This window comes from Pseudomonas anatoliensis (assembly GCF_017976235.1).
Lineage (GTDB): Bacteria > Pseudomonadota > Gammaproteobacteria > Pseudomonadales > Pseudomonadaceae > Aquipseudomonas > Aquipseudomonas anatoliensis.
In genome coordinates this window covers 1-57,182 of sequence record NZ_JACVHC010000010.1, presented here as the reverse complement: position 1 = coordinate 57,182, position 57,182 = coordinate 1, and the positions used below count along the sequence as shown (strand labels likewise).

The 57,182-nt window shown below is 57.6% G+C and carries 53 protein-coding genes, 1 tRNA gene and 1 rRNA gene (1 of these 55 running past the window's edge); 25 read left to right on the top strand and 30 right to left on the bottom strand.

Annotated features, from left to right (window positions below; genetic code table 11):
- Together ICA16_RS26940 and ICA16_RS26935 are read left to right on the top strand one after the other, a co-directional pair.
- On the top strand, window positions 1-747 hold the 3' portion of the coding sequence (locus tag ICA16_RS26940) for a family 16 glycosylhydrolase (RefSeq protein ID WP_228734231.1). 729 nt of this gene lie to the left of the window's left edge; 747 of the gene's 1,476 nt are visible here — the last part of the coding sequence; the start codon falls outside the window, past its left edge; the stop codon is at window positions 745-747.
- Window positions 748-873: 126 nt separating this feature from the next.
- The gene (locus tag ICA16_RS26935) at window positions 874-1,359 is read left to right on the top strand and encodes a DUF6130 family protein (RefSeq protein ID WP_210702067.1); all 486 of its coding nucleotides are present in this window, start codon (window positions 874-876) and stop codon (window positions 1,357-1,359) included.
- A gap of 47 nt (window positions 1,360-1,406) precedes the next feature.
- On the opposite strand, the gene ICA16_RS26930 is transcribed toward ICA16_RS26935, so the two are convergent.
- From ICA16_RS26930 to ICA16_RS26880, 11 genes are all read right to left on the bottom strand, one after another.
- On the bottom strand, window positions 1,407-2,231 hold the full coding sequence (locus ICA16_RS26930) for a DUF3618 domain-containing protein (protein WP_210702066.1): 825 nt from the start codon (window positions 2,229-2,231) through the stop codon (window positions 1,407-1,409).
- On the bottom strand, window positions 2,228-2,656 hold the full coding sequence (locus ICA16_RS26925) for a phage holin family protein (RefSeq protein ID WP_150615801.1): 429 nt from the start codon (window positions 2,654-2,656) through the stop codon (window positions 2,228-2,230). Before ICA16_RS26925 ends, ICA16_RS26930 begins: the two co-directional genes overlap by 4 nt.
- Complete coding sequence (locus tag ICA16_RS26920) at window positions 2,656-3,303, bottom strand: hypothetical protein (RefSeq protein WP_210702065.1); 648 nt, start codon at window positions 3,301-3,303, stop codon at window positions 2,656-2,658. Before ICA16_RS26920 ends, ICA16_RS26925 begins: the two co-directional genes overlap by 1 nt.
- A gap of 347 nt (window positions 3,304-3,650) precedes the next feature.
- Window positions 3,651-4,265 carry a hypothetical protein gene (locus ICA16_RS26915; RefSeq protein WP_210702064.1) on the bottom strand — a complete coding sequence of 205 codons (615 nt, stop codon included), beginning with the start codon at window positions 4,263-4,265 and terminating at the stop codon, window positions 3,651-3,653.
- A gap of 65 nt (window positions 4,266-4,330) precedes the next feature.
- Window positions 4,331-5,278 carry a tetratricopeptide repeat protein gene (locus tag ICA16_RS26910; protein ID WP_228734230.1) on the bottom strand — a complete coding sequence of 316 codons (948 nt, stop codon included), beginning with the start codon at window positions 5,276-5,278 and terminating at the stop codon, window positions 4,331-4,333.
- Complete coding sequence (locus ICA16_RS26905; protein ID WP_414704756.1) at window positions 5,275-6,222, bottom strand: tetratricopeptide repeat protein; 948 nt, start codon at window positions 6,220-6,222, stop codon at window positions 5,275-5,277. Before ICA16_RS26905 ends, ICA16_RS26910 begins: the two co-directional genes overlap by 4 nt.
- Complete coding sequence (locus tag ICA16_RS26900) at window positions 6,219-7,133, bottom strand: tetratricopeptide repeat protein (protein ID WP_210702063.1); 915 nt, start codon at window positions 7,131-7,133, stop codon at window positions 6,219-6,221. The genes ICA16_RS26905 and ICA16_RS26900 overlap by 4 nt, the downstream gene beginning before the upstream one ends.
- Window positions 7,114-9,303 (bottom strand): phospholipase D-like domain-containing protein, encoded by a 2,190-nt coding sequence (locus tag ICA16_RS26895; protein ID WP_210702062.1) that lies wholly within the window; start codon window positions 9,301-9,303, stop codon window positions 7,114-7,116. Before ICA16_RS26895 ends, ICA16_RS26900 begins: the two co-directional genes overlap by 20 nt.
- A gap of 17 nt (window positions 9,304-9,320) precedes the next feature.
- Window positions 9,321-11,681 (bottom strand): type VI secretion system Vgr family protein, encoded by a 2,361-nt coding sequence (locus ICA16_RS26890; protein WP_210702061.1) that lies wholly within the window; start codon window positions 11,679-11,681, stop codon window positions 9,321-9,323.
- A gap of 287 nt (window positions 11,682-11,968) precedes the next feature.
- Window positions 11,969-12,436, bottom strand: a complete 468-nt coding sequence (locus ICA16_RS26885; protein ID WP_210702060.1) for a hypothetical protein — start codon at window positions 12,434-12,436, stop codon at window positions 11,969-11,971.
- 175 nt (window positions 12,437-12,611) lie between these two features.
- The gene (locus ICA16_RS26880) at window positions 12,612-13,277 is read right to left on the bottom strand and encodes a TIGR02466 family protein (protein WP_210702059.1); all 666 of its coding nucleotides are present in this window, start codon (window positions 13,275-13,277) and stop codon (window positions 12,612-12,614) included.
- Between the two features lie 187 nt (window positions 13,278-13,464).
- Between ICA16_RS26880 and ICA16_RS26875 the strand changes: the two genes are divergently transcribed.
- Window positions 13,465-13,674, top strand: a complete 210-nt coding sequence (locus ICA16_RS26875) for a hypothetical protein (protein WP_150603233.1) — start codon at window positions 13,465-13,467, stop codon at window positions 13,672-13,674.
- Between the two features lie 3 nt (window positions 13,675-13,677).
- Here ICA16_RS26875 and ICA16_RS26870 read toward each other — a convergent pair whose 3' ends face one another.
- The gene (locus ICA16_RS26870) at window positions 13,678-14,091 is read right to left on the bottom strand and encodes a cupin domain-containing protein (RefSeq protein ID WP_150597678.1); all 414 of its coding nucleotides are present in this window, start codon (window positions 14,089-14,091) and stop codon (window positions 13,678-13,680) included.
- A gap of 272 nt (window positions 14,092-14,363) precedes the next feature.
- On the opposite strand from ICA16_RS26870, the gene ICA16_RS26865 reads away from it, so the two are divergent.
- The gene (locus tag ICA16_RS26865; RefSeq protein WP_150591651.1) at window positions 14,364-14,744 is read left to right on the top strand and encodes a RidA family protein; all 381 of its coding nucleotides are present in this window, start codon (window positions 14,364-14,366) and stop codon (window positions 14,742-14,744) included.
- A 630-nt stretch (window positions 14,745-15,374) separates the two neighbouring features.
- Window positions 15,375-17,363 (top strand): peptidase U32 family protein, encoded by a 1,989-nt coding sequence (locus ICA16_RS26860; RefSeq protein ID WP_210702058.1) that lies wholly within the window; start codon window positions 15,375-15,377, stop codon window positions 17,361-17,363.
- 111 nt (window positions 17,364-17,474) lie between these two features.
- Here ICA16_RS26860 and ICA16_RS26855 read toward each other — a convergent pair.
- Window positions 17,475-17,549: transfer RNA gene (locus ICA16_RS26855), tRNA-Gln, on the bottom strand.
- A 318-nt stretch (window positions 17,550-17,867) separates the two neighbouring features.
- Here ICA16_RS26855 and ICA16_RS26850 point away from each other — a divergent pair.
- Complete coding sequence (locus ICA16_RS26850) at window positions 17,868-18,896, top strand: alpha/beta fold hydrolase (protein WP_150603238.1); 1,029 nt, start codon at window positions 17,868-17,870, stop codon at window positions 18,894-18,896.
- Between the two features lie 70 nt (window positions 18,897-18,966).
- Here ICA16_RS26850 and ICA16_RS26845 read toward each other — a convergent pair whose 3' ends face one another.
- From ICA16_RS26845 to ICA16_RS26820, 6 genes are all read right to left on the bottom strand, one after another.
- The gene (locus ICA16_RS26845) at window positions 18,967-19,326 is read right to left on the bottom strand and encodes a DUF6124 family protein (RefSeq protein ID WP_200617066.1); all 360 of its coding nucleotides are present in this window, start codon (window positions 19,324-19,326) and stop codon (window positions 18,967-18,969) included.
- Between the two features lie 105 nt (window positions 19,327-19,431).
- Window positions 19,432-19,797 (bottom strand): DUF6124 family protein, encoded by a 366-nt coding sequence (locus tag ICA16_RS26840; protein WP_210702057.1) that lies wholly within the window; start codon window positions 19,795-19,797, stop codon window positions 19,432-19,434.
- Between the two features lie 450 nt (window positions 19,798-20,247).
- Entirely contained in the window at window positions 20,248-21,042 is a 795-nt protein-coding gene (locus ICA16_RS26835; RefSeq protein WP_210702056.1) for a nitrilase-related carbon-nitrogen hydrolase, read from the bottom strand.
- A gap of 183 nt (window positions 21,043-21,225) precedes the next feature.
- On the bottom strand, window positions 21,226-22,251 hold the full coding sequence (locus ICA16_RS26830) for a GlxA family transcriptional regulator (protein ID WP_150615814.1): 1,026 nt from the start codon (window positions 22,249-22,251) through the stop codon (window positions 21,226-21,228).
- 86 nt (window positions 22,252-22,337) lie between these two features.
- On the bottom strand, window positions 22,338-23,498 hold the full coding sequence (locus ICA16_RS26825) for a radical SAM/SPASM domain-containing protein (protein WP_210702055.1): 1,161 nt from the start codon (window positions 23,496-23,498) through the stop codon (window positions 22,338-22,340).
- A 123-nt stretch (window positions 23,499-23,621) separates the two neighbouring features.
- Entirely contained in the window at window positions 23,622-24,515 is an 894-nt protein-coding gene (locus ICA16_RS26820; RefSeq protein ID WP_210702054.1) for a LysR family transcriptional regulator, read from the bottom strand.
- Window positions 24,516-24,629: 114 nt separating this feature from the next.
- Between ICA16_RS26820 and ICA16_RS26815 the strand changes: the two genes are divergently transcribed.
- From ICA16_RS26815 to ICA16_RS26780, 8 genes are all read left to right on the top strand, one after another.
- Window positions 24,630-25,031, top strand: coding sequence for a RidA family protein (locus tag ICA16_RS26815; protein ID WP_210702053.1), 402 nt, complete (start codon window positions 24,630-24,632; stop codon window positions 25,029-25,031).
- Between the two features lie 233 nt (window positions 25,032-25,264).
- Window positions 25,265-26,128, top strand: a complete 864-nt coding sequence (locus tag ICA16_RS26810; protein ID WP_210702052.1) for a putative selenate ABC transporter substrate-binding protein — start codon at window positions 25,265-25,267, stop codon at window positions 26,126-26,128.
- A complete protein-coding gene (locus ICA16_RS26805; protein ID WP_210702051.1) occupies window positions 26,125-26,922 on the top strand; it encodes a phosphonate ABC transporter ATP-binding protein in 798 nt (265 codons plus the stop codon). Before ICA16_RS26810 ends, ICA16_RS26805 begins: the two co-directional genes overlap by 4 nt.
- Window positions 26,916-27,740, top strand: coding sequence for a PhnE/PtxC family ABC transporter permease (locus ICA16_RS26800; protein WP_210702050.1), 825 nt, complete (start codon window positions 26,916-26,918; stop codon window positions 27,738-27,740). Before ICA16_RS26805 ends, ICA16_RS26800 begins: the two co-directional genes overlap by 7 nt.
- Window positions 27,737-28,504: a phosphonate ABC transporter, permease protein PhnE gene (phnE, locus tag ICA16_RS26795; protein WP_210702049.1), complete on the top strand. Its 768-nt coding sequence runs from the start codon at window positions 27,737-27,739 to the stop codon at window positions 28,502-28,504. Before ICA16_RS26800 ends, phnE begins: the two co-directional genes overlap by 4 nt.
- A 192-nt stretch (window positions 28,505-28,696) precedes the next feature.
- Window positions 28,697-30,376: an MFS transporter gene (locus tag ICA16_RS26790; RefSeq protein WP_210702048.1), complete on the top strand. Its 1,680-nt coding sequence runs from the start codon at window positions 28,697-28,699 to the stop codon at window positions 30,374-30,376.
- 145 nt (window positions 30,377-30,521) lie between these two features.
- Window positions 30,522-32,588 (top strand): hypothetical protein, encoded by a 2,067-nt coding sequence (locus tag ICA16_RS26785; protein WP_210702047.1) that lies wholly within the window; start codon window positions 30,522-30,524, stop codon window positions 32,586-32,588.
- Between the two features lie 122 nt (window positions 32,589-32,710).
- Window positions 32,711-32,929 carry a hypothetical protein gene (locus ICA16_RS26780; RefSeq protein ID WP_150591635.1) on the top strand — a complete coding sequence of 73 codons (219 nt, stop codon included), beginning with the start codon at window positions 32,711-32,713 and terminating at the stop codon, window positions 32,927-32,929.
- A 206-nt stretch (window positions 32,930-33,135) separates the two neighbouring features.
- Here ICA16_RS26780 and ICA16_RS26775 read toward each other — a convergent pair whose 3' ends face one another.
- From ICA16_RS26775 to ICA16_RS26765, 3 genes are all read right to left on the bottom strand, one after another.
- Entirely contained in the window at window positions 33,136-33,885 is a 750-nt protein-coding gene (locus ICA16_RS26775) for a DUF72 domain-containing protein (protein ID WP_210702046.1), read from the bottom strand.
- 130 nt (window positions 33,886-34,015) lie between these two features.
- The gene (locus ICA16_RS26770) at window positions 34,016-35,803 is read right to left on the bottom strand and encodes a thiamine pyrophosphate-requiring protein (RefSeq protein WP_210702045.1); all 1,788 of its coding nucleotides are present in this window, start codon (window positions 35,801-35,803) and stop codon (window positions 34,016-34,018) included.
- A 214-nt stretch (window positions 35,804-36,017) separates the two neighbouring features.
- Complete coding sequence (locus ICA16_RS26765) at window positions 36,018-36,293, bottom strand: DUF2798 domain-containing protein (protein ID WP_210554615.1); 276 nt, start codon at window positions 36,291-36,293, stop codon at window positions 36,018-36,020.
- 124 nt (window positions 36,294-36,417) lie between these two features.
- Between ICA16_RS26765 and ICA16_RS26760 the strand changes: the two genes are divergently transcribed.
- Window positions 36,418-37,359 carry a LysR family transcriptional regulator gene (locus tag ICA16_RS26760; RefSeq protein ID WP_210702044.1) on the top strand — a complete coding sequence of 314 codons (942 nt, stop codon included), beginning with the start codon at window positions 36,418-36,420 and terminating at the stop codon, window positions 37,357-37,359.
- Window positions 37,360-37,435: 76 nt separating this feature from the next.
- Entirely contained in the window at window positions 37,436-38,491 is a 1,056-nt protein-coding gene (locus tag ICA16_RS26755; protein ID WP_210702043.1) for an alpha/beta hydrolase family protein, read from the top strand.
- Between the two features lie 18 nt (window positions 38,492-38,509).
- On the opposite strand, the gene ICA16_RS26750 is transcribed toward ICA16_RS26755, so the two are convergent.
- Window positions 38,510-38,833 carry a hypothetical protein gene (locus tag ICA16_RS26750; RefSeq protein WP_210702042.1) on the bottom strand — a complete coding sequence of 108 codons (324 nt, stop codon included), beginning with the start codon at window positions 38,831-38,833 and terminating at the stop codon, window positions 38,510-38,512.
- Between ICA16_RS26750 and ICA16_RS26745 the strand changes: the two genes are divergently transcribed.
- From ICA16_RS26745 to ICA16_RS26730, 4 genes are all read left to right on the top strand, one after another.
- On the top strand, window positions 38,833-39,249 hold the full coding sequence (locus ICA16_RS26745; RefSeq protein WP_210702041.1) for a GFA family protein: 417 nt from the start codon (window positions 38,833-38,835) through the stop codon (window positions 39,247-39,249). The genes ICA16_RS26750 and ICA16_RS26745 overlap by 1 nt on opposite strands.
- A gap of 60 nt (window positions 39,250-39,309) precedes the next feature.
- Window positions 39,310-40,149 (top strand): glutathione-dependent disulfide-bond oxidoreductase, encoded by an 840-nt coding sequence (yghU, locus tag ICA16_RS26740; protein ID WP_210702040.1) that lies wholly within the window; start codon window positions 39,310-39,312, stop codon window positions 40,147-40,149.
- A gap of 249 nt (window positions 40,150-40,398) precedes the next feature.
- Window positions 40,399-42,579, top strand: a complete 2,181-nt coding sequence (locus tag ICA16_RS26735; protein ID WP_210702039.1) for a TonB-dependent siderophore receptor — start codon at window positions 40,399-40,401, stop codon at window positions 42,577-42,579.
- 132 nt (window positions 42,580-42,711) lie between these two features.
- Window positions 42,712-43,905, top strand: coding sequence for a GAF domain-containing sensor histidine kinase (locus ICA16_RS26730; protein WP_150615832.1), 1,194 nt, complete (start codon window positions 42,712-42,714; stop codon window positions 43,903-43,905).
- Between the two features lie 157 nt (window positions 43,906-44,062).
- Here the strand turns inward: ICA16_RS26730 and ICA16_RS26725 are convergent, their stop codons facing one another.
- Window positions 44,063-44,404, bottom strand: coding sequence for a YajG family lipoprotein (locus ICA16_RS26725; protein ID WP_150615833.1), 342 nt, complete (start codon window positions 44,402-44,404; stop codon window positions 44,063-44,065).
- A 79-nt stretch (window positions 44,405-44,483) separates the two neighbouring features.
- Window positions 44,484-45,122: an ATPase gene (locus ICA16_RS26720; RefSeq protein ID WP_210554610.1), complete on the bottom strand. Its 639-nt coding sequence runs from the start codon at window positions 45,120-45,122 to the stop codon at window positions 44,484-44,486.
- Window positions 45,123-45,292: 170 nt separating this feature from the next.
- On the opposite strand from ICA16_RS26720, the gene ICA16_RS26715 reads away from it, so the two are divergent.
- The gene (locus ICA16_RS26715) at window positions 45,293-45,541 is read left to right on the top strand and encodes a hypothetical protein (RefSeq protein ID WP_150603264.1); all 249 of its coding nucleotides are present in this window, start codon (window positions 45,293-45,295) and stop codon (window positions 45,539-45,541) included.
- 57 nt (window positions 45,542-45,598) lie between these two features.
- The gene (locus tag ICA16_RS26710) at window positions 45,599-46,093 is read left to right on the top strand and encodes a PaaI family thioesterase (RefSeq protein WP_150615835.1); all 495 of its coding nucleotides are present in this window, start codon (window positions 45,599-45,601) and stop codon (window positions 46,091-46,093) included.
- A gap of 82 nt (window positions 46,094-46,175) precedes the next feature.
- On the opposite strand, the gene ICA16_RS26705 is transcribed toward ICA16_RS26710, so the two are convergent.
- A complete protein-coding gene (locus tag ICA16_RS26705; protein WP_210702038.1) occupies window positions 46,176-48,371 on the bottom strand; it encodes an OsmC domain/YcaO domain-containing protein in 2,196 nt (731 codons plus the stop codon).
- 298 nt (window positions 48,372-48,669) lie between these two features.
- On the opposite strand from ICA16_RS26705, the gene ICA16_RS26700 reads away from it, so the two are divergent.
- Complete coding sequence (locus ICA16_RS26700; protein ID WP_210702037.1) at window positions 48,670-51,315, top strand: bifunctional diguanylate cyclase/phosphodiesterase; 2,646 nt, start codon at window positions 48,670-48,672, stop codon at window positions 51,313-51,315.
- Between the two features lie 24 nt (window positions 51,316-51,339).
- Here ICA16_RS26700 and ICA16_RS26695 read toward each other — a convergent pair whose 3' ends face one another.
- Together ICA16_RS26695 and ppk2 are read right to left on the bottom strand one after the other, a co-directional pair.
- Window positions 51,340-51,555, bottom strand: coding sequence for a hypothetical protein (locus ICA16_RS26695; RefSeq protein ID WP_210702036.1), 216 nt, complete (start codon window positions 51,553-51,555; stop codon window positions 51,340-51,342).
- 142 nt (window positions 51,556-51,697) lie between these two features.
- Window positions 51,698-52,513 (bottom strand): polyphosphate kinase 2, encoded by an 816-nt coding sequence (gene ppk2 / locus ICA16_RS26690; RefSeq protein ID WP_210554607.1) that lies wholly within the window; start codon window positions 52,511-52,513, stop codon window positions 51,698-51,700.
- 170 nt (window positions 52,514-52,683) lie between these two features.
- On the opposite strand from ppk2, the gene ICA16_RS26685 reads away from it, so the two are divergent.
- Window positions 52,684-54,810, top strand: coding sequence for a TonB-dependent receptor family protein (locus ICA16_RS26685; protein ID WP_210554606.1), 2,127 nt, complete (start codon window positions 52,684-52,686; stop codon window positions 54,808-54,810).
- Window positions 54,811-54,954: 144 nt separating this feature from the next.
- Here ICA16_RS26685 and ICA16_RS26680 read toward each other — a convergent pair whose 3' ends face one another.
- On the bottom strand, window positions 54,955-56,172 hold the full coding sequence (locus tag ICA16_RS26680) for an MFS transporter (RefSeq protein WP_210702035.1): 1,218 nt from the start codon (window positions 56,170-56,172) through the stop codon (window positions 54,955-54,957).
- Between the two features lie 130 nt (window positions 56,173-56,302).
- On the opposite strand from ICA16_RS26680, the gene ICA16_RS26675 reads away from it, so the two are divergent.
- Entirely contained in the window at window positions 56,303-56,929 is a 627-nt protein-coding gene (locus ICA16_RS26675; protein ID WP_210702034.1) for a TetR/AcrR family transcriptional regulator, read from the top strand.
- Window positions 56,930-57,102: 173 nt separating this feature from the next.
- On the opposite strand, the gene rrf is transcribed toward ICA16_RS26675, so the two are convergent.
- Window positions 57,103-57,182, bottom strand: a 5S ribosomal RNA gene (gene rrf / locus ICA16_RS28580); the annotation flags it as partial.

Genomic DNA, 57,182 nt, shown 5'->3' with positions numbered 1-57,182 from the left:
CTGCCGTTATCCGATCAGGCGAATGCCGGAAAGTGGGTGCTGGATACGCGGCTGTCTGACGAGTTCAACGGCAACGCCATCGACGCGACGCGTTGGCACGTCAACAACGCCACCGGCACCGACTCGCTCGGACGCAAACCGGCGTTGTTTCTGCCCGAGAATGCCAAGGTCGCCAACGGCAATCTGAACATCTCGTTTCGCAAGCAGACGCTGCCCGAAAAATACATGCGCCTGGGCTACAAGGACTACAGCTCGGCGATGGTGCGCACCATTGAACGCGGGCTCTACGGCTATTACGAAACCCGCGCCAAACCGATGAACTCGGCGGGCTCCAGCGCGTTCTGGCTGGCCTGGACCGGGCTGCCGGACAACGCCACCGAAATCGATATCTTCGAAATCGGCGGCAAGACCCTCAATGGCAAATTCGATGTCATGTACAACATGAACGCGCACGTCTGGGCCACACCCCAAAGCGATGAACACCTGAGCGACGGCAGCACCTGGATTGCGCCATGGCGATTGGCGAACACCTTTCATGTCTATGGTTTCGATTGGCGGGCGGACACTCTGCGCTGGTACGTCGACGGGGTGCTGGTGCGCGAGGCAAAGAACACCCACTGGTTCTTCCCGATGCAGATCGTGTTCGACAGCGAGGCGATGTGGGACTGGTTCGGCGTGGTCGATGACGCCGACCTGCCCTCCACGTTTCGTGTCGACTATGTGAAGGTCTGGACGCAACGTCCGTAGAGCCAGACTGATCGGTAGAACTGTTTCCGAGCACATTCCGGTCTTCTGATGATTGGTACATGGCGCGAGTTTAATGCCTGCATCCGCTGGTCTAGCCTTGTACAAAACCACTCGGGAGAAAACGCCATGTTTCTCACTCTCAGAAATCTGTTTGTGCTGTCCTTGGCAGGCTTTTATTGCATCGCGGCATTTGCTCAGGAACCAGCCAGCGTCGATCAACCGCCGGCAATACTCCCCCTGGAATCCGAATCGCAGGCAAAAATCATCGCCTATCCGCCGCTGGCCGGGCCGCTCGCGCGCGGCGTGGTAATCATCCAGTATCGAACAGAGCACGTCAGGATCATGCCGGTGTTTGGCAAAGTCGCGGGCGACGTATCACCCCGTCTCGGCCACCTTCACGTGACGGTAGATGACTGGAAAGGCACGTGGGCGCACACCAGTGAAGACCCGATCATTCTCGTGGGACTGACGCCTGGTCCGCACAAGGTACTTCTGGAAATCGCCGACCCGAACCACACCGTTCTCACCCGTACGACCGTCAGTTTCAGTGTTCCCGAGGTGAAACCAATGGATGTCCCGCCTATGGACGCCGGGCACGCGAGTAAACCGTGACGGCCAATAACGGGAGGCCTGTTGCAGGCCTCCCGCTTTCATGGACCTCAGGAAGTGCCTAACCCCTGAGAAAGATCCGCCGATGTGCTGGATGCGGTTTTTTGCGATGCGGTGGATGTCGCGTCCACATCCGTTTGCTCAGTGGTTTTGGTCACTGTGTCACGCACAGCCTCGTAACCCTCCTGAGCCTGTTTCTTCACTTTGTCGACCAGGCCCGCGCTGGTTCGTCCCATGTAACGCTGCTCGGTCGAAGTACTCGGCAATGCCGCACCAATCAATGCGCCCAATGCAATGCCCGCCGCCGCGACGACCAATGGCTGTTCCCTGAGCATTTGATTGAACTGCTGGCCCAACACCTGGGTGCTGCGATTGAGGCGGTCGCCGGCATCGTGCATCGCATGACTCAGGTTCTCGCCAGCAGCGCCAACGTTATCGCCCAAGTGGCTGGCCTTGTTTTTCAGCGACTGGTAACCGTCCTTCAGCGAGTCGGCAGTGTGATGCAAACTGTCGCGAGCGCTGTCGATGCCGTCAGCCAGGCCATCCGCCCATTCCCCCGCCCGATCCTGATCCGGACCGCTGCGATACACCGGTTGCGGCACTGGCGGGCGGTTCTGACTCATCATCAGCCACAGTAAACCGACTGATGTCAGCACGGCGGGCACGGGATTGTTGCGTACGCTGGTGCCGAGATTGCTGACAAACGTCGAGCCATTGTTCTGCATCATGCTCCACGCCTGATCGAACATCTGGCCGGGCGTGAATTTGCTTTCCAGCTTGTCGACGATGTTGCCGATGCTGGCGCGCTGCGCGTCGATTTCCCGCTCGATTTGCTCTGGGCTTTTTTCCGATTCGATGTCCAGTTCACTTTTCATGAGACTTTCCTCCGCAGCGCTTCCTGATCTTTATTCAAAGCGTCCAGTGTCCGGTCAGGCTTGAAGTGGGACGGCTCGAATTGTTTTTTGCCCGATTGCAGCATGATGAAGCCGATGACCATCACCACGACACCGACAATCAGTGCCGCCAGCCACGGCGCCATCATCGTGCTGAGGGCGTAGACCGCCGACATCAACAGAATGATCAAGCCCGCCAGTAGCACGATCGCCCCGCCCGCCACGCCGGCAATACCGGCCTTCAGGGTTGTCAGACTGGCTTGCAGTTCGGCCTTGGCCAGCGCCAGCTCCTTGGTGAACAACGCGGGCACCTCGCGGGACAATTGCCGCAGCAGGCCAACCATCGAAGCGTCATCAGCCTGGGTGACAGGTCTTGCACCCGGCAGTTCGGAATCGTCTCTGTTCATCACAACTCTCCTTTCGTGCTTGGCGAAACAGGCGTTGATGACCCAGCAAAATCAGTGGGATGGTCGTACTCGTTCGGCGACGTCGGGGTGATGCCGGTGGCCAATCCAGGGCTGGAATTGTCGGTCGGTGCCGGGGAAGATTCGTAAGGTCGGTGCGCGCCATAGCCTGTGGCGGGCGGTGTCGAGGTGCCCGCCGCCGGATCGTGATTCGCGCTCACCGTGACAGCGGCAGAACTGCCCGCCTTGAGGAACCGCGACAGGCCAAAACCCAGCGCGATGCTGCCGGCAATGAACAAGCCGGGATTGCTGCGGGCCAGATCCGCGGCATCATGCAACAGCTGTTCGGCACTTTTGCCGCGAAGGTTACCTGCCAGCCCGGTCATGGACTCGGCCATGTCGGTCAGGTAATCGGACATGCCCAGCGTGTCCTTGTCTTCCAGCTCCGAGACGAAGCTTTTCGCCCCCTGCGCCAAGGCCTCGATCTGGTCGGCGGCGGTGTCGCGATACTGGCCGAATTGTGCGTCAGCCTGTTGCCTAGCGCCGCCGATTGCTTCGGTGACATCGTCCTTTAAATGTTGAAAGTCCTGCGGCTTGCCATCATCTGGCGCACCGGACTGGGTGCCGGCCCTGCTGTCTGAAGTATTCATGTCGTCCCTCGCTTTCTGCTGAAAACGTCGTACGGGACTTCGCAGCACCATTGCCCTGAGCCCCTTAAAGTTAAGGACGGATCAGTTCTCGGGATCGTTCAAAGGATTTGATGAACGAGCAAACATCACCTCAAATTACGGCAACTGCAGGAGCTGCCGAAGGCTGCGATCTCTTGATTCTGGCTTGAAAACAGGGTCAGCCGTTTCCGGGGTATTACCCTTATTAGCGGCATCGACGTGAGCATTCTTCGGCGTTTGGAGTGGTGATTGATGCGTTAAGGGGCTGAAGTAGTCAGCTGGCTCACTGGTTTCGGCCATAACAGACGCGCGCCAAGGGGCTCATCGGTCTATTCCACAACCACGTATTGGTCCACGCCAACGGAATACTTGTATGGCAAACCACCTGTAACTGAAAATTCTTCCGTAGGCGGATCTATACCGTTAAGGGCGAGAAAGTGTATGAGGTAAATACCTGGATTTTGAAGTTTCTGTACGAACGTGATTTCGTAGCTCTCACCTGCTCCGACATTCACGAATCGTAGTGGCGCGCGATTAAAGGTTCCCGGATAGCGACCCGAAAGGAGATTGGTCGGTTTCTGGTAGATCGGCCTCCCCTCTGCGAAGGTAACGGGTACCAGCGTCAAAGCATCATTGTCCAAAGTAACCTTACTTTCCTTGTTGCCAAGGTTGGAAAGAATCACCCTGACCAATAGCAGTTTCTGCCCATCTGCGAGTCGCTGAACCGTCGATTCGACCTTCGCCTGGATATGCGGCTTCTGCGTGGTCTTCTGGTGCAGTTCCTTAAGTGTATATTCCGTGACCTCCTTTTCCTTTTTCACATACACGGTCGAGTAATAACCCCACACCGCGATGACGAACGCAGCGATAACCGTAGTCGCCTGGGCGAGGATCTGAACACCGAGATGGACTTTTTCAATTTTGCTGAGTGAACTATTCGACATTCTTGTCTACCTGTTGAAACTGGCGGGGCATTGAAACCTGAGATGGCAGGGAAAGACTCACGACTTCATAGTTCCGGCCGGCGGTCTGGGTGCTCTGCGTCAAAGCCTTGCTTGGGGTGAGCGGGAAGTGGATGTTCTTTTATGAGATTAGGGAAACGTAGACTCCGGTCGGCCCGCAGCTGTTTCCATAGAGCCGAATAAAGCTCATGGAGCTTTTTGTCTGGTTGATAACCAAAGTTATACATAGGTTCAGGCTGCTCCTCGAATGCTCCTTTTAAATTGCTTAATGCTGTGGCGCTACCCAATGTCGCTGCTCGCTGATAATAGAATAACGCTCGAGGTTTGTTTTTTTTAGCGATCTCATAAAAGCTCGCGGTTTTCAATATTGCATCAGGGTTGTCTTGCGCCCCAGCGCAACGGTAATAGCGCTCAGCCATGTCATCGTCTTGCTTATCCCTAGGGAGAGCAAAAGCGAAGTATTGGCCGATTTGAACCTGAGCTAATGGACTGCCTAATTGCGCTGCCTGAAACATATAAGAACTGGCCATCCGGTCCGACTTCAAAACTCCTCGTCCATTTTCGGCAACCACGGCCCAGTTGTAATAACCCAGCGGGACTTTGAGCTTCACCATGCGCTCATAGAGGTCGAGCATCTTGCTGGTGTCTTGTTCAACACCCGGTTGCCCTGGCCAGCCCGTGCGGTAGAGTCCCGCCAGGTTATGCATCGCCTTCCAATGATCTTTGGCGATGGCTTTTTCGTAGAGCCCGACGATGGTTATCCAGTCTTTGACGCCTCGTACTTTCTCCAACGCGCGGGCCTGTTGAAACCAGCGCTCGGCTTCCGCATCCAGTTGTGGGTTGTGGTCTTTTTCGTAGGCACAGGTAAACGTTGGATAGGCCATGGCTGGAGTGACATTGAATACACCGCACATGCATACAGCACAAAAAGCCATTGCTTTAATCAATCGCCCAGGTATGCGCCCACGCATTTCTTGTTGAAGGAGATCACTCATATTTCGGGTCGGCGATCCGGATGCTCTGCGTCGAAGCCTTGCTTAGGGTGGGCCGGAAGCGGATGGTCTTTCATCAGATTAGGGAAACGCAACGCAGGGTTAGCATCCAATTGCTTCCATAGACCGGCATACAGCTCATGAAGCTTAGGATCTGGTTGATATCCAAAGTTATAAATTGGTCGAGGATTAGGTTCAAAGGCCCCTTTTAGATTACTTAACCCTGTAGAACTACCCAGTGATGCTGCACGTTGATAATAGAACAGTGCGAGAGGTTTATTTTTTTTAGAGATTTTATAGAATGCGGCTGCTTCTATGATTGCTTCCGGCGAGTCTTGAGCGCCAGCACATCGAAAGTATGGCTCAGCCATTCGGTCATCCTGCTTGTCTCGAGGCAATTCGAATGAAAGGTAATTCCCGATTCGAACTTGTGCTAAAGGACTGCCTAGCTGCGCTGCCTGGAACATATAGGAACTTGCCATGCGATCTGACTTCAACACTCCTCGTCCATTTTCGGCAACCACGGCCCAGTTGTAATAACCCAGCGGGACTTTGAACTTCACCATGCGCTCGTAGAGGTCGAGCATCTTGCTGGTATCTTGTTCAACACCCGGTTGCCCTGGCCAACCCGTGCGGTAAAGTCCCGCCAGGTTATGCATCGCCTTCCAATGATCTTTGGCGATCGCTTTTTCGTAGAGCCCCACGATGGTTATCCAGTCTTTGACACCTCGTACCTTCTCCAACGCGCGGGCCTGTTGAAACCAGCGCTCCGCTTCCGCATCCAGCGGCGGGTTGTGGTCTTTTTCGTAGGCACAGGTAAACGTTGGATAGGCTATGGCTGGAGTGCCATTGAATACGCCGCACATGCAGACAGCACAAAAAGCCATTGCTTTAATCAATCGCCCAGGTATGCGCCCACGCATTTCTTGTTGAAGGAGATGACTCATATTTCAGGTCGACGGTCCGGATGTTCTGCGTCAAAGCCTTGCTTCGGGTGGGCTGGAAGCGGGTGGTCTTTCATCAGATTAGGGAAGCGCAATTCAGGATTAGCATCCAATTGCTTCCATAGGCCAGCATACAGTTCATGAAGCTTAGGATCTGGTTGATATCCAAAGTTATAAATTGGTCGAGGAGTAGGTTCAAAGGCGCCTTTTAGATTATTTAACCCTGAAGAGCTACCCAGCGATGCGGCGCGTTGATAATAGAATAATGCGAGAGGCATATTTTCTTTAGAGATTTTATAGAATGCAGCTGTTTCTATAATAGCCTCTGGTGAGTCTTGAGCTCCAGCACATTGAAAATATGGTTCAGCCATTCGTTCATCTTGTTTATCCCTGGGCAATTGGAACGCAAGGTAATTTCCAATACGCACTTGAGCCAATGGACTGCCCAATTGCGCCGCTTGGAACATGTAGGAACTGGCCATGCGATCTGACTTCAATACTCCTAGACCGTTTTCGGCAACCACGGACCAATTGTAATAACCCAGCGGGACTTTGAGTTTCACCATGCGCTCGTAGAGGTCGAGCATCTTGCTGGTGTCGACTTCTATTCCGGGATTTTTTTCAGTTCCCGGTTCACCGACACGATAGAGCTGTGCAAGATTATGCATCGCCTTCCAATGATCTTTAGCGATGGCTTTTTCATAAAGCGCCACAACCTCAGGCCAATGCCCCAACTCTTTCTCCAAATGTCGGGCTCGTTGAAACCAGCGCTCGGCGTCTGCATCCAGCGGAGGGTTGTTGTCTTTTTCGTAGGCACAGGTAAAAGCTGGATAGGCCATGGCCGGAGCTCCGCTCAGCAGAAGTGAAAGAATGAGGGCACAAAAAAATGTGGCTTTAGTCAATGGCTTTAGCATATGGCGTCTCCACATCCCAAAAACGAGTTAAATGCTCGATCAAAGGCTTGTTTTGGCCCTTTCTTTTCCAGTTTTCATCCATCACTTCGTTCCAATTTTTGAAGTTAGCAGCCGCATTACAGCGCCCCTTTTCGTCGCTAATCGACTCACCACCATGCAACTTCCACAACTCCTCCCGCCAACGCTTGGCCAACTCAGCATCCGGCGCAGCCAGACCTAACTCCGAATCGGTATGCAGGCTACGAGTGTTGATATTTGCAGAACTGAGCAGACTGAAGACATCGTCCACCACCAGCAATTTTGAGTGCACGTAGATGTCCCTGAAAAAAGCCTGCTCGCCCTCGGCTAGCGTGCTTCCGGGCTCTGGGGTGCAAGCAGTCAGTGTCGCGATGACGATCTTGAGGCCTGGTATGTCTTTCAGAGCGTAGGGCTTTTGATCTTCTTCCTCTCCGTTTTTCGGTTTGCCAAGTTCAGGAATATCTGTTGGTTTGAGACCTCCCAGGCGCTGCTCTAACTCAGGGGTAACCCCTTTTTTTTCCAGGTCGGTAATATCGTTTTCCAGCCACCCTATTTTTTTTAACTGATTCCTCTGCACGCCGGGATTAGGACTGAGATTCTCGTTCAGATAAGCTAGGCGACTGCGTTTTTGCAACATTTCCTCCACCAGAGTGCGCTGAGCCTGGGGCATCAGCTGCTCCTGCCCCAGTTCCTGCAAGGTGGCATAAGTGGTGCTGGAAAATCCCTTGTCGTTAGGGTTGTTTGTGACCACGAACAGATAGAGAGGATTTTTGCGTTTTTTGCTTCGGTATGCAGCCGCCAATTCACGCAACTGTTTGGCAAACGGCGGGTAGCGGAAATACTGGTTTTCAAAATAGGCGTAGTTGCGCACGTTGCCCAGAGCCTTGTGGTACAGCTCCAAAATGGAGGTCTCGGCACCTTCCTGTGGTTGTGTGCGGCAAATCTGCGCCATGGTCGAACCGGCGGCTTTGAAGTTGTCCGGCTTGATGGCTTGGCGTTGATCGCGCAGGCCATCGGCAAACCATTTTTTGACCCAGAAGGTTTCCCGATCCCAGGCAGTGCTGAAGTTGTGGTTCAGGTCGTGCAAAGCAGGACCTTGCACTTTCATCGACAAGTCCTGCCAGGGACCGAAGCCTGGACTACGCCGCGCGGCTTTGTCGTCGTACAGGTGCGCGCTGGTATCCCAATAATTGCGATGCATGTTGTGCCCCATGACGAAGCCAACCGCGTTCGCAGTGTCTTCGTAGTCCACTAACACCATTTTCTGGTGGTGGCTGCCAAACAGAGTTAACAGCAACATATGCGCAAAATTGGTATCGGGGGCTTCCCCTTTCATCAATCGAAAAAGGGTCGCCACACGTCCTTTTTCATCGCTCATCTGCGGTCCGCGTATGGCGGCATTAAGGGGTATCTCTGTAGAAAAGTCACGGGTGCGAAACTCGACGTTCTGCATCCGGCCATCGTGGACGCGGCTGAACCATTCCCGGGTGTATTCCTGATCCTGCGGGGAATATTTGGGCGCACCGGATCCTCTTAGTTTGTTGTAGCCACCTTGTCCGCTCAGTTCGGTTTCAATGTCGAGCAGAATGGCCAGCAGCTCCGTTTCGCGTTGGTCGTAGCGAAAACCACTGGTCCCATAGGCGGGGATTTCACCGGCACGAAGTTTGGTCAGTTCATGTTGATGAATCGTGCGGCGATATTCCAGTTTCTGGCGATCTTCGAGCGTGCGGCTGGAACCTGCACTGCCCTTGGTGATGCCAGAGCCCATGGCCGTCCCGCCTGAGCCAGTCAGGCCATCGCCAATGATGGTGTTTTCAACAAAATTGGCCACTGGGTTTTTCCAGATCAGCACACGCGTCTTGACCCCGTGGCGACCTCGAACATCCAGCAGCTCGCCGATGCGATCGCTGCCCGGCTTGAAACGCATCGCCGGGTCGAATCCCCAACTGATGATTTCGACACTCTTCGTCGCGGCCTCAATGGCATCGTATACAGCGCCGAATGCCTTATCACCATTGATCAATGGGGTGACCTTAATGCCGGCACGTGGTGGGTAGAGCGCTTTCCTCGCAAACCAGTCCATGGTCAGGGAAGTGGACTTGTGTTCTGTAGGCGTCAGTTGGATAACTTCTTTGCTGTAATCAGTCGTCATTCGATTGCTTCCTGCATTCAATGGCTCTTCGGCTTGCTGGCCGGGTTCAACGTAACGGCGCGGTAGTCATCCGTCGAGCCCATCGGTTCGAGCTGATCGGCCTGCGCGTGATAGTCGCGATAGCCTTGACGTGCCAGTTGTTGGTTCTGTGAAGCGGATTGGCTGCTTTCTTCTTTGGGTTCAATCTCGAAACGATGGCCATTAACCAACTCCACCGCGTAAGCCTGAGTGCCCGGAACGTGATCGAACTTGATCTTACCGTCTTCGCCCGTAAGGCCTTCCTGAATCACCGCGCCATCGGCGAATAGCGTATAGGGCTCATCTTCGTAACCGGGATGACCGGGCACTGCACTGATGGTTGCGCTGAGTTTGTGAATGACGTCCGGCGCCGGTTGCGACTCGCCCCGCTCGGGGACTTCGCCGGCCTTGTCAGAGGCCGCTGGCAGTGGCACTAGCGGCAGGAGCGCGGCATTTCCGGTCCCGACACCCGCCGCTCCTCCTGCGTTCAGCTTGATGACCGGACCCACTACGGTAATGCCACCGGCATCCAGCTTGATGAAGCTACCCCCGGCCTTCACGGTGAGCTCCGTGCCTGCTTCGATAACCATTTTCTGCCCGGCCTTGAGATGAATTTCTTTGCCTGCCGTCATCAACTGCGCGGTGCCCAATTTGATGTGCTGGTTTTGGCCTATCACCAAATGGTCATTGGCTTTGACCTCAACCTTGCGGTCGCTGATGGTGGTGCGATGCTCTTCTGCCTTGAGCTCGGTGTAGCTGTTCTTCTCCACCGTGTCGTGACGTTCATTGCCGACCCGAATCTTCTGATCGTGCTCAACGTTCTCATCCCAATCGCGCTGGGCGTGAATGTAGATCTGCTCCGCACCTTTCTTGTCTTCAATACGCAGTTCGTTGTACCCACCACCACCCGGTGAGCTAAGCGTTTTGAACACACTGCGAGTCTTGTTCGCCGGCAGTGCATACGGCACCGGGTTTTCCTTGTGGTACAGGCAACCGGTGACGAGGGGTTGGTCAGGGTCGCCTTCGAGGAAGGTGACGAGGACTTCCATGCCGATCCGCGGGATGCTGATGGCGCCGTAGCGGTCACCGGCCCAGGAGCTGGAAACGCGCATCCAGCAGCTGGTTTTGTCGTCGGCCTGGCCTTCGCGGTCCCAGTGGAACTGGACCTTGATGCGGCCGTATTGGTCGCAGTGGATTTCTTCGCCTTTGGGGCCGGTGACGTGGGCGGTCTGGCTGCCGAGGACGCGGGGTTTCGGGTGTTCGAGGGCCGGGCGGTAGAACACGTCCCACGGGGTGGCGAGGAAGGTGTTGCGGTAGCCCTGGTGAAAGTCGTCCTTGTTATCGGTGGTGTCGCTGGTCACGCCTTCTTCGAGGACTTGCGGCTGTTTGCCTTCGTGGACGATTTCGGTGAGCAGCCACAGGTCGTTCCACTCGCTGCGCGGGTGGTCGGACATTTCCATGAAGTGGCCGCTGACCAGTTTGGTCTGGTCGCCGCGACCTTCGGCCTGACGGTAGTCGGCGCGGTGGCGTTCGAGGGCGCGTTGGCTGAGGAACTTACCGCGCGCACGCTCGATGAAGCGGCCGGGGTAGTCGTAGTCTTCGAGATCCGGTTCGGTGCTCTCGCCTTCAGGCTTATAAGCAGCTTCCATTTGCAGGCGCGGTTTTTCGAAGTCGTAATCGCGTCGCGTGACGCGGCTGGTGCGGGTTTCCAGGCGCAGTTTGAAGCCTTTGATCACCGGTTCGTCGGCGACCATCCCGCTGCCTTGCACGTAGGCGGTGGGCTGGCCGAGTTTCTGGAACACGGTCTGGTCGTCGCCGAACACCAGCAGGTGACCTTTGTCGCTGTGCTGGAAGTGGTAGTGAATGGCTTCCTCTTCGCACAAGCGCTGGACAAAGTGCAGATCGGTTTCGTCGTATTGCACGCAATAGTCGCGATCCGGGCACGGCTGGCTCAGCTGGAAGCTGTAGGCGTTGCCTTTGATGCCGTGCTCTTCAAGGATCAGCGCGATGATTTTCGGCGCTGACATCTGCTGGTAGATGCGTTGGTTGGTGCGGTGATGCAGGTATTGCAGTTGCGGCACCATCGAGACTTTGTAGCGGGTCAGGCGCTTGCCGGCATCGCCCTGGGCGACGCGGTAGATCTGGCCGTGGATGCCACTGCCGTTAATGTCCAACGCCAGGAACGCCTGTTTGTGGAGCAGGGTTTCCAAGTCCAGGTCGGGGTTTTCGCTGACCAGTTCCACATCGAATGCGTAGGGTTGGCTAATACCTTCGGTGCCGGTAAACGAAAGCACCTGAAGATCGTGCTCAAGATTATCGATGGTCAGGCTGAAATGAGCTTGGTTGGCAGGACTGAACATCTTTTGTTGCTCCTTGACGTGCTGTAGATCTTCCTTAAAACCCAAGCTCGTCTGTGAGACATGGGGGCTCTGGGCGAGCAGCTCTGTGAGGCGCGCAATCATAACGTGCTTGAACTGCGCAAGAAGTTGCGCAGTTGCCCGGAGAGCCCCAGTACGTAGGAGATTCAAAGAATTGAAACAATATGTTTCTTGGTTTCGCTCACTTCCAGGCACTCATCCATCGAACGTCCGTTTCTGACCCTGAGTGTGTAAAAACGCGCTGCGCTAGAAGCGGACGCGTCCTTACGTCAACTCCAAATGCCAAACGAAAGTGCGCCGCAATAGATGAGCGTATTGCAAACGATCATCTGCGCTAATAAAAAACCAAGGCCAGCTCCCAGAAACGCAACACTCGCAACAATCCACGGCAACGTTGCTTTGACGCAGTACTTCAAGAACCAAATCGACAGGCATGTGCCTACCAGCATGCCAAGGACGGAAAACAGGTGCCCAAGTCCGACAAGACCCGCCTCTCTACCCATGCTGGACATGAGTGAGATGTAGATCAAAAGAGTCGTGATTGCTGCGGCTGTTGTTCCCGTCAAAAACAACGCTGGCGCGCGCGCAATCAGTCCCGGAATCAGCGCGACCAAAGGCACGCCGCTGAGATACCAGATGCCCGAATAAAGCGGGTCGGTCCCCATACTTGCGAAAAGGAACAATGGAACGATCAAAAGAATTGCTGCGACGAGATCACTTCTAAAGTCCATTGGCATGTCTTGGCCTCCCTGTCAGATGCGAACTTGCTGTAACAGGTTAGGCGACGAACTGGATGTTGTCGCGAGCGTGAACACGTGCCCATGATTTGCATGGCTTGATAACCAACATTAGAAAAAACAATGATCAAAGCGCACGCGATGTGTTCACCGATGAAAGCAGAACGAAGTTTCTTCACGCACCGAAGTTGAATGCGATAGAAATTCGCGGCCTCGTTCCTTCATACCGTTTCACCGAGTGCATCAACCACGACGGGAACATGAGGAAAGTGCCACTTTGGGCAACACACGTAGTGCTAAAACCCGCACTGATGCAACCTTCAACTCTCATGCGCAGAGCAGGATTGTAGGTCGATGCGACCATCCCGCGTGGGTCGATGAACTCCAGATCACCGCCCACTGCTGGATCGCCTTCCCGGCCGCCGGCGTCAACCCAATAAACCCCAGACCAGAACGCACCCGGATGGCCATGCAGCGCATTACTGTGGCCGGCCTCGTTTACATTCGCCCAGGCATTTAATTTCCATTTGAACGCGGGCTCGGTCAGGCCGTATTGATCGCTGTGAACAGCCGTAAGTTGAACGGCAAATTCCGTGGCGAATTTGACCAAAGCGTCGCAGGCCTCACCTCCCCACGCGGGGAAGTCATTCGAAGACTGCCAGCCGCCGTCATTGCTACGCTGTGCACCGCTGCGATCTTCGGCCATGCGTCGGGTGATCAGGGTTTTCAGCTCTGTGTTGAGCCTTTCGGCGTCGGGGTACTGGATACTTGCCAGAGGCGTGGCGAACAGCCGTCGAATCTTTATCAGTTCAGGATTTATTAGATTGTTGCTCGACCGCATTACCACTTTCTCTGCATTACGTTAGTTACGCCAAACTATATCGATCGCATTAAAAAGCTGGTGTAAACCTTTGTTAAAAGCATGATGGAAAAAGTTAAAAGCACATTGGCCAATGTGCCTTTGAACTTCACGGCACGCGGGCATCGTGCTAAAACGGCAGCCACCCGTTTTGCAGGAAAACCACCGAATGCCCAAGAAACAACCGGTCAGTAAAGAGGCCGCCACCGCCGCGGAAATCGAGCGATCGATTCAGGCGTTGAACAAAATGGCCGAACGTTTGTGGGGTGATGGTCGAGAAGCGGAAGCCAAAGCACTTCTCGACGCACTTGATGCGTTGAACCGCGCGCTCGACCGGATCCGGATTGGCGAGAGTCGACGGGTTGTGACACTGCACTAAACCCTACGGCTTGAGAATCAACAGCGGGTCACCCTTCTTCACAATATAAGTCGCCAACTCCGAGCCCTTGTCAGTACCGATGTTCTTGGCGATATGCGCCACACCTTCCGGAATGAACAGCGAATCACCCGCCTTCAGCGTCACTGGCGCCCTGCCCTCAAGTTGATATTCAAATGTGCCGCTGATCACGTACGCGACCTCCACGCCCGGATGCGCATGGCGTGGCGAGGTCACACCGGGTTCAAAATCGACTCGTGCCTGAATGACTTCGCGGTCGGCAGCGCCGAGGTCCTGGCGTACCAGATCGGTACGACTCAGGCCTTGCTGCCAGCTCTTGGGCTGCGTCTCGGCGGCGTGTGCGATGCCAATCATCGAAGCAAGTATGGCGGCGGTAGTCAGGAACAATGGACGGCGCATGATGTTGCCCTCTTAAACTCAGTGGTGTGTGGTGACGCCACTTTGAAAAGGGCTTGTAGTGCTGATGTGTCGTGAATCCTTGGTTTGTTATTGGCGTGTGTACCGAGCCGGGATTGATACACGGTTATACAAACGTTTCGTTTGTCTGTGCGGGAGCGACCGCCCCTGAGGTGCGAAGCGTGACTGGCCTCCATTCGATTGACCAAACGGGTCATGTCGGCAACGAATCTGTAAACTGCCGCGATCTTTACTCGCTCAGACAAGGGATCCACATGGCCAACCAAGACATCACCTTCACGCCCGATCCGGACGCCGACTCCATTTCCTCCGACGTCGCGACCTTCGGCGGGATCATGGTTTCCACGCAGATTCCGACCCGCGCCGATGGCAGCCTCGAACTGGGCGGCATCACCGAGCAAAGCGAATGCACGCTGCAAGCGCTGAAAGTTGCACTGGAACGTGCGGGCAGTTCGATGGACCGGGTCATGCATCTGACCATCTACCTCACCGACATGGCTGATCGTGCCGCGTTCAACGAGGTTTACCAGCGCTTCTTCGCCAAACCGTGGCCGGTGCGCGCGGCGGTTGGCGTTGCCTCGCTGGCCGTCGAAGGCATGCGCGTGGAAGTCACCGCGATGGCCGCCAAGGCCTGAGCCCCGATCTGAAGTAAACCCAAAAACCTGTGGGAGCCAGCCTGCTGGCGATGGCGTACTGATCGTCGACATCTTTGTTGGTTGATCTACCGCTATCGCGGGCAAGCCCGCTCCCACAGGGTTTGTCGGTGGTCGCAAGGTTTGTGTCTGGCATAAATCACTGTGGGAGCCAGCCTGCTGGCGATGGCGTACTGATAGTCGACATCTCTGTTGGCTGATCTACCGCTATCGCCAGCAGGCTGGCTCCTACAGGGTTTGATGGTGTTCGTGAGGTTTGTGTCTGGCACAAATCACTGTGGGAGCGGGCTTGCCTGCGATGGCGTACTGACAGTCGACATCTTTGTTGGCTGATTTACCGCTATCGCGGGCAAGCCCGCTCCCACAGGGTTTGTCGGTGGTCGCAAGGTTTGTGTCTGGCATAAATCACTGTGGGAGCAGGCTTGCCTGCGATGGCGTACTGACATTCGACATCTTTGTTGGCTGATTTACCGCTATCGCCAGCAGGTAGGCTGGCTGCCTCCCACAGGGTTTGGCACGTGGCGTTTGCCATCGGGCAGCACGGGCGTGCCCGGCGCGCGTTTCGGGGCTACAATGCGCGCCTCAACCGTGACAGCCTGACTAAAAAAAACTATGTCCTTGCCCAAGCATCATCTGGAATTGCTCAGCCCTGCCCGCGACGTGGCCATTGCCCGCGAGGCGATTCTGCACGGCGCCGACGCCGTGTACATTGGTGGCCCAAGCTTCGGCGCCCGCCACAACGCTTGCAACGAAGTAAGCGAGATCGCCGGGCTGGTGGAATTTGCCCGTAAATATCACGCGCGAATTTTCACCACCATCAACACGATCCTGCACGACAACGAACTGGAGCCGGCGCGCAAGCTGATCCACCAGTTGTACGACGCCGGTGTCGATGCATTGATCGTCCAGGATCTGGGCGTGATGGAGCTGGACATACCGCCGATCGAGCTGCACGCCTCGACCCAGACCGACATTCGTACGCTGGAACGGGCGAAGTTCCTCGATCAGGCCGGCTTCTCGCAATTGGTGCTGGCCCGCGAACTCAATCTGCAGGAAATCCGCGCGATCGCCGATGAAACCGACGCCGCCGTCGAGTTTTTCATTCACGGCGCGTTGTGCGTGGCGTTCTCCGGCCAGTGCAACATTTCCCACGCGCAGACCGGGCGCAGCGCCAACCGTGGCGATTGCTCCCAGGCCTGCCGCTTGCCGTACACCCTCAAAGACGAAAAGGGTGGCGTGATCGCCTACGAAAAACACCTGCTGTCGATGAAGGACAACAACCAGAGCGCCAACATTCGCGCCTTGGTCGAAGCCGGTGTGCGCTCGTTCAAGATTGAAGGTCGCTACAAAGACATGGGCTACGTGAAGAACATCACCGCCTATTACCGTCAGCGCCTCGACGACGTGCTCGAAGATCGCCCGGACCTGGCCCGCGCTTCCAGCGGCCGCACCGCGCATTTCTTCCTGCCAGACCCGGAAAAAACCTTCCACCGCGGCAGCACCGATTACTTCGTGACTGATCGCAAGATCGACATCGGCGCCTTCGATTCGCCGACCTTCACCGGTTTGCCGGTGGGCACGGTCGAGAAAGTCGGCAAGCGTGACATGCAGGTCGTGACCCACGAACCGCTGTCCAACGGTGACGGTTTGAACGTACTGGTCAAGCGTGAAGTGGTCGGTTTCCGCGCCAACATCGCCGAGCCAAAAGGCGAGTTCGAAGAAGACGGCGAGAAGCGTTACCGCTACCGCGTCGAGCCGAACGAAATGCCCGAAGGCCTGTACAAACTGCGCCCGAACCACCCGCTGAATCGCAACCTCGACCACAACTGGCAGCAGGCGCTGCAAAAAACCTCATCCGAGCGTCGCGTGGCCCTGAGCTGGGCTGCGCGTCTGCGTGAAGAGCAGCTGGAAGTTACCGCCACCAGTGAAGAAGGCATCAGCGCCAGCGTCACCCTGAACGGTCCGTTTGGCGTTGCCAACAAACCGGAGCAGGCACTGGAGCAGTTGCGCGATTTGCTTGGCCAACTCGGCACCACGCAGTACCACGCCACCGACATCAAACTCGATGCGCCACAGGCTTTTTTCATCCCTAACTCGCAGCTCAAAACCCTGCGCCGTGAAGTGATCGAAGCGCTGACCGCCGCCCGCGTCGCCGCTCATCCGCGCGGCGGCCGCAAAGCCGAAACCACGCCGCCACCGGTGTACCCGGATTCGCACCTGACGTTCCTCGCCAACGTCTACAACCAGAAGGCGCGCGACTTCTACCATCGTCACGGCGTGAAGCTGATCGACGCCGCGTACGAAGCGCATGAAGAAGCAGGCGAAGTGCCGGTGATGATCACCAAGCACTGTCTGCGTTTCTCCTTCAACCTGTGCCCGAAACAGGCCAAAGGCGTGACCGGCGTGCGTACCAAAGTCGCGCCGATGCAGTTGATCCACGGCGATGAAGTGCTGACGCTGAAGTTCGATTGCAAGCCGTGCGAGATGCACATCATCGGCAAGATGAAAGGCCACATCCTCAACCTGCCGCAGCTGGGCAGCGTGGTTGGCCACATCAGCCCCGAAGACCTGATGAAAACCATCCCGCGCGCACCGCACTGAGTGGTCGTGCGCGGTGCTTCGGCGCCGCGCACGCCTGCCCTGCCCAATCGAGGCCAAATCGCAGGCATAAAAAAACGCCAACTTCTTTCGAAGTTGGCGTTTTTTGATATATGGCAGGGGCGGCTGGATTTGAACCAACGCATGGCAGGATCAAAACCTGCTGCCTTACCGCTTGGCGACGCCCCTACAGCACTTGTCAGCGGCTCCGTGAGGATCACTGCAAGAACGGGGCGCAATTTATCAACATTCGTTACGTTTGGGAAGCCCGAAATGAAATATTTTTTGTTTTAAAACAGCGACTTATTTTTTTGGCTGGATTGCGCCCAATGATCGGCCCGTTTGGCGGCGTGTATCACACTGTGTACGACCCCCGCCGCGATACAGCGGATTTCAACTTCGCCCCTCTTCGACACAGGCCAGATACGTCTCGGCGCTCAAATGCACTCACGGTTTGAAGGATTCACTCGCAATCGTCAACCAACAGTTCGCACAGGAGACGTCACCATGAAAATGGCACTGCACACCCGCAAAACCGCATTCGGACTTTCGATTCTGGCGCTGTCGTTGTTCGGCGCTTTCGGCACGGCTCAAGCCCAAACCGCAGAACCTGCGGCGGCGAGCTATTCCTCGCCCTCGCCGTTCGGTCCGCTGAAACATGTGAAGGCGGGTGTGCTGGACGTTGCTTACGCCGAAACCGGTCCGGCCAACGGCCCGGTGGTGATTCTGTTGCACGGCTGGCCCTACGACATTCACAGCTACGATGAAGTCGCACCGTTGCTCGCGGCCAAGGGTTATCGCGTGTTGATGCCGTATGCGCGGGGTTATGGCGATACGCAGTTCCTCTCCAAAGACACCCTGCGCAACGGCCAACCGGCGGCGCTGGCCAGTGACGTCATCGACTTCATGGATGCGCTGAAGATCAAGCAAGCGGTGCTCGGCGGTTATGACTGGGGCGCACGCTCGGCGGGCATCGTCTCGGCGCTGTGGCCGGAGCGGGTCAAGGCGCTGGTGTCAGTCAGCGGCTACCTGATCGGCAATCAGGCTGCCGGGCAGAACCCGCTGCCGCCCAAGGCTGAATTGCAGTGGTGGTATCAGTTCTACTTCGCCACCGACCGCGGCCGCGCCGGCTATGCGAAGAACACCCACGACTTCGCCAAGCTGATCTGGCAAACCGCGTCGCCGCAGTGGAAATTCGATGACGCTACGTTTGATCGCTCCGCCAAAGCGCTGGAGAACCCCGATCACGTCGACATCACCGTGTTCAATTACCGCTGGCGTCTGGGCCTGGTGCAGGGCGAGGCGAAATACGCGGCACTGGAGCAGAAACTGGCCACCGCCCCATCAATCAGCGTGCCGACCATCACCCTGGAAGGCGACGCCAACGGCGCACCGCACCCGGCGCCGGAGGATTACGCCAAGCGCTTTACCGGCAAATACCAGTTCCGTTTGATCAATGGCGGGATTGGCCACAACTTGCCGCAGGAAGATCCGCAGGCGTTTGCCAAGGCTGTGATTGATGCGGATCACTTGTAAAGCGTCACCCTGCCCCAGCAAAAAAGCAGTCAGCCGCAAAGGCTGACTGCTTAATGGCTAACGTGCGTGATTACTCCGTTGGCACAACGATATCCAACGCCTTGTTGACCGCCAACTCTCCCAACATGACCACTTGGGCGATACCCAACAAGGTATGGCGGTTCGACCCTTCCAGCAGCCCTGCAAAATTACCGAGCATGACCGTGGCAGACGCTAAAGAGCCGCTGGCATTGGTCAGCAAAGACTCGGCGTCGGACTGCGGGTTGACCATGAACATAGTGCTGGGCGTATAGGGTGTTGCCATGATCCCGGCTGCTGGCAGGAGGTAATGGTCAAGCGCACGCTCTGCCGCTTCGTGGAGTTTTCTTGAGTTGGGTGATGCGTACGGCGACGCCGGATCTGTGACGGGTGGTTCGGGTGTCTTGGACATCAGCTGAAATTCCATAAGAGCCAGAAAGCCAGAAGCGTCACGATCGCGACCGTAGACGCTTGTCTGCAATGAGGGAGCAAGCCCCCTCACTCATCTGCATCGCAACTAGTGCGGCAAGCGCTGGTTATCCAGGACTCGACCGACCACCAATTCGCTGAGCATGATCACTTGCTGCAGCACCAGCATCTTTTTGCGGTGTGGCCCCTCCATCAATTCGGCGAACTCACGCGCCATGTCACTGGCGGAAGACAAGGTTTCAGTCGCCTCGACCAGCAGCGTTTCGTCATCCACGGTGGGGTCGATGAGATAGATTCGGCCGGTCTTGCGTGTGGGGATTGAAGTCTTCAATGCCGAGGGATTGAGATAGAAGTTGATCGCGCGTTCTGTTGCCTCTTTGATGTTTTGAGGTTCGAGGGCGGCGTCGTAGGGGATTGGATCGGTTTCTGGTGGGTTTGGCGTAATTTTGAACATAGATGACACCTGTTTTAAAAGATAAAAGGAGCCATCACTCTCGCTACCAAACGAAGGGTGGCGGCCATTTGTGGGTTGGTAGACCGGTCAAAACAGTAAACCCGGCGCTCCCGAGGGAGCCCCACGCATGGCCACCATATAATCTCAGCCTTAAAAAACGAGGCTGCGCATGGCGACGCAATAACTGTAAATGAAGCGGGCTACCAAACCCGATCACTGTTTTGCAGTGACAGGGAAACGATACAGCCCGCCTCAAGGCGCGTAAGCCGGCGGATTCTGGCGTACGCGTAGGCAACGGCGCAAGGTGTTGTAGCCGTTATGGCGTAACAGTGCGTGTAAGTTAAACGTGTGTGCGAAATAGTGTTTAAACAGCCTGCATGCCCTGGTCCTGGTCCTGGTCCTGAGGTGCCTTGGCAAAGAGTCGGGCCAAATAGCGTTACTTGCGTCGGTTCATTTTAAGTGTGGGCCTGATAAAGCATAGCGGCTTGCCTCTGCCATCAAGTCATCGCACATAGGATTCGCCTTGAGAACGTGTGCAGCCGGGTCGATTATCGACAAACCCAGCGACGTCTCTTCTGTGGCGCAAGTCCAGACTTCTCCCATAGGCCCGACAATTTGGCTTTCACCTCGGAATGTCGCCTCTGCGCCCGCATACATTTCCACACCCGTACGATTGGCACAGATCAGCGGAGTGGCGTTTTCCATTGCGCGAATGCGCGCAAGCTGGGTTGTCCAAGGCCCACCATAATTGGCTGGACAACACAGTAACTGCGCACCTTGGCGCACCAACAGGCGAGCGGCTTCTGGCATCCAAAGGTCGAAACAGGTAAGAACGCCGAAACGGCAGATTCCGTCATCGAAACACGCTAATGAATCGCCTGGGGTGAAGATCAGCTTTTCTATACGAGACAGGTGGCACTTGCGCTGTTTTCCCAGCCAGCGCCCGCGCGATACGACAATCGCCGTATTGTAGATTTGATCGCCGTCACGCTCGGCGATGCCCGCAATCAGCGTTGCATTCTTGTCTGCCGACAGCTGCAGTAAAAACTGCGCCGTTGGCCCATCGAGCGCCGATTCAGCATGAAGAAACAATGCCTCACGCGATTCGTGAAAATAACCAATGGTGCAAAGCTCGGGCATTACCAAGAGATCAAATTGTTCCGAGTTAACAGCATCGCGAATTTTATTGAAGTTTGCTGCTGAGTCGCCAAATGAAACCGGGTACTGCAAAAAAGCGGTCAGCATGAATTCTTCCAACCATTATGGGGAGGGATCTGGGCCCGGGATTATCTTGCCTTGGGCGGCATCAAGTTTGGACTATTTCCTTACCGGATGTCAGGCAAGCCACCCGCGCCGCATCAGCTCAGTCACCGTAAACAACATCGGCCTGGAAATACCGAAGTGAACTCGGGCTGGTAACGGCTTGGGTTATTTGACGAGGCGTTTTTCTTTTGACGGGCGATAGCCGAAGTATGAGCTATAGCACTTGCTGAAATGACTCGGCGAAACAAACCCACACGCCACCAGCACTTCCACCTGCGACAACTCAGTGTGTTGCAACAACCGCCGCGCTTCAGTAATGCGCAGTTCCAAGTAATAGCGCTGTGGAGTGGTGCCCAGCTGTTCCTTGAACAAGCGCTCCAACTGGCGCCGGGAGCGGCCGGCATAGACTGCAAGTTGCTCCAGTTCCAACGGTTCTTCGAGGTTGGCATCCATCAGCTTTACCACTTCACGCAGCGGTGCGCTGACGCAGATGTTTTCATCCGGTTTGATCCGTCGATAGCGCGATTCCTCAAACGCGAGGATATCCTCGACGCCCTCGACCAAGGCCTTGCCATGCAGGCACTTGATCCAGTCCAGGGCCATGTGAAACGCTCCGGAGGGGCTCGATGCCGTGAGTCGGTCGCGGTCGATGACGTAGGGTTCGCTGCTGACGTGGGTGGACTTGGCGATTTCGGTCAGCGCCGGGCGATGTTCCGGGTGGATCGCGCAACGATAGCCATCGAGCAGTCCGGCGCGGCCGAGAAACCACGCGCCATTCCACAAACCGGCGAGGCTGACACCGCGCTCTGCTGCCGCTTTCAACAGGCTGATGAACTCGTCACTGGCGCGCAGTTCGGTTCGATAGCCGCCGCACACCACCAGCAAGTCCAGGTCCTGAAGTGCCGCCAGATCAATCCGCGCATCTGGCCGAATCACCAACCCCAGGTCGCTGACGACCTCAGCTTCACTCAAGCCAAAGGTGCGCGTAGAAAACAGCTCTGCGCGCAACAGATTGCTGGTAATGATCGTGTCCAGCGCCTGGGTGAAGGCCGGTAGCGAAAAGTGTTCAAGCAGTAGAAAACCCGCGCGCGTCACGCGGGTCTGGTCAGGGGATTGCTCATTCAGATAGCGGAGGTTTTTGCCCTTCATGCCCCCGCTGAATTGCCGTCGTTCGATCAAGGTCTGGTCCATCGGTCATGTTGTTATGCGCCGATAGTTGGCCTGAACCGCGCCGGAGTCAATCACGCCTGCGGCTGACGGGGGCATCCTGACGGCGTTTACACCGCAGAAAAAAGACCGGCGCCCACTCGCCCTTCCAGGCGACCGAAGAGCACGTAGTGTTGATAGCCGCTGGTGAAAGCGCCGGTGCGAACCGCCTGCCGGACGTCGTCGTTCAGTTGAAGGTATTGGGCTTCATCGAAGTTTTGCGCACTGACTTCACCGGCCCGACCGAGTTGCTCACTATCAATCGGCAGCCCCGCAATGCTGCGTTGCTGGAAATCGATAATGCGATTGATTGCATGACTTTCAAGCGCGCCCTGGCCGGGGTACATCGCGTAGATGTGCATGCCCTTCTTCACGCACCGATTGCACATGTCGACACAGTTTTTCTGCGTGTTTTTACGCTTCATCAATTCGTCGACATTGATGTCCAGATACTTTCCGACCTGATATTCACTTTGATTGAAGATGGTGCAGCAAAGCACTGTATTGCCGTTGCAGTCGATCACCAGCCAGTTATCTTTGAGTGTGCACGCTTGCTTGTGGAAGTGTTGTACGACATTGACCAGATCATCGTAAGGCGGCAATGCCAGCCTTTTCAGGGTCTCGTGGTCAGTGTCGGTCACGGAAGGATCGCGTTCGACAATGGCCAGCGCCTTCTCCAGCGGCATCATCACGGAATAACCCGTGCTGAAGGTGAAGCCCAGACGCTCACTGAACTCGCGCATCAGTGCTTCTTCTGCCAGGTTGTCCAGATACCGATGGTAATAAACCTCGACATGGGTGTTCAGACCATGGCGCTGCACAAGCTCACTCAGGGTGATCATGTTCTGTTTTACAACTTCGATATCCCCGCCTACATGCCCCTTCGCGTAGGTCTCCTGGTAAAAACCTGACAGCGAAATACGGAAGAAACCTGGCTCGGCCAACAAGGCTTTTTCCATGTTTTTGGCCAGATTCAGGTTAGTGCTGACGCCACTGTTCATGCCGGCGGCATTGATGATCTCGATGAACTCGCCGATCTTCGGATGCACCAAAGGCTCAGTCCAGTTGTAGAGAAAAATCGCCCGAACGCCTTCGCGTTTGGCTTTCTCGACGATCTGCCGAAACATGTCGAGTTGCATGGCTTTTTTGAAGTTGAGGTTTTCCGAGTTGCCCATCGGGCAAGAAGGACAGCTCAGGTTGCAGGCGCCGACGATATCGATGTACATGTTCATGATGAGTAAAGCTCCTTGAGCTCAACGCTACTCTGGTCAACGCCGCAGGCTTTCGGGTTGCCGGATGTGTTAGTTATTTGACGACATAGCGCACCTCCAAGCAAAAAGCGCACCACACGCCTGCTAAGCCATTAACTTCACAACCCAATCGATAAATACTCGCAACTTCAAGCTGATATGGCGGTTCGGCGGATACGCTATGTAGAGAGGCATCGATTCAAGTTGCCAGCCCTCGAACAGCGGCACTAGCTCACCGCGTGCCACCGGGACGTCGGACATGTACCTCGGCAGCCACAGCACGCCCATGCCAGCCAGACCCGCCGCAAGGTAAGCATTGCCGTCGTCGACCGCCAACACATGGCGACCTTTGACATGCAGGCTTTGCTTATCGTTATGCAGTGCATACGGCATCGGCTTGCCGGTACGCGCCCAGAGGAACGCAACCACGCGATGATGGGAGTCTTCCAGTTCCTGCGGATGCATCGGCGTGCCGGCGCGAGCGAGGTAGTCGGGTGAAGCAAACACGCCCAGTTGCAGATCCGCAACCTTGCGCGCCATCAGTGACTGATCCAGCAGCTCGCCGCCGCGCACCACGCAGTCGACGTTCTCATCGATGATGTCGACGATGCGATCGCTGACGCCCATGTCGATCTGGATATCCGGATACCGCGCGTGAAACTCAGGCAATGCCGGGATCAGAATCAAGCGAGCGAACGGGCTCGGCACGTCCACGCGCAAGCGGCCACTGGGCGACACCGAGGCACCGGGCAGGCTGGTTTCGGCATCCTCCATGTCGGCCAGCAACTTGATCACGCGCTGGTAATACGCCGCACCGTCAGCCGTGACATTGACCTTGCGCGTGGTGCGGTTGAGCAGTTTCACGCGCAATCGTGCCTCCAACTGCTGGACCAGTTGTGTCACGGTGGTCTTGCTCATGTGCAGGGTTTCGGCGGCTTTGGTGAAGCTCCCCGCCTCGACCACCCGCGCAAATGCCTGCATTGCATCAAAACGGTCCATTACCCGGCTTCCGATTGTTTGGGTTTTACAAACAGTTAACGCCAAGCTTGCGCGTTTATCGCGCGCCTGCAAATCCTTAAAGTCGGGCCATCACCTCACTGATGGAGACACCCTATGACTCAGCGCGACGTTGTTTTCCCACCCGAACGCCGAACCCTTTACGAGCGCCATCGCTACTCGCCGGCGATCCGCTCCAACGGTTTTCTGTTTGTCTCGGGCCAGGTCGGCAGTACTGAGGACGGTACGCCGGAGCCGGATCTGCAGAACCAGGTGCGTCAGGCTTTCAATAACCTGAATACGATTCTCGACGAGGCCGGTTGCACGTTCGAGGATGTGGTCGACGTCACCCTTTTTATGGTTGATCCGCAATCGAAGTTCGAGACGATCTGGAATGTCGTTTTGACGGAGTTCTGGGGCGATGCGCCGCATCCGACCGTTACCGCCGTCGGCGTGACCTGGCTGTATGGTTTCGACTTCGAGATCAAGGTGATCGCCAGACTCCCCGCCAACCATTGATCACCCCTGTAGGAGCTGCCGCAGGCTGCGATCTTTTGACTTTTAAAAACAAGATCAAAAGATCGCAGCCTGCGGCAGCTCCTACAGGTGAAACCTAACGCAAATATCGTGTGCTGGCCTTTAAACCCATGAATGCGTATAACCTCGCCGTTTCGTCTAACCTGACTTTGCGCCCAGCCTCGACTGCACAACGGCGGCGCTTCGACTTTGACGCTCACGAAACGGAGAATTCCATGCTCAAACGAACCCTGGCACTGACGGCCGGCCTGGCCCTGTCCCTTTCCGCGCTGGCAGCGCAAGCCGCTGATGTGTTGCGGGTCAGCGCCATTCCCGATGAAGCCCCGACCGAACTGCTGCGCAAGTTCGAGCCGCTGGGTGCGTATCTGGAACAGCAACTGGGCATGAAGGTGCAGTTCGTTCCGGTAGCCGATTACCCGGCAGTGGTTGAAGCACTGGCCACCGACCGTCTCGACATGGCCTGGCTGGGTGGGTTCACGTTTGTGCAGGCACGCCTGAAGACCGACGCTACCACCCCGGTGATTCCGCTGGTGCAGCGCGAGCAGGATGCGCAGTTCACCAGCAAATTCATCACCGCCGACCCGAACGTCAAAAGCCTGGCCGATCTGAAGGGCAAGACCTTCGCTTTCGGTTCCGTGTCGTCGACTTCCGGCAGCCTGATGCCGCGTTACTTCATGCTGAAAAATGACAACATCAAGCCTGAGGCGTATTTCAGTCGCGTCGCCTACTCCGGCGCCCACGACGCCACCGTTGCCTGGGTGCAGGCCGGCAAGGTCGACGCCGGTGTGTTGAACGCCAGCGTCTGGCAGAAACTGGTGGACGCCGGCAAGGTCGACACCAACAAGGTCAAAGTCTTCGCCACCACCCCGCCGTACTTCGATTACAACTGGACCGTGCGCGGCACCCTCGACCCGGCGCTGGCAGCGAAGATCAAAAAAGCTTTCCTTGATCTGGACCCGGCCAACCCTGAGCAGAAGAAGATTCTCGATTTGCAGGCAGCCAGCCGTTTCATCGACACCAAGCCTGAGAACTACAAGGGCATCGAGGAAGCCGCCCGCGCTGCCGATCTGCTGAAATGACGCTACGCCTCACCCACGTCAGCCTGCGCCACGTCAATGGAGTCGATGCCCTGCGCGGCGTCGACTTGCAGATTGGCGTCGGCGAACAAGTCGCGATCATCGGTCCGTCCGGGGCCGGTAAATCGAGTTTGCTCAACCTGCTGGCCACCGCACTGCGGCCCAGCAGCGGCGAGGTCGAAGTGCTCGGCGAACGCGCCTGGCACTTGTCTGCCCGCCAGCGTCAACGCCTGCGCGCGCGTATTGGCCTGGTGCATCAGGCGCCGCCCCTACCGCTGCGCCAGCGCGTGGTCACGGCGGTGCTGGCCGGCAAACTCGGGCAATGGAGTTTGGGCAGAAGTTTGCTGAACCTGCTGCATCCACTCGACGTGCCCGGTGCTCGCGCGGCATTGGCGCGGCTGGATCTGGGCGATAAATTGTTCGCCCACTGCCAGCAATTGTCTGGCGGTCAGCTGCAGCGTGTCGGCATCGCCCGGGTTTTGTATCAGGCGCCGGAGATTCTGTTGGCCGATGAACCGGTTTCGGCGATGGATCCGGTCATGGCCGGGCACACGCTGACGGTCCTGTCGCGCCATGCCCGCGAACATAACGTCACGCTGGTGGCGAGCCTGCATGCGGTGGACCTCGCGCTGTCGCACTTCCCGCGCATCATCGGCTTGCGTGACGGGCAGATTCTGTTCGACAGCCCTGCCGATCAAGTCAGCCACGACATGCTCGACGCGCTGTACGCCAATGAACATCTGCAATCGCCGACCGTTGCGGCTGTGGTTATGCCTGTGCAGATTCCGCGATGCTGAAGACCGATTCACGCGATCCTGCAGCATGGCCTCGTCTGCTGCTGACGGTCTTGGCGATTGCGGTGCTGTGGCCGGGAATACAACTCAGTGAGTTGAATTTGAGCGTGCTGCTGCCCGATAGCCAGAATGAAATGGGCCGGTTTGTCGCACAGTTCTGGCCGCCCGCTCACGATGAAGCCTTTTTACAGTTGTTGTTCAAAGCCACGTTGCAAACCCTGGCGATCGCCACGGCCGGCATGGCGTTGGCGCTGCTGCTGGCAGTGCCCGCCGGTTTGCTCGCCAGCCGTGCCTTGTCGCTGTCTGCGGCTTCACGGGGTGGCGTGCCCAGTCGTCTAGGCCGCTTGCTGCGCTGGCCGATTCGCGGCTTGTTGATCTTCCTGCGCAGCGTGCCGGAAATCGTCTGGGCGCTGTTGTTCGTGCGCGCCGTGGGCCTCGGCCCGGCGGCAGGCGTGCTGGCGATTGCGATCACTTACAGCGGCATGCTCGGCAAGGTCTACGCAGAGATTTTCGAATCCACCGACCAGCGTCCGGCGCACGCGCTGTTGCAGTCGGGCAGCGGTCGACTGGCGAGTTTTGCCTATGGAATCCTGCCGAATGTCGCCGGGGAATTGCTCTCGTACACGGTCTATCGCTGGGAATGTGCGATCCGCGCTTCGGTGGTGATGGGCTTTGTCGGCGCCGGTGGCCTGGGCCAGCAAATCGACCTGTCGATCCGCATGTTCGCGGGCGGTGAAGTCGCAAGCATTCTGCTGACCTTCCTGCTGCTGGTGCTGGTGGCCGATCAACTCAGCCGCTTGCTGCGCTGGAGGCTGACATGAACCGTCTGATCAATCTGTTGCTGATCGCCGGCATCGGCGCGGCCGTCATCGCCTCGTTCATTTACTTGGGGCTCGACCTCGGCGAACTGGGCACTGCCACCAGCCTGAAACAGATGGGCGCGTACGTGCAGCGCTTTCTCAGCCCGGATCTGAGCGCCGATTACTTGAAAGCGATCCTCCATGGCTCGCTGGAAACCCTGGCCATGTCGGCGCTCGGCACCCTGCTCGCCGCGCTGCTGGGCATCGTCCTCGCCCTGCCCGCTGCCGGGCGTTTCGGCTGGCCGCTGCGCAGTGCTTCGCGCCTGCTGCTCAACGGTCTGCGGGCGATTCCGGAACTGGTCTGGGCCGCGTTGATGGTGCTCGCCGCCGGGCTGGGCCCGAACGCCGGGACGCTGGCCCTCGCCCTGCACACCACCGGCGTGCTTGGCCGCTTGTTCGCCGAGGCGCTGGAAAACACCCCGCCGCAACCGGCCGAAGCGATCCGTTTGCAGGGCGGCAACCCTGTCCTCGCCTTCTGCTACGGCACCCTGCCCAACCTCGCCCCACAACTGCTCGCCTACGTCCTGTACCGCTGGGAAAACAACATTCGCATGGCCAGCGTGCTGGGTTTCGTCGGCGCGGGTGGCTTGGGACAGATGTTGTATGTAAGCCTCAGCCTGTTTCAGGAAGCGCAGGCGAGTACGGTGATTCTGGCGATGCTGGTGCTGGTGTTTGCGGTGGACTGGCTGAGTGCGTGGAGCCGTCAGCGCTGGGTCAAGGCGTAGGTGCCAATGCTGGCGAGTGGATATCTGCCAGAAGCTGATTATGCTTCAGGAAACCTCGCACACCGGCGAGGCGGTCAGACTGTGCAGGTTTCACGCGACAGCAATTGCGGCATACGCCACAAGGCCAGGGTGCAATAAAGCGGTATTGGGGGACTCCGGCCTACAAAAAAACAAGCACGACGGAGTACACCCATGGCCACAATCGACACGACATCCTCAGGCAGTCCACCCCGTAGCGGCGACATCACCAAGGAGGAGCGCAAGGTCATCTTCGCTTCGTCCCTGGGCACGGTGTTCGAGTGGTACGACTTTTACCTCTACGGCTCACTGGCCGCGATCATCGCCAAGCACTTTTTTGCCGGCGTCAACGAGACCACTGCGTTCATTTTTGCCCTGCTCGCCTTCGCCGCCGGGTTCGCCGTGCGGCCGTTCGGTGCCATCGTGTTTGGCCGGCTCGGCGACATGATCGGGCGCAAGCACACCTTCCTGATCACCATTGTGATCATGGGTGTGTCCACGGCCATCGTCGGCCTGCTGCCCGGCTACGCAACCATTGGCGTCGCTGCGCCAGTCATCCTGATTACCCTGCGCCTGCTGCAAGGCCTGGCACTGGGCGGTGAGTACGGCGGCGCGGCGACTTACGTGGCCGAACACGCGCCGCCGGGCAGACGTGGTTTCTTCACTTCATGGATTCAAACCACCGCGACCCTGGGCCTGTTCCTGTCGCTGCTGGTGATCCTCGCCTGCCGCACCGCGCTGGGCACCGAAGCGTTCGAAGCCTGGGGCTGGCGGATTCCGTTCCTGCTGTCGATCCTGCTGCTGATCGTTTCGGTGTACATCCGCCTGCAACTGAGCGAGTCGCCGGTGTTCCAGAAGATGAAGGCTGAAGGCAAGGCCTCCAAGGCGCCGCTGACCGAATCCTTCGCGCGCTGGGACAACCTCAAAGTGGTGATCATGTCGCTGCTCGGCGGTACGGCCGGCCAGGCGGTGGTCTGGTACACCGGACAGTTCTATGCGCTGTTTTTCCTGTTGCAGACGCTGAAGATCGACCCGCAAACCGCCAACCTGTTGATCGCCGGATCACTGTTGATCGGCACGCCGTTCTTCGTGATTTTCGGCAGCCTGTCCGACCGTATCGGCCGCAAGCCGATCATCATGGTCGGCTGCATTCTGGCGGCGCTGACCTACTTTCCAATCTTCCATGCGTTGACCCAGTACGGTAACCCCGACGTGTTCATCGCCCAGGAGAAAAACCCGGTCAAGGTGATCGCCAATTCCGATCAGTGCTCGTTCCAGTTCGACCCGGTGGGCAAGGCCAAATTCACCAGTTCCTGCGACCTGGCCAAGACCCTGCTGGCGAAACGGGCGATCCCTTACGAGAACGTCGAGGCCGAGCCCGGCACCGTGGCGCAGGTGCGCATCGGCGACAAAGTCATCGAGAGTTTCGAGGGCAGCACCCTGCCCGCCGCTGACTTCAAGGCGCGTAACGATGCGTTTACCGCCAACCTGAGTGGCGCACTGAAGGAAGCGGGCTACCCGGAGAAAGCCGATCCGGCGAAAACCAATTACCCGATGGTGTTGCTGCTGCTGACCATTCTGGTGATCTACGTGACCATGGTGTACGGCCCGATTGCGGCGTGGCTGGTCGAGCTGTTCCCGACCCGCATCCGCTACACCTCGATGTCGCTGCCCTATCACATCGGCAATGGCTGGTTCGGCGGCTTCCTGCCGACCGTGGCTTTCGCGATGGTCGCGGCCACCGGTGATATCTACTACGGGCTGTGGTATCCGATCGTGATTGCAGTGATGACGGCGATACTCGGTACGTTCTTCCTGCCGGAAACCAAGGATCGCGACATTCTCAAGGACTGATTCTGCCCCCCACGGGAGCCGACGCAGATTCTCGCCTCCTACCGTTCGTCGAAAAACCTTGCGCACCTGTCAGATCTGACAGGTGCGCATTTTTCCCATACAACGTTCAATCACTCCGTCACCTTTCTGAACGGAGTTCCTGATCATGTCCGCCAATGAGTTTCTCGAAAACAGCAGCCACCCTCAGCCTGCCGGCGGTCAAACAAACACAGCTTCGAACGCTGAAGGTGTTCGCGCACTACAGACCCGTAAATCCGGCATCCCCTCCAGCAATACCTCTCTGTTCCCGCGTTTTGACGACGACAACTCATCGCTGGCAATGCGCCCCCTGCTGATAGCCGGCATGGTGCGCCCCTTGGCGGACGGTGATGGCGGCATCAATCTCGATGTAGTCGAGGACAACGACGCCGGCATTTTGTGTGCAATCAATCCGTATATCGGGATGCAGTTGGACGATCAGTATGACGTTCACTGGGGCGCGCAAATCGTGTACTCCGGGAAGGTGCAACCGGACGAAGTCAATAAACAACTGCTGTTTTATCTACCCAAGACAATCGCCCAACCGGGCTGGGTTGAAGAGTGCTATTACCAGCTGACCCGATTCGGCGAAAGCACCCCGGACGACCCTTCTGTGGCGTTGCGATTATTGGTCAAACTCACGCGTCCCGGAGGGCGGGATAAGGCGCCGCATCTGCCGGACGGCCATTCCGAACTGCATCCGGCGCAGTTGCCCAAAGACGTCGTGCAGCAAGGTATTGATGCCGAGTGGGCGAAGAAAGGTGTACCTGTAACCATACCGTTCTACCCGGAAATGGCATTAGGTGACACGATTCTGGTGCATTGGGGGAGCGCCAATAACATTCTTGCACCCCATACCGTGACGCAGGATGAGGTCGATGGGAAAAACCCCATCGTGATCATCGCCGACCAGGCAGCCATCCTGGCCGGGGGAGACAGTGACGCGCTGGTAGTGCGCTATAACATTCACGATGTGGTCTGGAACTGGGCGGTCCGGCATTCGCAATCCAACCGCGTGCGCGTTGATGCCGGTGGCTGGCGCCTGGAGGCGCCCGTGATCAAAGAATCGATCAACGGCATCATTACCATCAAGAATCTGAAGAAAGAGGATGTCACGGTTCAGGTCCATGTGCAGCCCGAGGATTTCACTCTAGGCGACACCGTGACCTTGTCCTTCATCGGCACGCCCGCGGCCGGTAAGCCATTGATACATTCAACGTCGAAAATTGTTGTCAGTATTCCAAGCATTCTGGAATTGAAAGTGCCCTATGCACATATAAGAGCCATCGCCATGGGCCTGGCGGATGCTTCATATGTGTTGAAGAGACAGAATGGCGAGCCACTGCTTTCATCCAAGCGCACCTTCGCCCAGGTAGTGGGTGACGTTTTGATGCTGCCAGAGCCGACCATTCGTGAGCTGTCGGGCAACATTCTGGCGCCAGACGAAGCTCGCGCCACCGTGGGCATCAGTTACCTTGGCATACGCAGCGGCGACGTCATCAACCTGAGGTGGACAGGCACGCGATCCAACGGTACCCCGTATGCGCACCCAGTTGAGCATATCGTCAGCGACAACGACGCCAAGGCAGGGATCGTCACCTTGCATGTCGACAATGAGCACATCAGCGTGCTCAACAATGGCACCCTCGATGTCTCATACCGGGTGTCCAACGACCAAGTGGCGCTCTACGGCGTCAGTGAGTCCGAACCATTGCTGGCCAAGGTCGAGAAAATCCGTGCCACGCTGCCAGTGCCAGTGGTCGAGGAGGCCGATCCGCCGGATATGCTGGATCCGTCCAAAGACCCGGTTCACTTATTGATTGAGGCGCAGACCGCCAAGGATGACATCCTCACTTACTACTGGCGCGCGGATAATCCCCAAGGCAGTACCAGTGACAGGGTGACTATTACGACAGTGATCGAAGGCCAGCCTTTGCGATTCAGGTTGGATAAACAGTTCGTGGCTCCCAACATCGGAACAACAGTGAAGGTGAGTTATGTGTTGCGGCGAGCCTCCACTGGTCGGTATGAGTATTCGGAAACGCTCGATCTGCTGATAGCTGGCCGGGTTTCGCCGACGATCGATTCGGTGGTCGATGCCAAAGGAGTCGAAATCACCGACAACGGCGTCACATTCGACAAAAGCGTCACGGTCAGCGGCAAGGCCAGGCAAGGCCAGATAGGTTCAGATTGAGTCATCTTGCCGCCACCACGTTGCAATATTTCTCCACCTTTGATTCAGCAATCGGCAGAAATATCGAACGCTCTGCTTTGCGACACCTCCAATGTTTACACCAATGAATGGAGGTCAGCGATATGAACAGCAACGACAGCAAAACCCCGAACGCCCCGCCTACTGATACGTCCGGCAAACCGGTAAATGTGGTCGAGCGAGATCTGGCGGACAGGGACGATGACACCAAGGCTGTGGACGAGGTCATCACGCCTTCCTCCACTCGGGTTAAAGAGCAGGATGCTGAAGAGCTGCAGCGCAAAGTCGATGAGATTGAGCGCAAGGTCGCGGACGGGAACTGAGATTTTTGCGGTGTCAGTTGGACTTTCCCCCTCACCCCAACCCTCTCCCTCAGGGAGAGGGGGGAAAGGGAGCCGATCTTCATGCCGTTCAAAACTTCGGCTCGACTCAGCTCTCATGGCTTGAGGTCTTGAAATCAACGCGATCGTTCAGGTCGGTGAAACTCTCGCTATCAACTCAATCAGTCCCCTCTCCCTCTGGGAGAGGGTTAGGGTGAGGGCTTCGACGGCGTCAGGGCCGCGTACTGGTCAAGCTCCTTCGCCAAAGTCAACGCATTGCCGATGGCGGCGCCACTGGTGGTGTTGTCGAAGATGCACCAGACCGCGGCACCTTCGGCACTTGCGATCTGCAACGTCTGCGCAAGCCTTTGCAGATACGGCAAATCGTAGGCGCTATGGTAAATGCGCGGCGAACCGTGCAATCGCCAATACTGAATGCCGGTCCAGCCACCCGGCGACGAGTCACTGCTGATGCGCGAAGGATCGACCGCCGCTTGAGCAATCTGATGGGCGATCAACAACGGCTCGGCAGCAACCCACGATGCGTGGCGCGGTTCAAGCACCACCGCTCCGGCAAAACGCTCGCGCAATGCGCTAAAAAATGCTTCGGCAATGGTTTCATCAAAAGCCAGTGACGGCGGCAACTGCACCAGCAAACAACCGAGGCGATCGCCTAAGCCGTTGCATTGCCCGAGAAACTCATCGAGCGCCGTTTCACTGCCCGCCAGGCGCAGTTCATGGCTGATGTGTTTGGGGATCTTCACTGAAAAGCGAAAGCCGTCTGGCACCGAATCAGCCCAGCGTTGGTAGGTCTGTAGGCGATGCGGGCGATAGAACGAACTGTTGATTTCCACGCTGTTGAATTGCTTTGCATAGCCCTGCAGGTGCGTACCTTCAACCGGGAACGCCGGCCAATGCTCACGCCCCAGACTCCAGCCTGCGCAGCCTATGTAAATCAAATCGATTCCCTCCAGATACTGCGTCGCCCCCGTGTAGGAGCTGCCGCAGGCTGCGATCTTTTGATCTTGAAAAAAAATCAAAAGATCGCAGCCTGCGGCAGCTCCTACAGGGGCCTGGCTGGCCTTCAGGTTACTTTTTGCCGGGAAGCACTGAACTCAATACCTGTTTGGCGGTTTGCACGATAATGCCCGCCTCATCCGGGTCGCCCTTGAGCAACGTCGTGGCAAATTTCTTCGCCTGTTCAAGCTTGATGTGCGGCGGCAATGGCGGCACGTTCGGGTCGGTCTTGAACTCGATCAGCACCGGCACGTCCGAGGCCAGTGCCTGCTCCCAGGCGCCCGCCACGTTTTCTTCGCGGTCGACGAAAATGCCTTTCAGGCCGATGGAAATGGCGAACAAGTGGTATGGCACGTCGGGGATACTCTGCGACGCTTCGAACTTCGGATCGCCCTCCATCACCCGCTGCTCCCACGTGACCTGATTGAGGTCCTCGTTATTGAACACCGCGCAGATCCATTTCGGGCTCGCCCATTGCCGCCAGTATTTGGCGACGGTGATCAGTTCGGCCATGTTGTTCATCTGCATTGCGCCGTCGCCTACCAGTGCGATCACCGAGCGTTCGGGAAAGGCGAATTTTGCGGCAATCGCATAGGGCACCGCGGCGCCCATCGAAGCCAGTCCGCCGGATAGCGAGCATTTCATGCCGCGGCGGATTTTCAAGTCGCGAGCAAACCAGTTGGCGCACGAACCGGAGTCGCTGGTGACGATCGCCTCGTCCGGCAGGCGCGGCGATAACTCGTACACCACCCGCTGCGGATTTATCGGCTTGGCTTTGACCATGGCGCGCTTTTCCAGGGTTTTCTCCCACGTGCCGCGCCACCCTTCGACTTTCTTGCGCCATTTGCCTGAGGTTTTCTGTTCTAGCAGTGGCAGTAACGCGGCCAGTGTTTCTGCCGCGTCACCCTGCAGATTGACTTCCATCGGATAACGCAGGCTGAGCATGTCGGCCTGCAAATCGATCTGCACGCCGCGCGCCTGGCCTTCCTTGGGCAGGAATTCTGAATACGGGAAACCCGAGCCGATCATCAGCAAGGTGTCGCACTCGGTCATCAACTTGTAGCTGGGCTCGGTGCCGAGCAGGCCGATGCTGCCAGTGACCCACGGCAAATCGTCGGGGAGCACGGCCTTGCCGAGCAGTGCTTTGGCGACACCGGCGCCGAGTTTTTCGGCCACGGCGATCACTTCGTCAGTCGCTTCCAGCGCACCAGCGCCTACCAGAATCGCGACCTTTTCCCCGGCATTCAAAACCTCGGCGGCGCGCTGCAAGTCTGCCTCGTAAGGCATGACTTTCGGCTTGCTGTAGCCGACACCGGAATGCGCCGTGCCATGCGCACGGGCCGGTGCCTCGTAGGCCAGATCCTGCAAGTCATTGGGCAGGATGATCGCAGTGACGCGGCGCTCGCCAATCGCCGTGCGCACCGCGCGATCTAGCAAATGGCGGACCTGCGATGGCGCCGATGCCTGCTGCACAAAAGCGCCAGCGACATCCTTGAACATCGACACCAGATCCAGTTCCTGCTGGTAGTGACTGCCCAGCGCGGTGCGCGCCTGCTGACCGACAATCGCCAGTACTGGCATGTGATCCATCCGTGCATCGTAGAGGCCGGTGATCAGATGTGACGCGCCGGGGCCTGAAGTGGCGATGCACACTCCCAGCTCACCCGTGAATTTGGCATGCGCCGAGGCCATGAAAGCGGCCATTTCTTCGTGGCGCGCCTGTATGAATTCGATCTTTCCGTTGGCTCGGTCGAGCGCGCCAAACACGCCATTGATGCCGTCACCCGGATAACCAAAAATCCGTGTGACGCCCCATTGGCTGAGCCGCTCAACCAGAAAATCTCCTACTGTCATCGTCATCGTGTGCCTCGCCTTTCACCGGTGCATGAAGCTTTCCGGCAGCGCATCCGCCGGAAGTTGTAAGGGTCTGGACAGTCGGGTTGGTGGCGAAGTTTCGATTGTTTTTCCCATGAGGCTGAACGACAGAGCCACCCACCCTGTGGCGAGGGAGCTTGCTCCAGCTGGGTCGCGAAGCGGCCCTAACCCCCTGAGTGGGTTCAGGAAAAACGCGACTTCAACGATGCGGATGCACCGTCATCGCCACCAGTTTGATCACGATGGGCCGAACGAAGAGGATGCACAGGAATGCCACCGGCATCGCCAGTTTGTATGCGTGCAGCGCATTACTCAGGTAGTCGTTATCAATTCCGGAATTGGCGGCGGTGATTACCAGCGACATCAGAAACGCCATGATCGTCGCCATGTACAACGCAAACACGTAGGGCGTGGCACGTGCTGACAGCTTGCGGCGGCTGACATACAGGGCGTCGGAGCTTGTTCTTTGATTCATATGGCTTTTGCATCCATTGACAGGGAGCGGGCACCTTAGCAAAGCCGATTGCCCTCAACTAGACGACCAATCGCAGGTACTTTATAAAGCATTACTTACGAATCCTCTTATCGGCAGGCCAAGGATGAATCTGTTAGCGGCGATTGCCAGTTTTATCAAAGTGGTCGAATCGGGCTCCATTGTCGGTGCTGCCAAAATCCTGGGCGTCAGTGCAGCGGCGGTGAGCCAGACGATCAATCGCCTGGAGGCGCATCTCGGCGTGCGCTTGCTGCAACGCACGACGCGAAGCATGGCGCTGACTGAAAACGGCGCGGTGTACTACGAAAAGGTCAAACGCATCGCGGCGGATCTGGAGTCGGCGCAAAGCTCAATCAGTAATGAAGAAACCCAATTGCAGGGGCGACTGAGCATCGCTTCTACCTCTGCATTCGGCCGGCATGTGCTCGCACCACTGATCGCCGGTTTCGCCGCACAGCATCCAAATCTGCTGCTTGAGCTGTCGACCACGGACGGCAAGATCAACCATATCCAGGACGGCATCGATCTGAGCCTGCGGATCAAGCCGCAACTGGAAGAAAGCATTGTCGCGCGCAAGATCGTTTCGCTGCCCTTCATCCTGTGCGCCGCTCCCGCCTATCTCGAACGCGCAGGCGTGCCGCAATCACCGCACGACCTGCAAAACCATGCATGCCTGGCGTTTCGTTATCCCCTGGATGGGCGATTTCTGCGCTGGAGTTTTCTGCGCGACGGCCAGCGTTACGAGGCCAACATCAATGCCACGGCGATCAGCGACGACATCGACGCACTGGCGCAGATGGCAATCAGCGGCGCCGGCATTACGCGTCTGGCGGAGTTCGTGGCGGCGCCTTACATCGCCAGCGGTCAACTGCTGCCGCTGTTCGAAACCCGTCACGGCGCAGAACATGCCGTTGTCGAACCCATGGAGATTTACGCCTGCGTGCAGGAACGCGCGGCGATGACGCCGAAGGTCAAAGCCTTCATGGACTATCTAATCGAACATTTGAAGCTGCGCTGGCCGATGGAACAGGTGTCATCGGGGCGCTAGAAGATACTCGCTGAAACATGCGGACTAAGGCAAAGTCCACATCGCCAATCGAGGCTCATCATGGAAGATAAAAACAATGAAAAAGGCTTTCTGCGCCCTGCTCCTGCTCCTGCTCTGCCTGACCACCCACGCATTCGCTGACGACACGCCTATCGGTTTCCAGCGCTCTACACTGCCTGACGCGGACAACATCCGTCCGTTGGAAATGGTCGTTTGGTACCCTTCTCGTGTAACCACCACTGCCCCCAAGTTGATCGCCGACAATCCGGCTTTTGTCGGTGTTATGTCTGTCGAAAACGCACCACCGGCGGAAGGCGAACACCCATTGGTGGTGCTTTCCCACGGGTATCGCGGCAATTGGACTAACCAGGCATGGCTAGCCAGCGCGCTGGCGCATCAGGGTTACATCGTTGCGGCGGTCAATCATCCCGGCAGCACCACTCATGACCGTAGCCCGCAAGCGGCGGCGCAGTTATGGCAGCGTCCTGCGGACATTGGCCGGGCCATCGATGCGGTGACGGCTCAACCGGCAAAATTTGGTGCAGTCGCGACGCGGCGTATTGCCGTTATCGGTCATTCACTTGGCGGCTGGACTGCAATGGAAATCGCCGGCGCGCGTTTCGACCCGGACCGGTTTGCCCGCGAGTGCAGCGCTCATCAGAAGTTAGCCAGTTGCGGCGTTTACCAAACCATGAATCCCGCAAGCAACCCGGCATCAAAAGCCCGACTTGCCGCCGATTTGCGCGACACGCGCGTCACTGCCGTGGTGGCATTGGACCTGGGTTTGTCACGCGGCTTCACGGATGCCAGCCTTGCAGCGGTGCCGGTGCCGGTGTTGGTGATCGCAGCGGGCGTGCCGTCTGAAGATCTGCCGGCCGAGTTGGAGTCCGCCGACCTGGCCAAGCGTCTGCCGAAAACGTCGAGCCAGTACGTTGAAATTGGCGATGCCAGTCATTTCAGCTTTCTGTCGCTGTGCAAACCGGGGGCGATGGCCATGCTCGAAGAGGACGTGCCCGGTGATGGCATCATCTGCACCGATGGCGAGGGTGGACGTACGCGTGAGGTGATCCAACAACAGGTTATTACGCTGATCAGCGAGTTTCTGCAGGTGAGTCAAGAAACACCCAATTGAACGAGCAAACATTCATCATCAATTCGGAAACACACCACATAGGGCATTTCCCTGATAACCATGAACGATAGGTCCCAAGATCATCAGGGGCCCGCAGGCGTACATGGGCGTTACGAAGGTCTCTCCACTACGCATCTTGCAGACAGGCAACTTCAAGGGGATAGGCACAATAACTGCCCAAAGCGTGACACCGCACCATTCTCGGTAGGTCTCGCCACTGTCCGCTTGTTCGTATTGATATCCCGGTTTACGCGTTGAAACGGAAACCCCGACACAACCAGAGAGCGTCAGTGCGATAACGGCGACAAATGAAATTTTTTTGAGGTGGAACTGACGTCGCATTGCAGGCTTTATCCTTAAAATCCAATCGCCTGGCAGTGTCAGTCGACAACGCCAGCATCCATGTGGGTGAAAGGCCGGGATTCTATCCCCTGAAAGTAAAAGCCACTAGCTGGCCCCAAGACGAAAGACCTGGCAGCGTGCCGAGTGCGGATCTGCAATTGCTGCAAGGCGCCGACGACATCAAGGCCTACCGTTCTTCGGAATCAGTACTGCGCCAATTCTGCTTTCACTGCGGCTCTTCGTTGTTCTGGTCACGCCGCCAGGGCGAATTCGCCGACTGGATTTCGATAGCGCTGGGGACGCTGGATACGCCTTTCACCAGTGATAAACAGAAGCATGTCGAGGTATTGTCCAAAGCATCCTGGTATGACATTCAGGATCACTGGCCACAGCGCCAATCCTCAAGCATTGAATGAAACGACATCTTTCTCTACGGTGTCCCTCTATTCTCAGCCAGCCACGATGAGGTCTGTTTCATGAGCAACACAGTCTACATTCCGCCCAAAGTCTGGAAAAACGCAGCAGCGTCCGGCGGCCAGTTTGCCAGCATCAATCGTCCGATTGCCGGGCCGACGCACGAGAAAACGCTGCCGGTTGGCACGCATCCGCTGCAGCTCTACTCGCTGGCCACGCCCAATGGGGTGAAGGTGACCATCCTGCTCGAGGAGTTGCTGGCGCTGGGCCACAGCGCCGCCGAGTACGATGCGTGGCTGATCCGCATTGGCGAGGGCGATCAGTTCTCCAGCGGATTTGTCGAGATCAATCCCAACTCGAAAATTCCTGCGCTGCTCGACCGCAGTGTCGAGCCACCGATTCGGGTGTTCGAGTCGGGCTCGATCCTGCTGTATCTCGCGGAAAAGTTCGGCGCCTTCCTGCCTGAAGATCCGGCTGGACGCACCGAAACCCTGAACTGGCTATTCTGGCAGATGGGCTCGGCGCCGTATCTGGGCGGCGGGTTCGGACATTTCTATGCCTATGCGCCGGAGAAACTGGAATACCCGATCAATCGGTTCACGATGGAGGCCAAGCGGCAGCTCGATGTGCTCGATCGGCGTCTGGCCGAGAGCCCGTACCTGGCCGGCGACAGCTACACCATCGCCGACATCGCGGTCTGGCCGTGGTACGGCCAACTGGTGCGCAACAATGTTTATTCGGCGGCGGAGTTTCTCGCGGCCCATGAATACACTCACGTGCAGCGCTGGGCAGAGGAGATCGCCAAACGGCCTGCCGTCATCCGTGGACAGCGTGTCAACCGCACGTGGGGCGATGAAGCGAGCCAAGTACCCGAGCGGCATCAGGCTGAAGATTTGAGCTGATACTCGCGCAACGCCCTCCTCTGGTTTAAAAACGGCCGATCAAATCAAATTGATCGGCCGTTTTTTTTAATCCCCACCTTCATCCACTCCCTGGCGATGACTGTTCAGTCATAAGCCAGATGTGAAAAATTTGTTAACTAACTGACTCGTACGGCTTTCTCCGAGGGGATCAATCTGACAGACTAATGCGAATAATTCCTACACGCATATGCATCAGATTCGTTTTAGTATCCTTGGGGAAGCAGATTGATGTCGTTTCATACCCGTTATCGCCGTTCGAACCTTTCGCCTAACTTGTTGGCAATGGCCATTTGCATGGCCGGCGTCGCGCCAGCGCTGGCCGCTGAAGCGACACCTTCTACGCCAGAAAACACCGCGGCGCCCGCCACGCTGGAGCTGGGTGCGACCGAAATCGGCGCCACGCAGATGAGCAGCACAACGGAAGGTTCTGAGTCCTACACCACAGGCCCGATGCAGACCGCGACCAAACTGTCGCTGACCATGCGCGAAACGCCGCAGGCGGTGACCGTCATCACCCGCCAGCGCATGGATGATCAGGGCATGACCAGCATCAACGATGTGGTGCGGGGCACGCCGGGGTTGTTCCTCAATCAATCCAGCGGCCCGGGTCGGCAAAATTACAGCGCCCGCGGTTTCGACATCGACAACATCATGTACGACGGCCTGCCCAGCTCTTACCAGCCGTACACGATGGCAGTGCAGCCGAATCTGGCGATGTTCGACCGGGTTGAAATCGTGCGTGGTGCGACCGGCCTGGTGACCGGTGCCGGCAACCCTTCGGCAGCGATCAACATGGTGCGCAAACGCCCGACGGCAACCCCGCAAGTGACGCTCACCGGTGCAGCCGGCAGTTGGGATGATTACCGCGGCGAGATCGACGCCTCCGGCGCGCTCAACGAAAGCGGCACATTGCGTGGCCGCGTAGTGGGTTCCTATCAGGGCGCCGACAGTTTCCGCGACAAAGAGCAAAATGATCACGGTCTGTTCTACGCCATCGGTGAAGCCGACCTCAGCGACGCCACGACGGCGACGCTGGGCTTCTCTCGGCAAAATGAGCAGACCAACTATTTCTGGGGCGGCTTGCCGATCGGCACCAACGGCCACCACCTCGACCTGCCCCGCTCCACCTACCCGGGCACGGATTGGGAAAACAAGAAACTGCAGATCGACACCGTTTTCGGTGACATCGAGCATCGCTTCGACAACGACTGGAAACTGCATGTAGCCGGCTCCTCCTCAACGCTGAACGGCGAATTCTCTGGTTCGTACCTGTCGCGTTACGCCGGCCCGCTGGAAACCACGGCCTATCAATCGCACCATACCGACAAGCAGCACGCTTTCGACGGCTTTGCCAGCGGCCCGTTCGAGGCCTTCGGCCGCACCCACGAGCTGGTCGTCGGCGCCAGCAATCGCGTCTACGATGCGACTACCAAGGAATATGATCCCTACACCACGGCCTGGCCGATCGGTGCACCCAAGCCCAACTTCGTGCGTGATGGCAAGACGCGCAGCGTCACCACTCAGGATGCGGTTTACCTGACCACCCGTTTGAGCCTCGCTGATCCGCTGACGCTGATCCTCGGCAGCCGTCTGGACTGGTATGACTACGATGACCGCACCACCGACGGCGACTATAAAATCACCCGCAACCTGACGCGTTATGCCGGTCTGATCTACAAGCTTGATGACCACCATTCCGTTTATGCCAGCTATACCGACATCTTCACCCCACAAACCAGCAAAGACCTCTCCGGCAAAGTGCTGGAGCCCATCGTCGGCGAGAACTACGAGGTCGGCATCAAGGGTGAATATTTCAACGGCGCGCTCAACGCCAGCCTGGCCGTGTTTCAGATGGACCAGACCGGCCGCTCGACCACGGCGGACAACCAGTTGGGTTGCCCGGTGATGACCTGCTATGACGCGTCCGGCAAAGTGCGCAGCCAAGGCATCGACATGGAACTGCAAGGCGCGCTGACCGAAAACTGGCAGCTCGGCGCTGGCTACACTTACACCCGCGCGCATTACATCAAGGACGAAAACCCGGCCAACAACAATCAGAAATTCGACAGCGACACGCCTGAGCACTTGTTCAAGGTCTCGACGATGTATCGCCTGCAAGGCCCACTGGAAAAACTCCGCGTCGGTGGCAGCGTTTACTGGCAGAGCCGTATGTATAACGACATCGCACTCGCCAATGGCAGCAGCTATCGTCTCGAACAGGGCAGCTACGCGACCGCCGACCTGATGGCCGGTTACGAAGTCAGCAAACACCTCGACCTGCAGGTCAACGCGAACAACATCTTCGACCGCGTTTACTACTCCGCCATCGGCAGTAACGTCACCTGGGGTTCCAACGACAACTACGGCACTCCGCGCAGCTACATGCTGACGGCCAAATACAAGTTCTGAGTCGTGTAACCCTCACCTCGGCACACGCAAGGGCGCCTGGACAAGCCATGGCGCCCTTTTTTCGGACGGGCCAATTAGCCATGACTGGCAATAAGAGATAGTCTTTCGACGACATTATTTCGAAGCGCCGCCATGACCAACCCTGAGTTCACATCAGACATTGAAGCCATACGCAGCATTGATGCGGTGCCTGTCATCCTGAGCATGGTCAAGCACATCACCGGCATGCGTTTCGCGGCGGTGGCCCGGGTTACCGAAAAAAACTGGGTGGCGTGCGCGGTCGACGACTCGATCGATTTCGGCCTCAAACCCGGCGGTGAACTGGTCCTCGAATCGACCATTTGCCACGAGATCCGCCAGCATAAACAGCCTGTCATCTTCGGCCATGCCAGCCTGCATCCGCTCTTTTCAGTGCATCACACGCCGAGAACCTATGGGCTGGAGAGCTACATCTCCATCCCTATCGTCAAAGCCAATGGAGACTTTTTTGGCACGCTGTGTGCGATCGACTCCGTCCCGGCCAATCTCGACGAACCGGCCATCGCCAAGACGCTGACGCTGTTCGCGCAACTGATCGCCATGAGCCTCGACACGCAAACGCGTCTGCACGCCGCCAAAGCCGAACTGGACAGTGCCAATGAGATGGGCCGGCTGCGCGAGCAGTTCATCGCGGTCTTGGGGCATGATCTGCGCACACCGCTGAGCGCCATTCGCATGAGTGCCGATTTGCTCGAAACCAAAACCCAGGACAAGCGTTCGCTCAATTTCATCGCGGCGATCCGCACCAGTTCTGTACGCATGGGTGTGCTGATAGAAAACATCCTCGACTTTGCCCGCGGACGCCTCGGCGGCGGCATTCCAGTGCAGCGAAAACTGGTAGACGACTTGCAGCGCACGCTGCGGATGACGCTTGAAGAGATTCAGGTGTCCCATCCGCAGGCAACGTTCATTCATACGCTGGATGTGCCGACAGGTGTTTATTGCGATGCGTTGCGCATCAGCCAGATGCTCTCCAATCTGCTGGGCAATGCGGTCACCCATGGTTCAACCAGTGAACCGATCATCCTCAACGCCTGGGCCGAAAACGACGAGATTGTGATCTCGCTGACCAACCAGGGCACACCGATTGCGCCGCAGTTGATGCCGCTGCTGTTCGAGCCCTTCTCCCGCTCCGAAGCCGGGCAGCGCTGCGAAGGACTGGGCCTGGGCCTTTACATCGCTTCGCAGATTGCGACGGCACATAACGGCAGCTTGAGCGTCACCTCAGACCGCGAATCGGGAACCTGTTTTGTCGCGAGATTCCCGGCGCAATTCAAATGGGTTTGAGCCCGTGGCCCCCGAACATGCCGGAAAAAATCGACGCGACTCGCCCCCTCAAAATCCGAGCAAAAAAAACCCCGCAACCCAATCAAGGGGCGGGGCAAAAAATTGGTTGGTTGCGGCCAACCAAAGGAGCTCTGTCAGATACGGTTAACGGGCGCAGTCAGATGCAGTCCTGGGCTGCCCTTTCAAAACTTGATGGCAGGAAGTTCGAGGCCAGCAGGTGGCGCTCGTAAAGGAACACCTTGCCGCCGCTGCCAGCCTTGTAGGCTTCCAGCACGTTGTCCGCCGAAACCTTGCTCGGCACCACGATCCGGTAACTGCGCTGGGTCTGCGAGACGGTCGGGTTCAGCGCAATGCCCTGCAACTTGGGCACGACGCAATCGGCGTATTGCGCAGGCGTCTTGCGGGTCTGCAAAGTCAGGGTCGGGTCGTTCGGTGCAGAGGCGCAGCCGGCCAGCAGCACGGAAGCGACAGCCATGGCAGAAACAGATAAAGGACGCATCGGTGTAATCCTGAAAATAAAGTTTCGGTTCAACCGGCAACGGTTCAGCTTCACGGCGTTGCCATTGGGGTTGCGATGTTCAGCTTGCCGAGACCAACGCCTTGAGCGAGTTGTCGAACTGCTTCAATGCGTTGAGTTGCAAGTCACGTTGCTTGTCGATCTGCGCGGCAATTTGCGGCGCCGCCTGGTTATGTACCCAGACCGACGGCATCTGCTTTTCTACAGCGCCTTCAGCCTTGCCGATGTATTGCAAGTCAGCGTCGTAGAACCTCGCGGTAAAACGCGCTTCGACCAGATTGTTGCGTTGGGTCAGCAGACGATTGAACGTGTCGAGTTTCACCACCACATCGGGATGGGCCTGCACCAAGGCGTCGAGGCTGTCGTAGACGGTCACGGACAAGAACTGCTGTTGTAACGAACTCATCAACCAGTCGATGGCCAGCTCCGGATCGGAACTGGCGACGAAAGCGTCGCGAATCCGCGAGTCGAGCGCATCTTTCGCGCCGTTGATGGCCATGTCGTGATAACGCTCAAGGTATTGCAGGTTGTCCAGGGTGTTTTCGCTGTACAGCACGCCAACAGTCTGCGAATGCTGCAACGTGGCGCTGCTGCCGGTGATGGTTTGTAAATGACACGACCGGGCATTGTCGGCGTATGTCGGTGTAGCGACAGCCCCCATCAGCAGGGCCGCCAGAGCCAGTCGAGTCAGAATGTTCATCGCGCAAATTCCTTGAGCTGCGTGTTCGATGGGGCGATTTTCCGCCCATCGCCGGCAAAGCAGAACTTGCGTTTATTGATGGTCACTATTACTTCTACCGATAGTTGCGCAATGTGCAGACTGATTACACACTCGATCACAACTAGAACAAGATGAATGAGGAATCCTCCTTGAGAACATTTGACCTGATCCGCGACGCCGTTCTGTCCGAATATCGCGATCGCGTGGCTGAATACCTGGTCCAGTACGAAAGTGTCCTGCTGAACAAGGATGACGCTGACCGGCAGCTGATTCGGGACACCGCCAATCAGTTGCGCGGCTATTTGCGCGGGCTGAACACCACGCGGGTTTTGGGTATGGCGTATTGGGAAGAGCTGGATCGACGGGTTGTCGATACATGGATCACGCCTGAAGAATGACCGAGAATTCAGACGCATTCGCCTGACCGGGCTCACTACTTCAGGATGACCACACCCATGTCCAGCCTCGATACCTCACTGCAAGACAGCGCCGCACCCGAAGGCGTTTGCTACGGCTGCGGCGGCAGCAACCCCCACGGCCTGCACATCAAGAGCCATTGGCATGAAGACGGAGTGCACGTCATCGCCGAGCATCTGCCGGATGCCAAATACTGCGGCTGGCCGGATCTGGTCTACGGCGGACTGATCGCGATGCTCGTCGACTGCCATTCCAACTGGACGGCGATGGCCTGTCACTACCGCGCAGAAAACCGCGAAGCCGGCACCCTGCCCCGCATCGATTGCGTCACTGGCAACCTCGGCATCAAGTTCATCAAACCCACACCGATGGGCGTAGCGCTGACCTTGCGGGCGAAAGTCGAGGGTGAGGTCGGGCGTAAAACCCGGGTGATCTGCGAGGTGTTTGCGGGCGACGTGCTGACAGCGGTGGGTGATTCGGTATTTGTGCGAGTCGATACCGGGCAGTTGGCGGATGTTGCGCATAAGCGCTAAGCCACTGTAGCGAGGGAGCTTGCTCACTCGCCACAGGTATTCGGTGTCACAGATTACTTCCGTGACAGCACTGTTCAGGGGATCAACCCTTCACATTCGCCCGCGCCGAATGCAGCTTCTTATAGCTCTCGATCAAGCGCAAATGCCGATCAAGGCCCTCTAGCTTCATGCTCGTCGGCGTCAAACCATAGAAACGCACGCTGCCGTTCACAGAGCCAATGGCCGCGTCCATGCGCTCGTTGCCAAACATGCGGCGGAAGTTGGCTTCGTAGTCGGCCAGTTCCAGATCTTCGTCCAGCTCCATTTCCAGTACCACGTTCACCGCTTGGTAGAACAAGCCGCGTTCGACGGTGTTGTCGTTGTATTGCAGGAAGGCTTCGACGAGGTCTTTCGCCTGATCAAACTTTTGCAGCGCGAGGTAAATCAGCAGGCGCAGCTCAAGGATGGTCAGCTTGCCCCACGGCGTGTTGTCGTCGAACTCGATGCCGATCAGGGTGGTGATGTCGGTGTAATCGTCCAGCTCGCTTTTTTCCAGACCCTGGGCGAGGTTGCGCAGGCCGACTTTGCTCAGGCTGTGCAGGTTGAGGATGTCGGCGCGAAATTGCAGGGCCTTGTTGGTGTTGTCCCAGATCAGGTCTTCGACCGGATAGATTTCCGAGTAGCCCGGCACCAGAATCCGGCAGGCCTTGGCGCCGATGTGCTCGTAGACCGCCATGTAGACTTCTTTGCCCATGTCTTCGAGGATGCCGAATAGAGTTGCGGCTTCTTCGGCATTGGAGTTTTCGCCGTGACCGGAGAAGTCCCACTCGACGAACTCGAAATCAGCCTTGGCACTGAAGAAGCGCCACGACACCACACCGCTGGAGTCGATGAAATGTTCAACAAAGTTGTTCGGTTCGGTCACTGCCTGCCCCGAAAAAGTCGGCTGCGGCAGGTCGTTAAGACCTTCAAAACTGCGGCCCTGCAACAGCTCGGTCAGGCTGCGCTCCAGCGCGACTTCCAGGCTTGGATGCGCGCCGAATGAGGCAAACACGCCACCCGTGCGCGGGTTCATCAGGGTCACGCACATCACCGGAAACTCACCGCCCAGCGACGCATCCTTGACCAGCACCGGGAAGCCTTGCTCTTCGAGGCCCTTGATGCCGGCGAGAATGCTCGGGTATTTCTCCAGCACTTCCTGCGGAACATCCGGCAGCGCCATTTCACCTTCGAGGATTTCGCGTTTGACCGCGCGCTCGAAGATTTCCGACAGACACTGCACCTGCGCTTCGGCCAACGTGTTGCCGGCGCTCATGCCGTTGCTGAGGAACAGGTTTTCGATCAGGTTGGACGGGAAGTACACCACTTCATTATCGGACTGGCGCACAAACGGCAGCGAGCAGATGCCACGCTGAGTGTTGCCGGAGTTGGTGTCATAGAGGTTCGAGCCACGCAACTCGCCATCGCGGTTGTAAATCTCAAGACAGTATTCGTCGAGAATCTCGCTCGGCAATTCGTCTTTCGGGCCAGGCTGGAACCAGCGCTCGTCCGGATAATGCACAAATTCTGCGCTGGCGATGTCTTCGCCCCAGAACTGATCGTTGTAGAAGAAGTTGCAGTTCAGCCGCTCGATGAATTCACCCAGCGCAGACGCCAGTGCGCCTTCCTTGGTCGCGCCCTTGCCGTTGGTGAAACACATTGGCGAGTGCGCGTCCCGGATATGCAGCGACCACACATTGGGCACGATATTGCGCCACGAAGCGATTTCGATTTTCATGCCCAGGTCGGCGAGAATTGCCGACATGTTGGCGATGGTCTGCTCCAGCGGCAGGTCCTTGCCGGCGATGTAGGTACCCGCCTCCGAGCCCGAGTGCGGCATCAGCAAGGCCTGGGCATCGGCGTCGAGATTCTCGACTTCTTCGATGATGAATTCCGGGCCGGTCTGCACGACCTTCTTCACCGTGCAGCGGTCGATCGAGCGCAGGATGCCCAAGCGATCCTTTTCAGATATGTCGGCCGGCAATTCGACCTGGATCTTGAAGATCTGGTTATAGCGGTTTTCCGGGTCGACAATGTTGTTTTGCGACAGGCGAATGTTCTCCGTAGGGATATTGCGCGTGTCGCAGTACAACTTCACAAAGTAAGCCGCACACAAGGCCGACGACGCCAGGAAGTAGTCGAACGGCCCCGGTGCCGAGCCATCGCCCTTGTAGCGGATGGGCTGATCGGCGATCACCGTGAAGTCGTCGAACTTGGCTTCAAGTCGAAGGTTGTCGAGAAAGTTGACCTTGATTTCCATGCGGGATTACCAGAATACGGCTAAACGAATGGCGGCCATTATCCGGTTTTTGAGCGGGAAGTCTTGTGCTTTCGGGATTCGCCGCTGACCGGGGCGACGCCGTCTTCGGCGCACAATCCCCTATCCGGCGCGGCTTGGGCGGGTCAGTCGTCACTTGTTGCAAACTGGCAAAAGCAAAGTCTCCCGGTGTTCACTACGCTTCTACAGATTCCGATCAGCATGATCCTGAAGAAGAATCTGAACATTGCACCCGCGACACTGTTCTAGATTCAGAAGACAGCGGATCAAGGACGAGCGAATGGACATTTCCAATTACGCAGCGCCGCTTCCCCCCCGCCAGAGCATCGTCACCCGGCGTCTGGCGGTTGCCGTGGGTGCGCTATTTGTCACTGGAGTGATTGCTGCTGCCGTTGCGTTGCTTGGCATCGCCAACAGACTGGATAAGGAAGAAGTCCGCAAGACCGAGTTCTACTCGGTTCGCGCCCTCGAAAATCGCATCACTGCCTCGAAAAACTACATCACCAGTTACGCTTACTGGACCACGGCCTATGAACGTCTGAGCGATCAGGTAGACACCCAATGGGCCTATACCGAGCAAAACCTGGGTAAAACGCTGTTCACCGCTGACGGCTATGACGGCGTGTTCGTGCTGGATCGCGAGCGCACCAAATACGCCGTGGTTCGCGGACAAATGCTCGATACGGATATCGCGGCGTTCGTGGAGGTCAGCGTGACTTCACTGCTGGATCAGGTGCAAGGCCAAAGCGACTTGACCCAACCCGTCAGCCGCTACTCACTGTTCGAAGGCTGGCCGGCGCTGGTGTCGGCAGCGGTTATTTTGCCTAACGATGAGCGGCCGCAGAAGACTGCGCAGGAAACCTCTGTGCTGGTGTTCGTCGACAAACTCACCCCGACCAAACTGCGCAAGATCGGCAGCGGTTACGGCTTGAAAAACCTGACCCTTGCCCTGGATGAAGCCCTTGACCCGGCGCGCCCGCGAGTGCCGCTGGACAGCACCGGTTATAGCCTGGTAGCCGATCTGGAGCGGCCGGGTCAGCAGTTATTGTGGTCACTGCTGCCCACCCTCGGTGCGACGATGGTGGTATTGATGCTACTGACCGCCTACTTCTTCCGCCACGCTTTGCGTTCGTCGCGGTATGTCGACGAAAGTTTTGCGGTGATGCAGTCCTCCAACCTTGCACTGGAAGCCGCCAACCTTGGCCTGGAAGCCAGTGAGGAACGTTTTCGTGCGGTGGCGGAAGCCGCTTCGGACTGGATCTGGGAGGTCGACCGACATCTGTCGCTGACCTATCTGTCGGCGCGATTCAGCGAAGTGACTGGTTACCCGCAAACCCTTTGGCAGGGCCAGGACATAGGTCAACTGCTGTTTTGCGACACCACGCCGCTGGAACTGTGGCTGAAGAAACTCAACGAGGAAGGTCACGCCAGCGACCTGCGTTGCACCTACCGTGACCATTGCGGCCAGCAACGTCATTGCCGTCTTTCGGCTCGCCCTATCTTCGACAAACATGTCGTCATCGGTTATCGCGGCACTGCCAGCGATATCACCGACGAGGTCGCCGCCCATGCGCAAATCCAGCACTTGTCCATGCACGATGCCCTGACCGGGCTGCCCAATCGCAACAAACTCGCGCGTTATCTGGATGAAGCGCTGATGCTCAGAGAGCACGCGCCGGCGCTGTCGCTGCTGATGATCGATCTGGACAACTTCAAACCGATCAATGATTCGCTCGGCCATCCGGCCGGCGATGCGGTGCTGCAAGAAGTCGCCGCCCGTTTGCGTGAATGCACCCGCGACGATGACATCGTCGCCAGGCTTGGCGGCGACGAATTTGTCGTGGTGCTCAATGGCATGGACACGCCTAACGAAATCGACAAGTTCTGCACCCGCCTGATCGGCAACCTGCATCAACCGGTGATCTTCGAACATCACCCGCTGCACATCGGCGCCAGCATCGGCATCGCCCTTAGCCGACGCCACGGCTACATCCCCAGCGAGCTGATCCGCTACGCCGACATTGCGCTGTATCAGGCCAAATCCGAGGGCAAGAACACCTGGTGTTATTTCGAAGCGCACATGAGCGACCAGATCCAGACACGCCGGCAAATGGAAGACGACCTGCGCCATGCGCTCAAGCACAACGAGTTTATCCTGCACTACCAGCCGCGTTACAAAGTTGATGGCAAGCAGATCGTTTCAGTCGAGGCACTGGTGCGCTGGCAGCATCCGACCAAGGGTTTGCTTGGGCCCGACCTGTTTATTTCGTTAGCGGAGCAGACAGACCTCATCGTCCCGCTCGGGCGCTGGGTGTTGCGTGAGGCTTGCGAAACGGCGCTGACGTGGCCGGAAGACATTTTGCTATCGGTCAATCTGTCGCCTGCGCAATTCGCCATGACCGACGTGGTTGAGGATGTCCGCGAAGTGCTTGTCGACACTCGCTTCCCGGCCAGTCGACTGGAGCTTGAGATCACCGAAAACGTCATGCTCAACGATACCGACGGCGCGCTGACCACCATGAACGCTCTTAAAGAGCTGGGCGTGCGCCTGAACATGGACGACTTCGGCACCGGATACTCATCGCTCGGTTATCTGCGCGCGTATCCGTTCGATGGCATCAAGATCGACAAGCGCTTCATCGCCTCGATCAGCAGTGGTGCCAATGATCGGGCGGTGGTGCAGGCGATCATCGGCCTGGGCAAGGCCATGGGCCTGACCGTCACTGCTGAAGGCGTCGAAACCGCGGAGCAACTGGATATTCTGGGGGCTGATCAATGCAATGAAGTACAGGGTTACTTCATGAGTCGTCCGATCGACAAAACCGAGTTTATGCGTTTGCTGCAAACGTCGAGAAGTGGCCAGGCAGAGCAACCGAAGGCAAAAAAAGGCCGCGTCAGGAGCGGCCTGAATCTGGAGGGTTTGTAAGGCGGGTCAACCGTTTGAGCGCGATCAGCTACGCGTGTGACTCGTGTCGCTGGTGAACACACTGCCCGTATCCCGAACCAACTGCCGCCATTCGGCGCTGGTAATCAGCCCCGCCTCCTCCATTTCATCCGCCGCCTTGAGCAGTTCGTCGTACTGCTGCTCCGGATCCATCTGCGATTGCGACTGGGTCGCCAGTTTGCGCCATGCCGCCAGTAATTCTTTCTTGCGCTGATCGAACATAGGGTTTAACTCATGGGGGACTTCCCTAATAGAAAGAAGCGGTGGCGCGGTGGTTCAGCGCAGTCGACGGGCGGAAGGCTGACCCGTGAGCCTTCCGATACCGGCACAAATCGGTGACAGGTTTTGGGCCGAGAGCGAGCCGTCAGAACTTGTCTGCAACACGTCTGTACTGATAATCCGGTTCACGGTACTTGCCCGGTTTCTGCCGCTTGGGCAGCGTGACCGGCTCGTGTGCGACGTCCTCATAGGGAATGCGGCTCAACAGATCAGTGATGATGTTCAGTCGCGCCCGGCGTTTGTCGTTGGAATCGGCCACCAGCCAAGGGGCGTGGTTGGTGTCGGTATGCTTGAACATCTCGTCACGCGCGCGTGAGTAGTCATACCAACGGCTGTAGGACTTAAGATCCATCCCCGTCAGCTTCCAGGTTTTGCGGCCATCGTTGATTCGCGCTTCCAGCCGACGTGTCTGCTCCTGCGGGCTGACCTCAAGCCAGTATTTGATCAGGATCACCCCAGACTCGACGATTGCGCGCTCGACCAGCGGCGTCGATCTGAGGAACTTGTTGGCTTGCTCTTCGGTGCAGAAACCCATCACCCGTTCGACGCCCGCGCGGTTGTACCAACTGCGATCGAAGATCACCACTTCGCCCGCAGCGGGCAAATGTGGCAGGTAGCGCTGGACGTACATCTGACTTTTCTCGCGTTCTGTTGGCGCCGGCAGCGCCACGACGCGAAAGATCCGTGGGCTGACCCGTTCGGTGATCGCCTTGATTGTCCCGCCCTTCCCCGCACCATCGCGGCCCTCGAAGACGATACAAACCTTCACGCCCTTGGCGATAACCCACTCCTGCAATTTGACCAGCTCGACGTGCAGCGTGCGTAACTGCTCCAGGTAATCCTTGTTTTTCAACCTGGGGGTTTCAGGCGTCTTTGCGGCTTTCTTCTTGTCCTTTGCCATGGTCGAGCCCTCACTGATTGGGAATTTGCTGTGAACCAGACTCGTGAGATTAGTTTATGGCGCGTTGTTTTCCATTCCCGGACAATAAGCAAAATCGTGATGTGTTTCCTTCGTTCTTTCTAACGTCGCACTGTTCATTGCCCGTGCCTGTCTTGTCTGGAGTTTTCTCGATGCCGTCGCCCAATTCCCTACCCACCGCGCTGTTGGGGCTGGCCCTCGCTTGCCCGACCATGGCCCAGGCTCAAGGTATGGAGTTGGGGCAGGTGCTGATTTCCGCCGAGGATCGCAGCGGCACCGACGCGGCTGTCGACGACGCCAAGGTGCGCCTGGCCGAAGTGCCCGGCGCCACCAACGTGGTCGACATGCGCCAGCCGCTGCAGGGCCGTGTGGCGAGCAATCAGGATGTGCTGGCCTATCAGCCGGGGGTTTATGCGCAGTCGGCGGGTAACGAAGGTGTGAAGATTTCGATTCGCGGCTCGGGCATCAATCGTGCGCCAGGCGCTCATGCTTCTGGGCTTTACACAATGCTCGACGGCTTGCCGCTGACCGGCCCCGGCGGCACGCCTTACGAATTGCTCGAACCATTGTGGGTCGACCATGTTGAAGTGCTGCGCGGCGCCAACGGCTTCGATCGCGGCTCGCTGGCCCTCGGTGGCGCCATCGATTACGTCAGCCATACCGGCTACGACGCGCCGAAACTGCAAGTCCGCTATGCCGCCGGCAGCCACGGTTATCAGCAGCGTCAGGTCAGTTCCGGGCAAGTACTCGGCGACTTCGATTACTACGTGTCGTTGACCGATGCGAACGCCGACGGCTATCAGGATCACACCGCCAGCGAAAGCAAAGGCCTGATTGCCAACTTCGGTTATCGCTTCAACCCGAACCTGGAAACCCGCTTCTATATCCGCTACCGCGAAACCGACAACGACCTCGCCGGACGCGTGACCAAGCACTCCATCGAACACGACCCACGGGCAGCCAACCCGGCGTACGTGTCGCGCGATGACAGCCGCAAGCAGCCGGGCAGCACCTTCATCGGCAACAAGACCACCTTCTATATCGACGACGATTCCAGCATCCAGACCGGCCTTGTTTACCACGACTACCCGATGGATCTGCGCGAAGGTCCGAATCGTCTGAAGGTTGCCTACACGGACGTCAGCGGCACCTTCGACTACAAGCGCCGCGACACTTTGTGGGGCATGGAAAGCCGCAGCAATGTGGGCCTGCGTGTGACCAAACATCTGCCCAACGATGGCGCCAGTGAGTTTGTGCGCATCCCCACCGGCAACACCGCCGCCTACGCACCGGGCACGCGCATGCGCAACTTCACCTATCAGGGCTCTGACACCGTTTTGCATTTCGGTAACGACCTGGAAATCGCCGATGACCTGTGGCTGACAACCGGCCTCGCCGCCATCTACACCCGCCGCGAAAGTGCCGTCACCTATCCGCAGAGCGGAGGCAAAACCAGCATGAACGACTGGGACTACGCGCCCCGTCTCGGTCTGCGCTATCAGGTGACCCCGGATCTGCAAGTGTTCGGCAACCTCAGCCGCTCGGTCGAAGCGCCACACCCGTGGTCACTGATCTACAGCTCCAACGTGCGCTTCCCTGCCAACAGTGGCGCGGCCACTGGTACGCAAAAAGACCCGATCGAACTGCAGAACCAGACCGCGACCACCCTCGAACTCGGCGGTCGTGGCGACAGCGCCGTGGGCGAATGGAGCCTGGCCTGGTACTACGCGCAAGTGCGCCACGAGTTGCTTTCGGTGCTGCCAGACGCCACCGCGGTCACGCCGTATGAGCTCAACGCCAGCCCCACCGTGCACCAGGGTGTCGAAGCCAGCCTGAACAGCAAACTCTGGTCTTCCGCCGACGGGCAGCAGTTAAGTTTGCGTCAGGCATACACCTTCAGCGATTTCCACTACCGTGATGATGATCGCTTCGGTGATAACCGCCTGCCGGGGTTGCCGATGCATTATTACCAGGGTGAATTGCGCTACGACTGGCCGCAGGGTTTCTTCGCCGCTTTGAACACGCAACTGGTGTCGAAAGTTGCAGTGGATTACGCCAATAGTTACTACGCCGATCCGTACGCGCTGTTCGGCGCGACGCTGGGGTACAACGCGCCGAAGGGTGACTGGCAGACCTGGGTGGACATGCGCAATTTGACCAACAAACACTATGCGGCGACGGTCACGCCGGGGTATGACGACAAGGGGCTGGATGCGGCGCGGTCGACGCCGGGTGAAGGGATGGGAGTTTATGTCGGGGTTTCGTGGAGTTTGCTCTGAGGCCACGACGAGCTAGGTAAATACGCCGCCAATCTCTGCGGGCCAACGATCAGCCATTTCAGACTGAGAATAGAAAGCGCTGCCATTGACGACGCCCCTCTTCGCCGGGCGCAAGGGACGTTCGAAAGGTAGCGCTTCAGGACCTCAATGCCCGGCAACCACCGGCCGTCCATGTCCACGCGGCCCCGACTTGAAGCCATGCCCTCGCGCCCGCCAGACAATGGCAAACCCGACAGCCACCAGCAGCGTCATTGCCCACGGAAAAGACGCAACGCCCCATGTATCCAGCAGTACCCCACCGACAACGCCGCTGCCGGCAATTGCGCTATTCCATGCCACCACATTCAGTGACAACGCCACGTCTGCGCCATCGCCGGCAGCATCAGCCAGCGCGGTTTGCAGCAACGTCGCGGCGCCGCCAAAGCTCAATCCCCACACCGCTACTGCGATATAGATTACTTCCGGCACACGCCCTGAAAAACCCAGCACCACGCAAACCGCCGCAAATGCCGCGAGGCTGACGAGTGTAGTTTTTCGCAACAGCGGCTCAACCAGTTTCGCCGTCAACCAGATCCCCACCAGCGCAGCGATCCCGAAGACCAGCAACACCAGATCCACCCGACTTTCCAACCCCGCCGACGCCACGAACGGTGCGATGTAGGTGTAGAGGATGTTGTGCGCGAGCATCCAGCTGATCACCACCGCCAGCACCGGCCGCACACCAGGCGTGGTCAGCACACTGCGCAGCGACATGCGTTGGTGCGCGGGCTGTGGTGGGTAGTCAGGTACTTTCACCAATACCCAAACGATCAGAATCACCGTCAGGCCCGACATGATGCCAAACGCGGTGCGCCAACCCACCAGACCACCCAGCCATGTACCGAGTGGCACACCCAGCGACAGCGCAATTGGTGTGCCGACCATGGCCAGCGCCAACGCCTTGCCCTGCTGATCGGGCTCGACCATTCGGCGCGCGTAACCGGCCAACAAGCTCCACGCCAACCCGGCTGATACGCCAGCGAAGAAGCGCGCCACCAGCGTCACGCCGTAGTGAGAGGACAGCGCCGTAATGGTATTGAACAGCAAGAAACCGACGATAGTCAGCAACAGCACGTTACGCCGGCGCCAGCCTCGGGTCGCGATGGTCATCGGGATGACCGCCAGCACCGAGCCCAACGCATAGGCCGTGACCATCTGGCCGGCCATCGACGGAGAGATCGCCAGGCCTTCGCTGATCAACGGCAGCAAGCCGGCAGGTAGGGTTTCGGTGACTATGCAGATAAAACCTGTCATGGCCAACGCCAGCAAGGCGCCGATTGGCAGGCTTTTCGGCGTTGCCGATAAAGTGAGTGAAGGCGTCACGGGAAGTCCTTGAGTAGTGATTTTGAGAGTTAAATACCGATCGATATAAAATACTGATGGCAGCGACCACTCGTTGTCAACGACTTATGTATCGTCTAGTATTTAAATCATCTCACCGAGGAATCCTGAAATGGCAAGAACGGGCCGCCCCCGCAATTTCGACCGCGACGACGCCGTAGAGCAAGCCATGCAATTGTTCTGGCAACACGGCTATGACTCCACCTCCCTCGCTCTGCTGAAAGCACAACTCGGCGGCGGAATTTCCGCGCCGAGTTTTTACGCGGCGTTCGGCTCAAAGGAAGCCCTGTTTGATGAATGCGTGCAGCGTTACCTGGTGACCTTCGCTCAAGTTACCCAATGCCTGTGGGACGAAACACTGCCACCACGCCAAGCCATCGAAACCGCGCTGCGCCAGTCGGCGCGCATGCAGTGCGAGGATGGCCACCCCAAGGGTTGCATGGTTACCCTTGGCGTAATGAGCGCACCCAGCCCCGAAAACGCCCGAGTGGTCGAAGCCCTCACCCAGTCACGTGCAAGGACTCGTGCGGGGATCTTGGCGTGCGTCAAGCGGGGAATGAATGCTGGTGAGTTACCGGCCAATACGGCGGCCCCCGCCCTGGCGACGGTTTTTGACAGTTTTCTGCAGGGGATTTCCATCCTCGCTCGGGATGACACCTCGATTGAAGTGATTGATGCGGCGATCACTCAGGTATTGATGACGTGGGACATTGCGGCCGCCACGTTTGGCAAGGATTGAACAGAGGGTGCTCGTTACAAAAAGCGCTAAAGCTGGTTTTCGCTGCCTGTTGTGGATGAGTGTGTAAATTGAACCGAGATGACAACCGGACTCTATCCACAAATGCTGTATAAACTTTCCTGCGGACAAAACAAAACCCCAACTGCTTTCGCAATTGGGGTTTCGGAATTTAATCTTGACGATGACCTACTCTCACATGGGGAAACCCCACACTACCATCGGCGATGCATCGTTTCACTGCTGAGTTCGGGAT

Coding starts and splice junctions, on each gene's coding strand:
- ICA16_RS26830 (WP_150615814.1), bottom strand. CDS start 22,251: ATGGACCAGACCTTGATCGAACGACGGCAATTCAGCGGGGGCATGAAG.
- ICA16_RS26675 (WP_210702034.1), top strand. CDS start 56,303: ATGGCAAGAACGGGCCGCCCCCGCAATTTCGACCGCGACGACGCCGTA.
- ICA16_RS26750 (WP_210702042.1), bottom strand. CDS start 38,833: ATGCGACGTCAGTTCCACCTCAAAAAAATTTCATTTGTCGCCGTTATC.
- ppk2 (WP_210554607.1), bottom strand. CDS start 52,513: ATGGCAAAGGACAAGAAGAAAGCCGCAAAGACGCCTGAAACCCCCAGG.
- ICA16_RS26825 (WP_210702055.1), bottom strand. CDS start 23,498: ATGAACATGTACATCGATATCGTCGGCGCCTGCAACCTGAGCTGTCCT.
- ICA16_RS26790 (WP_210702048.1), top strand. CDS start 28,697: ATGGCCACAATCGACACGACATCCTCAGGCAGTCCACCCCGTAGCGGC.
- ICA16_RS26860 (WP_210702058.1), top strand. CDS start 15,375: ATGTCCTTGCCCAAGCATCATCTGGAATTGCTCAGCCCTGCCCGCGAC.
- ICA16_RS26815 (WP_210702053.1), top strand. CDS start 24,630: ATGACTCAGCGCGACGTTGTTTTCCCACCCGAACGCCGAACCCTTTAC.
- ICA16_RS26820 (WP_210702054.1), bottom strand. CDS start 24,515: ATGGACCGTTTTGATGCAATGCAGGCATTTGCGCGGGTGGTCGAGGCG.
- ICA16_RS26875 (WP_150603233.1), top strand. CDS start 13,465: ATGCCCAAGAAACAACCGGTCAGTAAAGAGGCCGCCACCGCCGCGGAA.
- ICA16_RS26935 (WP_210702067.1), top strand. CDS start 874: ATGTTTCTCACTCTCAGAAATCTGTTTGTGCTGTCCTTGGCAGGCTTT.
- ICA16_RS26925 (WP_150615801.1), bottom strand. CDS start 2,656: ATGAACAGAGACGATTCCGAACTGCCGGGTGCAAGACCTGTCACCCAG.
- ICA16_RS26810 (WP_210702052.1), top strand. CDS start 25,265: ATGCTCAAACGAACCCTGGCACTGACGGCCGGCCTGGCCCTGTCCCTT.
- ICA16_RS26700 (WP_210702037.1), top strand. CDS start 48,670: ATGGACATTTCCAATTACGCAGCGCCGCTTCCCCCCCGCCAGAGCATC.
- ICA16_RS26895 (WP_210702062.1), bottom strand. CDS start 9,303: ATGACGACTGATTACAGCAAAGAAGTTATCCAACTGACGCCTACAGAA.
- ICA16_RS26880 (WP_210702059.1), bottom strand. CDS start 13,277: ATGCGGTCGAGCAACAATCTAATAAATCCTGAACTGATAAAGATTCGA.
- ICA16_RS26765 (WP_210554615.1), bottom strand. CDS start 36,293: ATGAATCAAAGAACAAGCTCCGACGCCCTGTATGTCAGCCGCCGCAAG.
- ICA16_RS26730 (WP_150615832.1), top strand. CDS start 42,712: ATGACCAACCCTGAGTTCACATCAGACATTGAAGCCATACGCAGCATT.
- ICA16_RS26910 (WP_228734230.1), bottom strand. CDS start 5,278: ATGAGTGATCTCCTTCAACAAGAAATGCGTGGGCGCATACCTGGGCGA.
- ICA16_RS26770 (WP_210702045.1), bottom strand. CDS start 35,803: ATGACGATGACAGTAGGAGATTTTCTGGTTGAGCGGCTCAGCCAATGG.
- yghU (WP_210702040.1), top strand. CDS start 39,310: ATGAGCAACACAGTCTACATTCCGCCCAAAGTCTGGAAAAACGCAGCA.
- ICA16_RS26885 (WP_210702060.1), bottom strand. CDS start 12,436: ATGCCAATGGACTTTAGAAGTGATCTCGTCGCAGCAATTCTTTTGATC.
- ICA16_RS26780 (WP_150591635.1), top strand. CDS start 32,711: ATGAACAGCAACGACAGCAAAACCCCGAACGCCCCGCCTACTGATACG.
- ICA16_RS26725 (WP_150615833.1), bottom strand. CDS start 44,404: ATGCGTCCTTTATCTGTTTCTGCCATGGCTGTCGCTTCCGTGCTGCTG.
- ICA16_RS26695 (WP_210702036.1), bottom strand. CDS start 51,555: ATGTTCGATCAGCGCAAGAAAGAATTACTGGCGGCATGGCGCAAACTG.
- ICA16_RS26785 (WP_210702047.1), top strand. CDS start 30,522: ATGTCCGCCAATGAGTTTCTCGAAAACAGCAGCCACCCTCAGCCTGCC.
- ICA16_RS26920 (WP_210702065.1), bottom strand. CDS start 3,303: ATGAATACTTCAGACAGCAGGGCCGGCACCCAGTCCGGTGCGCCAGAT.
- ICA16_RS26705 (WP_210702038.1), bottom strand. CDS start 48,371: ATGGAAATCAAGGTCAACTTTCTCGACAACCTTCGACTTGAAGCCAAG.
- ICA16_RS26870 (WP_150597678.1), bottom strand. CDS start 14,091: ATGCGCCGTCCATTGTTCCTGACTACCGCCGCCATACTTGCTTCGATG.
- ICA16_RS26760 (WP_210702044.1), top strand. CDS start 36,418: ATGAATCTGTTAGCGGCGATTGCCAGTTTTATCAAAGTGGTCGAATCG.
- ICA16_RS26900 (WP_210702063.1), bottom strand. CDS start 7,133: ATGCTAAAGCCATTGACTAAAGCCACATTTTTTTGTGCCCTCATTCTT.
- phnE (WP_210702049.1), top strand. CDS start 27,737: ATGAACCGTCTGATCAATCTGTTGCTGATCGCCGGCATCGGCGCGGCC.
- ICA16_RS26840 (WP_210702057.1), bottom strand. CDS start 19,797: ATGTTCAAAATTACGCCAAACCCACCAGAAACCGATCCAATCCCCTAC.
- ICA16_RS26890 (WP_210702061.1), bottom strand. CDS start 11,681: ATGTTCAGTCCTGCCAACCAAGCTCATTTCAGCCTGACCATCGATAAT.
- ICA16_RS26800 (WP_210702050.1), top strand. CDS start 26,916: ATGCTGAAGACCGATTCACGCGATCCTGCAGCATGGCCTCGTCTGCTG.
- ICA16_RS26865 (WP_150591651.1), top strand. CDS start 14,364: ATGGCCAACCAAGACATCACCTTCACGCCCGATCCGGACGCCGACTCC.
- ICA16_RS26905 (WP_414704756.1), bottom strand. CDS start 6,222: ATGAGTCATCTCCTTCAACAAGAAATGCGTGGGCGCATACCTGGGCGA.
- ICA16_RS26915 (WP_210702064.1), bottom strand. CDS start 4,265: ATGTCGAATAGTTCACTCAGCAAAATTGAAAAAGTCCATCTCGGTGTT.
- ICA16_RS26685 (WP_210554606.1), top strand. CDS start 52,684: ATGCCGTCGCCCAATTCCCTACCCACCGCGCTGTTGGGGCTGGCCCTC.
- ICA16_RS26720 (WP_210554610.1), bottom strand. CDS start 45,122: ATGAACATTCTGACTCGACTGGCTCTGGCGGCCCTGCTGATGGGGGCT.
- ICA16_RS26710 (WP_150615835.1), top strand. CDS start 45,599: ATGTCCAGCCTCGATACCTCACTGCAAGACAGCGCCGCACCCGAAGGC.
- ICA16_RS26735 (WP_210702039.1), top strand. CDS start 40,399: ATGTCGTTTCATACCCGTTATCGCCGTTCGAACCTTTCGCCTAACTTG.
- ICA16_RS26930 (WP_210702066.1), bottom strand. CDS start 2,231: ATGAAAAGTGAACTGGACATCGAATCGGAAAAAAGCCCAGAGCAAATC.
- ICA16_RS26755 (WP_210702043.1), top strand. CDS start 37,436: ATGAAAAAGGCTTTCTGCGCCCTGCTCCTGCTCCTGCTCTGCCTGACC.
- ICA16_RS26835 (WP_210702056.1), bottom strand. CDS start 21,042: ATGCTGACCGCTTTTTTGCAGTACCCGGTTTCATTTGGCGACTCAGCA.
- ICA16_RS26845 (WP_200617066.1), bottom strand. CDS start 19,326: ATGTCCAAGACACCCGAACCACCCGTCACAGATCCGGCGTCGCCGTAC.
- ICA16_RS26805 (WP_210702051.1), top strand. CDS start 26,125: ATGACGCTACGCCTCACCCACGTCAGCCTGCGCCACGTCAATGGAGTC.
- ICA16_RS26850 (WP_150603238.1), top strand. CDS start 17,868: ATGAAAATGGCACTGCACACCCGCAAAACCGCATTCGGACTTTCGATT.